This window comes from Frigoriflavimonas asaccharolytica, from assembly GCF_013294015.1.
In the GTDB taxonomy this organism is placed as follows: domain Bacteria; phylum Bacteroidota; class Bacteroidia; order Flavobacteriales; family Weeksellaceae; genus Frigoriflavimonas; species Frigoriflavimonas asaccharolytica.
The window spans coordinates 2,394-47,370 of record NZ_JABSNO010000004.1; the positions used below are offsets into that span (position 1 = coordinate 2,394).

At 32.2% G+C, this 44,977-nt stretch carries 42 protein-coding genes; 20 read left to right on the top strand and 22 right to left on the bottom strand.

The genetic code is table 11. The annotated features are described in order from the left end of the window. Positions 1-444: 444 nt before the first annotated feature. Positions 445-2,070 (top strand): L-glutamate gamma-semialdehyde dehydrogenase, encoded by a 1,626-nt coding sequence (gene pruA, locus HNQ03_RS03330; RefSeq protein WP_173778240.1) that lies wholly within the window; start codon positions 445-447, stop codon positions 2,068-2,070. Positions 2,071-2,244: 174 nt separating this feature from the next. On the opposite strand, the gene HNQ03_RS03335 is transcribed toward pruA, so the two are convergent. Beyond that, positions 2,245-2,838 carry a hypothetical protein gene (locus HNQ03_RS03335; RefSeq protein WP_173778241.1) on the bottom strand — a complete coding sequence of 198 codons (594 nt, stop codon included), beginning with the start codon at positions 2,836-2,838 and terminating at the stop codon, positions 2,245-2,247. Positions 2,839-2,841: 3 nt separating this feature from the next. Further along, positions 2,842-3,330: an RNA polymerase sigma factor gene (locus HNQ03_RS03340; RefSeq protein ID WP_173778416.1), complete on the bottom strand. Its 489-nt coding sequence runs from the start codon at positions 3,328-3,330 to the stop codon at positions 2,842-2,844. A 182-nt stretch (positions 3,331-3,512) separates the two neighbouring features. Here HNQ03_RS03340 and HNQ03_RS03345 point away from each other — a divergent pair, with 182 nt between their 5' ends. Then, entirely contained in the window at positions 3,513-4,133 is a 621-nt protein-coding gene (locus HNQ03_RS03345) for a hypothetical protein (RefSeq protein WP_173778242.1), read from the top strand. Positions 4,134-4,271: 138 nt separating this feature from the next. Here HNQ03_RS03345 and katG read toward each other — a convergent pair whose 3' ends face one another. From katG to HNQ03_RS03410, 13 genes are all read right to left on the bottom strand, one after another. After that, positions 4,272-6,554 carry a catalase/peroxidase HPI gene (gene katG, locus HNQ03_RS03350; protein ID WP_173778243.1) on the bottom strand — a complete coding sequence of 761 codons (2,283 nt, stop codon included), beginning with the start codon at positions 6,552-6,554 and terminating at the stop codon, positions 4,272-4,274. Positions 6,555-6,908: 354 nt separating this feature from the next. Next, positions 6,909-9,293, bottom strand: a complete 2,385-nt coding sequence (locus tag HNQ03_RS03355; RefSeq protein WP_173778244.1) for a TonB-dependent receptor — start codon at positions 9,291-9,293, stop codon at positions 6,909-6,911. 57 nt (positions 9,294-9,350) lie between these two features. Next, a complete protein-coding gene (locus HNQ03_RS03360) occupies positions 9,351-9,656 on the bottom strand; it encodes a type II toxin-antitoxin system RelE/ParE family toxin (protein WP_173778245.1) in 306 nt (101 codons plus the stop codon). After that, entirely contained in the window at positions 9,637-9,981 is a 345-nt protein-coding gene (locus HNQ03_RS03365) for a hypothetical protein (protein WP_173778246.1), read from the bottom strand. Before HNQ03_RS03365 ends, HNQ03_RS03360 begins: the two co-directional genes overlap by 20 nt. Before the next feature lie 75 nt (positions 9,982-10,056). Continuing rightward, complete coding sequence (locus HNQ03_RS03370; RefSeq protein WP_173778247.1) at positions 10,057-10,482, bottom strand: SRPBCC family protein; 426 nt, start codon at positions 10,480-10,482, stop codon at positions 10,057-10,059. A gap of 200 nt (positions 10,483-10,682) precedes the next feature. After that, positions 10,683-11,357 (bottom strand): peptidoglycan DD-metalloendopeptidase family protein, encoded by a 675-nt coding sequence (locus HNQ03_RS03375; protein ID WP_173778248.1) that lies wholly within the window; start codon positions 11,355-11,357, stop codon positions 10,683-10,685. Positions 11,358-11,403: 46 nt separating this feature from the next. Continuing rightward, positions 11,404-11,859, bottom strand: a complete 456-nt coding sequence (locus tag HNQ03_RS03380; protein ID WP_173778249.1) for a hypothetical protein — start codon at positions 11,857-11,859, stop codon at positions 11,404-11,406. A gap of 308 nt (positions 11,860-12,167) precedes the next feature. Then, complete coding sequence (locus HNQ03_RS03385; RefSeq protein WP_173778250.1) at positions 12,168-14,153, bottom strand: urocanate hydratase; 1,986 nt, start codon at positions 14,151-14,153, stop codon at positions 12,168-12,170. A gap of 134 nt (positions 14,154-14,287) precedes the next feature. After that, positions 14,288-14,818, bottom strand: coding sequence for a hypothetical protein (locus HNQ03_RS03390; protein WP_173778251.1), 531 nt, complete (start codon positions 14,816-14,818; stop codon positions 14,288-14,290). A gap of 150 nt (positions 14,819-14,968) precedes the next feature. Further along, the gene (locus tag HNQ03_RS03395; RefSeq protein WP_173778252.1) at positions 14,969-15,232 is read right to left on the bottom strand and encodes a hypothetical protein; all 264 of its coding nucleotides are present in this window, start codon (positions 15,230-15,232) and stop codon (positions 14,969-14,971) included. A gap of 53 nt (positions 15,233-15,285) precedes the next feature. Next, complete coding sequence (locus tag HNQ03_RS03400) at positions 15,286-16,269, bottom strand: 2-hydroxyacid dehydrogenase (RefSeq protein ID WP_173778253.1); 984 nt, start codon at positions 16,267-16,269, stop codon at positions 15,286-15,288. Between the two features lie 53 nt (positions 16,270-16,322). Beyond that, positions 16,323-16,778, bottom strand: a complete 456-nt coding sequence (locus HNQ03_RS03405; RefSeq protein ID WP_173778254.1) for a PH domain-containing protein — start codon at positions 16,776-16,778, stop codon at positions 16,323-16,325. Between the two features lies 1 nt (position 16,779). Continuing rightward, on the bottom strand, positions 16,780-17,430 hold the full coding sequence (locus HNQ03_RS03410) for a protein-L-isoaspartate(D-aspartate) O-methyltransferase (protein ID WP_173778255.1): 651 nt from the start codon (positions 17,428-17,430) through the stop codon (positions 16,780-16,782). Positions 17,431-17,581: 151 nt separating this feature from the next. Between HNQ03_RS03410 and HNQ03_RS03415 the strand changes: the two genes are divergently transcribed. The 11 genes from HNQ03_RS03415 (at position 17,582) to HNQ03_RS03460 (ending at position 26,340) form a co-directional block, all read left to right on the top strand. Further along, complete coding sequence (locus tag HNQ03_RS03415) at positions 17,582-18,574, top strand: beta-ketoacyl-ACP synthase III (RefSeq protein ID WP_173778256.1); 993 nt, start codon at positions 17,582-17,584, stop codon at positions 18,572-18,574. Positions 18,575-18,626: 52 nt separating this feature from the next. Next, complete coding sequence (locus HNQ03_RS03420; RefSeq protein ID WP_173778257.1) at positions 18,627-19,451, top strand: SDR family oxidoreductase; 825 nt, start codon at positions 18,627-18,629, stop codon at positions 19,449-19,451. 329 nt (positions 19,452-19,780) lie between these two features. Continuing rightward, complete coding sequence (locus tag HNQ03_RS16205; RefSeq protein WP_317170341.1) at positions 19,781-20,233, top strand: Gfo/Idh/MocA family oxidoreductase; 453 nt, start codon at positions 19,781-19,783, stop codon at positions 20,231-20,233. Further along, on the top strand, positions 20,151-20,810 hold the full coding sequence (locus tag HNQ03_RS16210; RefSeq protein ID WP_317170342.1) for a Gfo/Idh/MocA family oxidoreductase: 660 nt from the start codon (positions 20,151-20,153) through the stop codon (positions 20,808-20,810). Before HNQ03_RS16205 ends, HNQ03_RS16210 begins: the two co-directional genes overlap by 83 nt. 77 nt (positions 20,811-20,887) lie before the next feature. Beyond that, positions 20,888-21,850 (top strand): Gfo/Idh/MocA family protein, encoded by a 963-nt coding sequence (locus tag HNQ03_RS03430; RefSeq protein WP_173778258.1) that lies wholly within the window; start codon positions 20,888-20,890, stop codon positions 21,848-21,850. Positions 21,851-21,886: 36 nt separating this feature from the next. Continuing rightward, the gene (gene bla / locus HNQ03_RS03435) at positions 21,887-22,798 is read left to right on the top strand and encodes a class A beta-lactamase, subclass A2 (RefSeq protein WP_173778259.1); all 912 of its coding nucleotides are present in this window, start codon (positions 21,887-21,889) and stop codon (positions 22,796-22,798) included. Then, the gene (locus HNQ03_RS03440) at positions 22,795-23,226 is read left to right on the top strand and encodes a hypothetical protein (RefSeq protein WP_173778260.1); all 432 of its coding nucleotides are present in this window, start codon (positions 22,795-22,797) and stop codon (positions 23,224-23,226) included. Before bla ends, HNQ03_RS03440 begins: the two co-directional genes overlap by 4 nt. A 25-nt stretch (positions 23,227-23,251) precedes the next feature. Beyond that, positions 23,252-24,142 (top strand): 3-hydroxybutyryl-CoA dehydrogenase, encoded by an 891-nt coding sequence (locus HNQ03_RS03445; RefSeq protein WP_173778261.1) that lies wholly within the window; start codon positions 23,252-23,254, stop codon positions 24,140-24,142. A gap of 3 nt (positions 24,143-24,145) precedes the next feature. Further along, on the top strand, positions 24,146-24,724 hold the full coding sequence (locus HNQ03_RS03450; RefSeq protein ID WP_173778262.1) for a hypothetical protein: 579 nt from the start codon (positions 24,146-24,148) through the stop codon (positions 24,722-24,724). Next, positions 24,725-26,050, top strand: coding sequence for a hypothetical protein (locus tag HNQ03_RS03455; RefSeq protein ID WP_173778263.1), 1,326 nt, complete (start codon positions 24,725-24,727; stop codon positions 26,048-26,050). 38 nt (positions 26,051-26,088) lie between these two features. Then, positions 26,089-26,340: a hypothetical protein gene (locus tag HNQ03_RS03460; protein ID WP_173778264.1), complete on the top strand. Its 252-nt coding sequence runs from the start codon at positions 26,089-26,091 to the stop codon at positions 26,338-26,340. Between the two features lie 34 nt (positions 26,341-26,374). Here HNQ03_RS03460 and HNQ03_RS03465 read toward each other — a convergent pair whose 3' ends face one another. Then, positions 26,375-26,776, bottom strand: a complete 402-nt coding sequence (locus HNQ03_RS03465) for an META domain-containing protein (protein ID WP_173778265.1) — start codon at positions 26,774-26,776, stop codon at positions 26,375-26,377. Positions 26,777-26,842: 66 nt separating this feature from the next. Beyond that, positions 26,843-29,239: a phenylalanine--tRNA ligase subunit beta gene (gene pheT, locus HNQ03_RS03470; protein ID WP_173778266.1), complete on the bottom strand. Its 2,397-nt coding sequence runs from the start codon at positions 29,237-29,239 to the stop codon at positions 26,843-26,845. Between the two features lie 681 nt (positions 29,240-29,920). On the opposite strand from pheT, the gene HNQ03_RS03475 reads away from it, so the two are divergent. Then, positions 29,921-30,751 carry a GLPGLI family protein gene (locus tag HNQ03_RS03475; protein ID WP_173778267.1) on the top strand — a complete coding sequence of 277 codons (831 nt, stop codon included), beginning with the start codon at positions 29,921-29,923 and terminating at the stop codon, positions 30,749-30,751. Between the two features lie 10 nt (positions 30,752-30,761). Next, the gene (locus tag HNQ03_RS03480) at positions 30,762-31,016 is read left to right on the top strand and encodes a hypothetical protein (protein WP_173778268.1); all 255 of its coding nucleotides are present in this window, start codon (positions 30,762-30,764) and stop codon (positions 31,014-31,016) included. Between the two features lie 262 nt (positions 31,017-31,278). Here HNQ03_RS03480 and dnaN read toward each other — a convergent pair whose 3' ends face one another. After that, positions 31,279-32,406: a DNA polymerase III subunit beta gene (dnaN, locus tag HNQ03_RS03485; RefSeq protein WP_173778269.1), complete on the bottom strand. Its 1,128-nt coding sequence runs from the start codon at positions 32,404-32,406 to the stop codon at positions 31,279-31,281. A 245-nt stretch (positions 32,407-32,651) separates the two neighbouring features. Here dnaN and HNQ03_RS03490 point away from each other — a divergent pair, with 245 nt between their 5' ends. Then, positions 32,652-33,839: a hypothetical protein gene (locus tag HNQ03_RS03490; protein ID WP_173778270.1), complete on the top strand. Its 1,188-nt coding sequence runs from the start codon at positions 32,652-32,654 to the stop codon at positions 33,837-33,839. Between the two features lies 1 nt (position 33,840). Here the strand turns inward: HNQ03_RS03490 and HNQ03_RS03495 are convergent, their stop codons facing one another. The 4 genes from HNQ03_RS03495 to HNQ03_RS03510 form a co-directional block, all read right to left on the bottom strand. Beyond that, a complete protein-coding gene (locus tag HNQ03_RS03495) occupies positions 33,841-36,327 on the bottom strand; it encodes an Hsp70 family protein (protein ID WP_173778271.1) in 2,487 nt (828 codons plus the stop codon). 3 nt (positions 36,328-36,330) lie between these two features. Next, a complete protein-coding gene (locus tag HNQ03_RS03500) occupies positions 36,331-36,621 on the bottom strand; it encodes a hypothetical protein (protein ID WP_173778272.1) in 291 nt (96 codons plus the stop codon). 152 nt (positions 36,622-36,773) lie between these two features. Next, positions 36,774-37,805, bottom strand: coding sequence for a beta propeller repeat protein (locus HNQ03_RS03505; protein WP_173778273.1), 1,032 nt, complete (start codon positions 37,803-37,805; stop codon positions 36,774-36,776). 60 nt (positions 37,806-37,865) lie between these two features. Further along, on the bottom strand, positions 37,866-39,374 hold the full coding sequence (locus tag HNQ03_RS03510) for an amino acid permease (protein ID WP_173778274.1): 1,509 nt from the start codon (positions 39,372-39,374) through the stop codon (positions 37,866-37,868). Between the two features lie 138 nt (positions 39,375-39,512). On the opposite strand from HNQ03_RS03510, the gene HNQ03_RS03515 reads away from it, so the two are divergent. The 4 genes from HNQ03_RS03515 (at position 39,513) to HNQ03_RS03530 (ending at position 43,472) form a co-directional block, all read left to right on the top strand. Further along, a complete protein-coding gene (locus HNQ03_RS03515) occupies positions 39,513-41,183 on the top strand; it encodes an alanine/glycine:cation symporter family protein (protein ID WP_173778275.1) in 1,671 nt (556 codons plus the stop codon). Positions 41,184-41,328: 145 nt separating this feature from the next. Beyond that, positions 41,329-42,309 carry a hypothetical protein gene (locus tag HNQ03_RS03520; protein ID WP_173778276.1) on the top strand — a complete coding sequence of 327 codons (981 nt, stop codon included), beginning with the start codon at positions 41,329-41,331 and terminating at the stop codon, positions 42,307-42,309. Between the two features lie 172 nt (positions 42,310-42,481). Next, positions 42,482-43,090: a Crp/Fnr family transcriptional regulator gene (locus tag HNQ03_RS03525; RefSeq protein ID WP_173778277.1), complete on the top strand. Its 609-nt coding sequence runs from the start codon at positions 42,482-42,484 to the stop codon at positions 43,088-43,090. Positions 43,091-43,160: 70 nt separating this feature from the next. Next, a complete protein-coding gene (locus tag HNQ03_RS03530) occupies positions 43,161-43,472 on the top strand; it encodes a rhodanese-like domain-containing protein (protein WP_173778278.1) in 312 nt (103 codons plus the stop codon). Positions 43,473-44,977 lie beyond the last annotated feature (1,505 nt).

Below are 44,977 nucleotides of genomic sequence, written 5' to 3' on the forward strand. Positions count from 1 at the left end.
TACTGCAAATTTGCCCACAGATTTCACGGATTTACACGGATAAATTTACTCTTCTAGTTTTTTTTCATAATCTGTGCAAATCTGTGAAATCCGTGGTAATAAAAAAACTAATACTGATTAACTTTATTACTGCAAATTTGCCCACAGATTTCACGGATTTACACGGATAAATTTACTCTTCTAGTTTTTTTTCATAATCTGTGCAAATCTGTGAAATCCGTGGTGAAGAAAAAAACTAATACGGATTAGCTTTATTACTGCAAATTTGCCCACAGATTTCACGGATTTACACGGATAAATTTGCTCTTCTAGTTTTTATTTTTAAATCCGTTCGCATTTTTTTACAATTTAGTTTAAATACATCAAGCGGAGTTTGGTTTTTCATTCCCATTCTAAATCCTTAACTTTGTGAGATTCCAAATAATAATATAAAATAAATACAATATGTCTAAAGCAATTTCGCAAGTTCCTTACGCTGTGAACGAACCCGTAAGATTATACGAACCCGGATCTCCTGAAGTGAAAAACCTGATCTCTACCTACAAAAAGATGTGGAGCGAGAAATTGGAAATTCCAATGGTCATCAACGGAAAAGAAATTACCACAGAAAACAAAGAAAGACTTGTTTCGCCACAAGATCATCAACATGATTTTGGTTTCTACTACAAAGGAGATATGAAACATGTAGATGATGCCATCAATACTGCACTTGCTGCAAGAGCACAGTGGAACAACCTTGGTTGGGAACAGCGTGCTGCCATATTTTTGAAAGCTGCAGACCTTATCGCTGGTCCATACAGAGATCGCTTGAACGCTGCAACCATGATTGGCCAAAGTAAAAATGTGCACCAAACGGAAATAGATGCTGCTTGTGAATTTATAGATTTCTTGAGATTCAATGTAGAATTTATGACGGAAATATATGCAGAACAACCCGTTTCTAGCGAAGGAATCTGGAACAGATCTGAATACCGACCTTTAGAAGGTTTTTGTTTTGCCGTTACACCATTCAACTTTACTGCAATTGCCGGAAATTTGCCAACTTGTATGGCAATGATGGGAAATGTAGTGGTATGGAAACCATCTGATAAACAAATATACTCTGCACACGTTTTGATGGATTGTTTCCGCGAGGCTGGTTTGCCAGATGGTGTAATCAACATGATCTTCACAGATGGAAAAGAAACTGCAGACAAAGTATTGGCGCATCCAGATTTCACGGCTTTGCATTTTACAGGATCAACTTCTGTATTCCAAAGTATGTGGAAGCAAATTGGAGACAACATTCACAAATATAAAACCTACCCAAGAATAGTAGGAGAAACGGGTGGAAAAGATTTCGTGATGGTGCATCCTTCTGCAAATGCTGCTGGTGTAGCAACTGCTTTGGTGCGTGGTTCTTTTGAATACCAAGGTCAGAAATGTTCTGCTGCTTCTAGAGCTTATATTCCAAAATCTCTTTGGAATGAAGTGAAAGAAATAATGGCTGCACAATTGGCAACCGTAAAAGTGGGATCGCCAGAAGATCCATCTAATTTTGTGAATGCTGTAATAGACCAAGTATCTTTTGATAGATGCAAAAAATACATTACTAATGCTCAAAATTCTAGTGAAGCTGAAGTAATTTTTGGTGGAAAATGTGACGATAGCAAAGGATTTTTTGTAGATCCTACTGTAATATTGACTACCAACCCAAAATATGAATCTGTGTGTGAAGAAATCTTCGGACCGATACTTTCTATCTACGTTTACGAAGATGAAAACTGGGCAGAAACTTTAAAACTAGTAGACGAAACTTCGCCTTATTCTTTGACGGGTTCTATCTTTAGCCAAGACAGATATGCAATTGCTGAAGCTTACAAAGCTTTGGAAAACGCTGCAGGTAATTTCTACATCAATGATAAACCAACTGGTGCTGTAGTTGGCCAACAACCTTTTGGTGGTGCAAGAGCATCTGGAACGAACGACAAAGCTGGTTCTAAAATGAATCTTTTGCGTTGGACTTCCGTAAGAAGCATCAAAGAAACTTTTGTAACTCCGAAAGATTATAAATATCCTTATTTGGGGTAAATTTTAGAGGCAATAGTCGAGAATTAAAAAATCCGTTCCAAGTTTATTGGGACGGATTTTTTTTATTAATTTAAAATTAAAAATAGAATTCTAAAGCATTTCAGCTTTTTCTTTAATTAAATAATTTTCTTTTGCGTTTAAAAATATGTTCCCAAAAATACAACAGTTAAACCTTTATTTCAGGTCATTTATTAAAAGACTAATCTTACTAAAATATTTACCATAAAAATATTTGAACCACAGAACTGCTGTAAGATATAGAGAACACAATCCGAATATGCAAAATGATATAAAAATAAACATAAATTCTGTTTGATTTAAAGTTGATTTAAAGCTGGAAAACTCAAAAATAATAATCATTTCAGTAATAAAAAAAGGAATAAAAGCGATGTAATAAGCATAATAATATTGTTCATTGAGTTTAAATTCGAACTTTAATTCCTTCAAATTATCTAAAATATTTAGATCTAAATTTGTGATCGAATTATAAAGTTTGAAAAACTTAATAAAATAGAACGCTGTTATCAAAATCATAGAAAGTAATAACGTCATTACATAAATTTTTACATGCTCTGAAATAAGGTTTGTAGTTGCACAAAATGTAATCATTAAAAGAATTATAGCCATAGAAGAGTAAAATTCCATTCTCATATTTTTTCTAATTTTTTCCAGTGGCAAAATAATTTCCTTTTGTTTTTCCAAAGATATTACTGGTGTAGCTGTAGGATTTTCTTCATCCCAAACGTTTTTTAAATCTTGTATATCCATTTTTTATTTATTTAAAAGTTCTTTTAATTTTAATTTTGCTCGGTTTAGTTTTACCCGAACATTTCCTTCTGTAATTCCCATTTCTATTGCAATTTCTTTTCCGCTGAAATTTTCTAAATAATAGAATATTAATGCTTTATCAATATTATTGAGTTGGTTAATGGCCGAATACATACTCTTTAATCTTTCTTCAGTTTCTGATGAGGTTTCATTATCTAAAATTTTGAAATTTTCAATTTGATCTGAGTTGACTGTCAGTTTTCTTTTTTCTTTCTTTAAAAAAATGATCGCCGTATTTAATGCTATTCTATACAACCAAGTAGAAAATTGGCTATCGCCACGGAATTTGGGATAAGCTTTCCAAGCTTGATAGGTAATTTCTTGAAATAAATCTTTTTGATCTTCCGCATTATCCATATACATCTTAGAAATTTTGAATAAAATTCCTTTATGCTTTTCTATTTCAGCTATAAATTGTTGTTCTGCAAAAATGTTTTTCACTTCCATATGAAGTTAGTATAGGAATTAAAAAAAAGTTACAGAATTAAGAATATTTACGTGGTTTAGTAAGAAAAAATTAGTGCGGAATGATAAAATAACAAAAATTAATATTAAAAGAAAAAGATGGTAGAAATAATTTAATAACTTTACTTCTAATAAAAAAACATATTACGATGAAAAAATTATTACTATTATCTTGTTCTCTTCTATTTTTAGCAAATTGTGGTAAAAAAGAAGATAAAGTTGAGGAAGATTCCACTTCTATTTCTGATGTTTTCAATGGAGCTAAAAACCTGAATAATCTCTCCAATTCTTTGGAAGACATTCAGAAAGAAACAGAGGAATTGAAAAAACTAGCTCCAATATCTAATGATGCGTTGAAAGCGGTGATGCCAGAAACAGTAATGGGAATGAAGAGAACTTCTATTTCTGTTGGAGATAATTCTATGATCCAAATGTCTTCCGCTGAAGCAGAATATACAGGAGAAGAAAACAAAAAAGTAAAAATAACCGTGATGGATGGAGCTGGAGAAACAGGAAGTGCGATGATATCTATGATGAAAATGGGACTTGCAACTAATTCTGAAAAAACTACTGATACTAGTTTTGAAAAAATGGGTGAATTTAATGGTGTAAAAGCAAGTATAAAAGAAAGAAATAAAGACACGTTTGTAGATTCTGAAATTCAATATATATTGAAAAGTAGATTTCTCGTTACAATTGAAGGTAATGGCTACACCACAGACGAACTTAAGGTTGTGATGGATACCATAAATTCATCCGATTTAAAATAAAACACAATTATTATTTTATACAAAAGCCACAAAATTCTGTTTTGTGGCTTCTTTTTTGGATTTTTTATATTTGAAAATAGCTTTTTACTTCACATAAAAAAACGGGCAATTAGCCCGTTCAATTATTTTTTTTTTTGATTACTTCAAATCATATCTATCTGAATTCATCACTTTTGTCCAAACTTTGATAAAATCTCTGGCAAATTTTTCTTTGTTATCGTCTTGTGCATATACTTCTGAATATGCGCGAAGAATAGAATTGGAACCAAAAACTAAATCTACTTTTGAAGCAGTAAATTTGGTTGCGCCCGTTTTTCTATCTACAATATTGTAATGATTTTCGCCATTTGGATTCCAAGAGTTGTTCATATCGGTAAGATTTACAAAGAAATCATTGGATAAAACTCCTGGATTATTTGTGAAAACGCCTTCTTTTGTGCCGCCATAGTTGGTTGCCAATACACGCATTCCACCAATTAAGACTGTCATTTCTGGTGCAGTTAAGCCCATCAATTGTGTTCTGTCCAATAGCAATTCTTCAGGATTTACACTGTAGTTTTCTTTCAAGAAATTTCTGTATCCATCATGTATCGGCTCCAAATCTTCAAAAGATTCTACATCCGTCATCTCGTCCGTTGCATCTCCTCTTCCTTGCAAAAATGGAACTTCCATATTGAATCCACCATCTTGAGCAGCTTTTTCTACAGCTGCAGTTCCGCCAAGTACGATTAAATCTGCAATGCTAACTTCTTTCCCGAATTGAGTTTTGATGTTTGCTAAAACATGCAAAACCTTCTGCAATCTTTCTGGTTCGTTTCCTTTCCAGTCTTTTTGTGGTGCCAAACGAATTCTTGCGCCATTGGCTCCTCCTCTGTAATCTGAACCTCTATAAGTTCTAGCGCTATCCCAAGCTGTATTGATCAATTCTGTTCTGGTAAGTCCGCTATTTAGAAGTTGGTTTTTTAAATCCGCAATTTCAGCATCAGATAAAACTGTAGTATTTTTTGGAATTGGATCTTGCCAGATTAGATCTTCTGCAGGTACATCTGCACCCAAATAGCAATCTTTTGGTCCTAAATCTCTATGCGTTAATTTAAACCAAGCTCTTGCAAAAGTATCCGACATGTATTCAAAATCATTTAGAAATCTTTCTGAAATTTTGCGGTATTCTGGATCCATTTTTAATGCCATATCTGCATCCGTCATGATAGGATTTCTTCGCACATTTGGGATAAAAGCATCAAATGGTTTTTTCTCTTCCGGCAAATTTGTCGGCTCCCATTGGTGTGCTCCTGCTGGACTTTTGGTTAGTGCCCAATCATAATTTAACAATAAATCTAAATATTCATTATTAAATTTTGTAGGATTGGTAGTCCAAGCTCCTTCTATACCAGAACTTACCGTATTTTCTGAATGTCCTTTTCCTTGAGGATTTATCCAGCCAAAACCTTGATTTTCTACATTTGCACCTTCTGGACTTTCTCCTAGAATGGTTGCATCTCCGTTTCCGTGGCATTTTCCAACGGTATGTCCACCAATGGTGAGTGCTGCAGTTTCTTCGTCATTCATCGCCATTCTTTTGAAGGTTACGCGCATATCATGAGCCGTTTTTAAAGGATCTGGATTCCCATCTACACCTTCTGGGTTTACATAAATTAAGCCCATCATCACAGATGCCAAAGGATTTTCTAAATCTCTTTCTCCGCTGTATCTGCTACCTTCTACTCCACTTGGAGCTAGCCATTCACTTTCAGATCCCCAATAGGTATCAATTTCTGGGCTCCAAATATCCACTCTACCTCCGCCAAAACCGAAAGTTTTTAATCCCATAGATTCGTACGCCATATTCCCGGCGAGAATCATAAGATCTCCCCAAGATAATTTGTTGCCATATTTCTTTTTGATAGGCCAAAGTAAACGTCGTCCTTTATCTAAATTTACATTATCTGGCCAAGAATTTAGAGGCGCAAAACGCTGATTTCCAGTATTGCTTCCTCCTCTTCCGTCTGCATTTCTATAAGAACCTGCGGAATGCCACGCCAATCTGATCATCAATCCTCCGTAATGTCCCCAATCTGCAGGCCACCAAGATTGACTATCTGTCATTAAATTTTTAAGATCAGATTTTACGGCTTCAAGATCTAATTTTAAAAATTCTTCTTTGTAATTAAAATCTTCATCAAGCGGATTCACTTTCGAATCTCGCTGGCTCAAAATTTCTAATTTTAGCGATTTTGGCCACCAATTTTTAGTTTCATTGTTAATTCCAGTGCGTGCACCAGACATAACCGGACATTTCGCACTGTTTGTTGCATTTTCTACTGTTCCGTTTTGGATATGTTCGTTGATGCTGTGGATTGTTTCGCCATGGTTGCTATCGCCATGATTTACAGGACATTTTCCTTCTTCTGGTGTACTCATTTTTTGTATTATTAGAATTATATAAATCAAATTTAGTGATTCTAAGTTACATAATGACGAGAAATTATAATTGAAATAACATTTAAATAATAGATTTAAACTATCATAACAAAAAATGTGGTAATTTTCATCTATCGTGATTTTACTATTTCAACTCAAGAAAAATTTAAAACCGAACATTTTTCAGGGGGATTTGCTTTTTGCAACTTTAAAAAAATTAGGAAAATATCGAAAATCTGCGCCCCAGCTTGAATGAAGCTCTCCGCCTCGGCGGAAGCGGGAATGGAAGATGGATCATGGCGCCCAAATAATATTAATACCATTTCTCCCGATGATTATCAGGACAAAAAATAACTAGAATTCGAAAATAAATCCGAAGTATGGAAGTGTGGTTAATTTATCTTGTTCCCCTGTAATCAAAGAATAAACTTGTTGATTTTGTGGAGCAGTCGGATTGATAATTACGCCATTTCCATTGGTATCTCTATCCAAATTCACGACGGGCAAATTGCTGGGATTGTTGGCGCCATAAATATTGATGACATCTATATATGTAGTGAATTGCCATTTGCTAAAAATCCATTTTTTCTCTACACGAACATCCAGTTGTTGCACTAAATTTCCACGTTGTTGGTTGAGTTGCGTGAAATCTTGCACCGGTCCGTTGGAAATATTCCAAATATTGACCAATTGACTTCTATCTAAATTGTAAGGCGTTTCTGGAAGACCAGATTGCAGGCGAAATTTTGCGCCAATGTTCCAGTTTTTGCCAAAATATTTCCCTGCGGTGATGCTCAAAATATGGCGAGAATCCCAACTAGAAGGAATTAAATCTCCAGAAGCATTGCTAAATTGCGACTTCCCGAAAGTATAGGCTGCAATTCCATAGAAATTGTTGAGCGTTCTTTTTTGCACCAATAATTCAAACCCATACGTTTCTCCAAAACCTCTAGAATCTACAGGTTCTATCCCAACAACACCAAAATCTGCTCCGATATTTGCTAGGGAAATTTGATTTCTCAAAGAGAAAGGATAGTTTTTGTATTTTTTGTAATAGGTTTCTGCGGTGATTCGCAAATTATCTTTTCCATTATATTCAAAACCTGCTACTGCTTGAGAATTTTTGATGTATTTGAGAAATTGTTTGTTGATAAGCACATTTTCAGATTGAAATCCTAATGCAGTATAAGCAGGAAGTTGATAGTAAATTCCTGTATTGAAATTGAATGCAAAACGCTCTGCAAACTTGTATTGTAGGGCAATTCTTGGGGAGAATTGCTCCAAAGGATTATTCGTCAGTTCGGAATACGAACTTCCATCTGCACGAAAACCTCCGCTTACATTCACTTTTCCGTTGGCAAAAGATCTAGAACCTTGCAGATAGAATCCGTATTGCGAAAGGGAAATATCTGATTGATAATTATCCAATTGGAAAGCATTTTGAGAAACACTTTTCAGGAATGAACGGTTGTTGTATTTGCTAAAATTATAATTAGTTCCAGCACTCATCTTAATATTTGCAAATGTGAAATTTCTATCAACACGGATTTTATTTTCCATTTCTTGAGATTGATAATCAGAAAGTAAATTTTCTGGAGTTTCTATATTTCGGAAATATTTTGTGGCTTTATTATCCAGCATATTTCTACTCATGGTGAAAAGCCAGTTTCCATTTTCTACCAAATGGCGATAACCTGCACCAACGGTATAATTCCATTGTGGCGCGATAGGCAAACGATCTAAAATTGTAAGATTTGATAGCGTAGGATCTGCATCTAGATTAAATTTAAATTGATCAATTGCGCCTAAACCTATGAAATACAACTCATCTCCAGATTTAAATTTTTTGGAAACTTTGAATTGAGAATCGTAATAACTGGGCAAAAATGGCAAACCGATAGCTTTAAATAAAATTTGCAAATTGGATTTGCGAACAGAGAACAATCCGCTCCAAGATTGGTCTTTAGAAAGTGGACCATCTGCCATCAATTGCAAATCGTCTAAACCAACTACGGCTTTATAGCCAATTTTATCTTTACGTGCTTGCTTTAAATTAAATTCAAAAAGAGAAGAGATAACGCCGTTTCTACTCGCAGGAAAGGCACCAGAATAGAAATCTACATCCTTCAAAAAATCTACAGTGATGATTCCTCTTGGACCACCAGTTGCGCCTTGCGTTTGAAAGTGATTGATAATCGGAACTTCGATACCATCGATGTAAAATTTATTTTCCGAAGATGCGCCACCTCTTATAAAAAGATCATTTCGAAAAGTAGAAGTAGAACCAACACCAGGAAAACTTAATATTGCTTTGGAAACATCGCGATTTGCACCGGCGTTTTTTTGAATTTCTTCACTCGTTATATTTCGTAGAGAAACAGGACTTTCTGCCGTAGTTTTGTAGGCTTTTCTAGTAATAAGAACGGTTTCTATATCGGCCGCTTTTTGGGAAAGACCGATGGAAAATGTAAGATTTTGGTTGGGAACGATGGTAATATCATTCAATGAATTACTCTCAAAACCAGCTGCAGAAATTTCAAAAGTATAATTTCCAGAAGGTAAATCGTTGATTACAACATTTCCTTCGCCAGAAAATTGAGTTTCTGTTCCAGAAATTTTGACGGTAGCAGGAATTGGTTTTTTAGAAAAATCGTTGTAGACGTTGATGTTGATGCTACCAACTTGCGAGAAAGCAAGATTGAACAGGAAAATAAAAAAGAGGGAAAATTTAAAATTCATATTAGAAAGATATCTTACAAAAATAGACTTTTTAGAATGAAAAACCAGTGAGAATAATCATTCTATTTCATCAAAATATTTTAGATTTTCTGCGGGGTTTTGGAAGTTTTGAAGGATTTTTATGATAAATAAAACTTCATTTTCAACTTTATAAATTAAAGTGTTATGTTTTGTAATTAAGATTTTTCGGTATTTTGTATCTTCAAATTTTTGAAAAATTACATTCTCCTCTAATATTAATTCAACGATATGGTAAAATTTATCTATAAAGTTTTCAAAAATTTCTACATTCCACTTCTGCAAAAGATAGTATTCTATTTCTTTTAAATCCTCCAGAGATTGATCAGTGTACTGAACTCTCATTTTTAGCTTTTTGGATTCGTTCCTTTACTTTTGCCATTACTTCATAAAAGTCATGAACTCTTCCATGTTTTATATCCTCTTCAGAGCGTTTCAAAGATTCCAAAATTTCTTCTTTGGTTTCGTTGCGCCACTCTTTTATTTCTACATTTTTTGCGATAATCAAAAGTTCTTCTGGCGTAAATCTTTTCTCTTTCATTTTTTTGAAAAAAGTAGGTTTTTTAATACCAGATTTTTCAATAATGTAAGACATTTTCAAAGGTGAGTCTTTCAAAATCTGATCGATATTATTTTGAATTTCTATGTATTTTTCGATTTCTGCTATCATTACTGTATATTATTTACTATCATTATTTGATACAAATATAATCAAAAATTGATACTTTAATCAAAAATTGATCACTTATCTTTCCGCAATATTTTTGATGTTTTGAACGGCCGTAGGAAAATAATTGGTGAAAAACTGCAAATATTCAACCGGCGCATTGATTGTGATTGTAAGATCAGATTTACCATCATTTTCTACGATATCATAGTTTTCGATGGATTCATCTTCATAAATTTTATCGCCAGATTCTCCCGCTTTCACTTCACCAAGATGCGTGAAATACATTTTTTCATTGGGTATCATTTCCGTAACTATTGCAAACATGCCATCATTATTGGCATCTAAAAACTGAATGGTATTTCCTGCCACCAAATCTCCTTTGATGTGAGATCCTTCGCAGAAAGCTCTCGTCCATTCTGCATAATTTTCTGCTTTCCAAAGTGCTTCCCAAATTTTTTCTTTGCTTGCGTTTATTTCTATGGTGAATTCTAATTTTTTCATACGTTTATTTTTTTTTATCAGTGCTTGTATTAATTTATTGAAAATAAATATTTAACCACAAAAGTAATAAAAGCATGAGCTTAAACAATTCGTAATAAAGATAAAATAATATGAAAATTTCTTAAATTATCCTTATTGAATTGAAATCATTTTTCTTCAACTTATAATTCTTTTGTGGTTATATTTTAATTAAACTTGCCTTAAATTTTTAATAACAAATTCGGATCTGGGCAATTTTCCTTATAAAATTCCAATTCCTTTTGGCTGCAAACTCCGGGATAATCGCCTTTTTTGTTTTGAATATCTTTAATAATTTGAAAATGCAAATGCGGTGCATAATCTCCATTGATGGGCGGTTTTCCCAATTCTGCAATTTTTTCTCCTTTCTTCACCACTTGACCTTCCGATTTTCCATCTAAACTTTCCAAACTTAAATGACCGTACAAAGTGCAAAAAGTACAACCATCAATTTCATGTTCGATAATAATTGTTGGTCCATAATCTCCATGTGCTGTATTGTCTTGAAAACTATGAATTTTGCCATCTAAAGCACTCAAAACCGAAGTTCCCGCTTTTATCCAAAGATCTAAACCGATGTGAATATTTCTTTCATCAGTTACATTATCTTTAAAATTTTCGCTTCTTCTGTAGAGGTTTCTAACTTCTAAATAACCACCGAAAGCGACTTTTGCCTTATTTTCTGAAAGATGATTTTCTACAAACTCCTCGAAAACTTCTGCATCCGTAACATCCAAATCCATTTTATCTGTATTTTTGGCGGAAAGATCTATTGCGACGTAATTTTTGTAATCGATGGTTGAATCGATTACTTTGATATTGGCTTGGGTTTGGAGGATTTCTGGAAAATTTATCATTTTTTGAATTATCTTTTGTTAATTAACTTAATTTCTAAAAATTTGATTAAGGTGCACTAATTTGAAAATTAAATAAATAAAGAAGAAACATGGTGATTAAATTATTATCAAAATTATTTTCTACTCTAACTGTAAAATTATTTGTGCCGAAAAATTTTTGTTTGTAATTTATCGTTAATTGTAATTCGTCATCTTTGTACAAAATATGTTTTTGATTCCACCAACCTTTGTATCTTATGGTAAAGAACTCTGTATTCTTACCAAAATAAAATAATCTATTTTTTTCAGTATCAATTTTCAATATTATATTTTCATTTAAATCTATCAAACTTTTATCATACCACAGAAATCCGCTATGTTTTATTCTGTACATTCTATCATCAAAATAAATTTTGTCGTTAAGTCCATTAATAAAACTAAATAACAATTCTCCGATAACATTCTTTTCTTGGTCTAACAATTTAAGTGAACTGTTAGAGTCTTTTGTTGTGAAAATTTTCATTTATTTGATATTAATACAAATTGGAATTTTTTTAAATTTAGAAAATTAAATATTCTAAAAAAAATCATTCTTTAACAGCGAATCTCTTGCAACCCGACTTGAGTGGAAATCCTTTTTATTGGTGGCTGAGCTTGTCGAAGCCAGCAATAAAAAGATTGATTCATAATTTTATTATTTTTATTTAAATCATCGAAACTCGTTCCTCGTTTTGGGAACAGAAGGTCTCGTCTTTAAGGACGAGACTGCCCAAATAAAACTACCCCGTCAAAAATTCTCTGAATTTTCGCCACCCCTTCAAAGAAGGGGAATTAAAACAAGTCCTCATCTACAAAATTCGGCAGCGTCACTTTCAAATTCGGTTCTGCTTCCATCGCTCTTTTTATGGCGAAAACTGCGCCTTCGTTTCTTGCCCAAGATCGGCGGGAAATTCCATTGTTTACATCCCAAAAAAGCATATTTTTCAATTTTCGTTCTGCTTCTGCGCTTCCATCAAGCAACATTCCGAAACCACCATTAATGACTTCTCCCCAACCAACGCCGCCTCCATTGTGTATAGAAACCCAAGTTGCACCACGAAAACTGTCGCCAATTACGTTCTGAATCGCCATATCTGCAGTAAATCTGGAACCGTCATAAATATTAGAAGTTTCGCGATACGGGGAATCTGTCCCAGAAACATCATGATGATCTCGACCTAAAACTACGGCTCCAATTTCTCCATTTTTAATCGCATTATTGAAGGCTTCCGCAATTTTCATGCGACCTTCTGCATCGGCATATAAAATTCTGGCTTGCGAACCTACGACCAAATTATTCTCTTGCGCCCCTTTTATCCAAGTGATATTGTCTTGCATTTGCTGCTGAATTTCCTTCGGCGAATTTTTCATTAATTCTTCTAAAACTTTGCAAGCAATTTCATCGGTTTTTTGTAAATCTTCTGGTTTTCCACTGGCACAAACCCAACGAAACGGCCCAAAACCATAATCAAAACACATTGGTCCCATAATATCTTGCACATAACTTGGAAACTTAAATTCTCGTCCCAAACTTGGATTTTCTGCCATCACATCTGCTCCTGCTCTACTTGCTTCGAGTAAAAATGCGTTTCCATAATCGAAAAAATAAGTGCCTTTTTCTGTATGTTTATTGATGGCTTTTGCGTGACGACGAAGTGTTTCTTGTATTTTTTCTTTAAATAATTCAGGATTTTCAGCCATCATTTTATTGGCTTCTTCAAATGAAATTCCGACCGGATAATATCCTCCTGCCCAAGGATTATGAAGCGAAGTCTGATCGGAACCAATGTCTACATGCAGATTTTCGGCATCAAATTTTTCCCAAACATCCACGATATTTCCGAGATAAGCCAAGGAAATAGTTTCTTTATTTTCTTGTGCTTTCTGAACTCTTTCTACTAATTCATCTAAATTTTCATGAATTTCGTCAATCCATTTTTGTTCATGGCGGATTTTGGTAATTTTTGCATTTACATCTGCGCAAATCGTGATGCAACCTGCAATATTACCGGCTTTTGGTTGCGCTCCAGACATTCCACCTAAACCTGAAGTGACGAAAATTCCGCCTTTTGGTTCTTTTTTAATTTTTCTAAATGCATTTAAAACCGTAATTGTCGTTCCATGCACAATTCCTTGTGGACCAATGTACATATAACTTCCCGCCGTCATTTGTCCGTATTGCGAAACTCCCAAAGCGTTCATTTTTTCCCAATCGTCTGGTTTAGAATAGTTTGGAATTACCATTCCATTCGTAACCACAACTCTTGGCGCATCTTTACTGCTCGGAAATAATCCCATTGGATGTCCAGAATACATGGTTAATGTTTGTTCGTCCGTCATTTCCGACAAATATTTCATCGTCAAAAGATATTGCGCCCAATTTTGAAAAACCGCCCCATTTCCACCGTAAGTAATCAATTCGTGTGGATGTTGAGCAACGGCATAATCCAAATTGTTTTGAATCATCAACATAATCGATTTTGCTTGCTCCGATTTTCCGGGATATTCAGAAATTGACCGCGCTTTCATTTCATAATCTGGACGAAAACGATACATATAAATTCTACCAAAATCTTCTAATTCTTGTCTAAATTCTGGCAATAATTCTGCATGAAATTTAGGTTCGAAATAGCGCAAAGCATTTTTCAGCGCGAGTTTTTTCTCTTCTTCTGTAAGAATTTCTTTCCGTTTTGGTGCGTGATTGATTTCGGGTTCGTATATTTTAATTTCAGGAAGTTCGGATGGGATTCCTTGTTGTATTTGTTCTTGGAAAGTCATATGAAAATCAGTATTTTGAGTTTAATATTCAAAGTTTTAAAGATATTAAAAATAGAATTTACAACAAATTAAAATAATAAAAATTCCCTTCTTGAAAATAGAAGGGAATAAATAAATTTTGAAAAAATTTAATTTTAAAAGCTAATGTTCACAAATGGTATAAATGGACTGGAATACACACTTTTATCTTTTTTATACAACAAATTGTATTTACCGCCTACAGAAATTTTTGAGGTAATTTGGTAACCTGCTCCCACGAAAAGCGCCGAATCCCAGAAATTTTCTTTGTTATTTAAAAGTTTATTATTTCTATTCACATACATTTCTGCGAACTCCGCGGTTGTAATTAATTTACCGATCGGTTTATAAAAGAAAAGTGCATTAACACCTGCAGTTGTTGTAGTCTGTATATTTTTTACAGCGTTGTAATTAACCAAGATTCCAGCACCAACAGAAATTTTTTCATTCACATTATAGGTTAGATTTGGCGAAAGATTCAAGCTTGTGCCGCCTACGAAATTAAGACCGAATCCTAAACCGAACTGCAATTTTTTGCCACCATCGATAGGATTTTCGATCGTTTTTAAACTATCAATCTGTGTTTGAGCTATTGCGTTGAAACTTAAAAATAAGGTAAGAGAAAGGAAGAATAATTTTTTAATCATAGTTTTTAATTTAGAAATGTAAAATTGCAAGAAAAATCTTACATTCTAGTGGTTTTATTCAAAAATTCTTCATAAATTTTCAATCATTTAAATTAAAAAAAAGCCATCTTAGTAAAAGACAGCTTTTTTTTATATTAATAGATTGTATTTCTACTCCTCTATCTCGTTTCCTTTGTGCAAACTTTCATCTTCCGTGGGAATCTGACTATTTAATTGCTCATAATTGTCATCATCTTCAAAACCTGGAATGTCTAAACCGAAAGGCATTTCATCTTTTTGATTTTGATTTGTAATAGGATTTCCATCGCCATCCAAAGAGATATGTTTTTCTTTATTGAAAATATCTTCACTTGAATTGTAATCCATTTCCGCTAGATTTTTTTCTACTTGATCTTGATTTTCTTCTGGTTCCATAATTTTATTTTTTAGAATTTAATTCAAACAATAATGATTCCAATGTAAGATTGTTAAATATTAAAATTTTCATAAATTTCAGGATTTACGCAATAAGGAAGCTGCTCCCCTTTCGAAAAAGCAATAATATTTGCCGCCACAATCTTCGCCATTCCATTACGAGCTTCTACAGTTGCCGATCCTATATGTGGTAAAACGCACACATTTGGTAGCTGCAGAATCTCATTATTCATATCGATTGGTTCTGGATTGGTAACATCCAAACCAGCTCCCCAAATTTTGCCATTTTTTAGAAATTCTAATAAATCTACTTGATTGTGAAAACTTCCTCTTGCAGTATTGATGAAAATTGAATTCGACTTCATTTTTTCAAAAACCGAGGCATTGAAAATTTCATTTTGTTCCGCAGAAAAATTGGCGTGAATACTTAATACATCAGCGTTTTTTGCTAAATCTTCGAAGGAAACATATTTTGCATCTAACTTCGTTTCTGCTTCTATATTTTGAGTTCGATTGTGATAAATTATGTCCATATCGAAAGCTTTTTTACATTTTTCAGCCATTTCAAAACCGATTTTGCCTAAACCATAAACGCCCAAAGTTTTGCCATACAATTCTTGACCGAGTTGTTCCAAAGCATCAAAATCTTTCCAATTGCCAGATTGTACTTTGTTGATGTTATAACTAGCTCTTCTAGAAACCATTTGCATGAGTAGAAAAGCAACATCAGAAGTCGCTCTACTTAAAACATGAGGCGTATTTCCGACAGGAATTTTTCTTGCATTGGCAATTTCCATATCGATATTATCATAACCTGCTGCAAATTGTACGATTGCTTTTACATTTGGACAGTTTTCGAAAAAGGTTTTATCTAATTTTTTTCTACCTACATTCAACAAAACATCGGCTTTTTTGCAATTCTCTAACCATTGTTTGTGGGTTTGCTCTTTATTTTCTGGCAAGAAATATTCTATATTTTCTTGGGTTAAAAGTTCTAAAGCAATCGCTGGAATTCTACTATTAATAAATACTTTCATGAGTTACAATTAAAAAATTACTAGTGAAATCTATGTAAATTATTTTGAAAAATTTAATTATTTTCTATATTTTCGAAGATAATTTGAGGATTAATTTTCTGCAAAGTCTCTATAAACAAAAGTTCATTTTCCGGTGTTATATAAAGATCGTTGTGGTATTTAGCAAAAATTATTAATCCTTTCGTACCTGTACCATACTTGTGAAAACCACTCCACATAGTTTCACCTTTCCTTATTTTAGTTATTTTTTCAATTTCTGTAGTGTATATATTGAATAGAAATCTGATGGTTAATTTATTTTCTTTTACAATTATCTTAAAAAAATATCGACCGCCAAAAGATAAAAAAAGCAGTGAAATAATAATTAATCCCATCGGTAAAAAAACAAAAAAATCGTCTTTTTCTAAGTAGGTGTACCATGAAATACTTAATAGCAATAAAATAATCCCAAGATAAAGCATGAAGAACACTTTATCTATTTTCTTAGTTTTAAAAATAATCTCTTCCATGTTATACATTGGTGTTTCCAAGCATTGGAACAAATTTATACGCGCCAAATTCCTCTTTTTCAAATTCTTTTTCAGAAATTTTTGTAAATCGATATAAAGTTTGATGCTCAAATTTTCCTAGAGGAATTACCATTTTTCCGCCTATTTTTAATTGATGAAGCAATTCTGTGGGTAAATTTTCTGCTCCGCAAGTCACAATTATTTTATCAAAGGGAGCATACGTTGGCAAACCTGCGAAACCATCTCCAAAACTTTGAAATTTTGGAAAGAGATTTAATTCTCTCAATTTATTTTTAGAAAAATCATACAAACTTTTTTGTCTTTCAATGGTATAAACCAATGCTTTCATCTTAATTAGTACTGCTGTTTGATAACCACAACCTGTCCCAATTTCTAAAATTTTCTCATCCTCTTTTACTTCCAAAAGTTCTGTCTGCTCTGCCACTGTAGATGGATGAGAAATTGTCTGTTGGGATGCTATCGGAAAAGCACGATCTTCATAAGCGTAATCTGCAAAAATACTTTCTAGAAATAGGTGGCGTGGAATTTCGTTGATTGCATTTAAGACATTTTCATCTGTAATGCCCAATTTATCACGTAAATAATTAATTAAAATTTTTCTTTTCCCTTTGTGTAAGTAACTATCTTGCATGGTTCTATTTTCTCCTTTTCAAATATAAAAAATAAAATACACTTTCCCTACAATTTAAATTTTATTAAATACCAATCAAAAACCCAGAAAGTTTAAAAGATTGTCATTAACTTTGTCCAAAATAAATCAATTTCAAAAAAAATTACACTTAATGACAAAATTAAATGCTAAAAAAATTAGAGCATATATAAAAAGCACCGGAACTTATGTACCCCCAAAAATCCTAAAGAATGATTTTTTTGAGGCTGTTGGTTCTTCAGATGAATGGATTTTCAAAAATTTAGGAATAAAAGAAAGACGCATTGCAGAAGGAGAATTTACCAGTGATCTCGCTACAAAAGCCGGACTCAACGCGTTAGAAGGTTCTGGCGTTTCTCCATCGGATATAGATTTAATAATAGTAGCAACCTCTACACCAGATAGACAAGCTCCTTCTACTGCTTGTTTTGTACAAGAAAAAATGGGTACCTATCAAGCTGTTGCTTTTGATATTTCTGCCGTTTGTTCTGGCGGATTATACGGAATTGCCATTGGTTGCCAATTTGTAGAAACAGGAATGTATAAAAACGTATTGGTAATTGGTGCCGATGTTTTTTCATCAATTACAGATTGGACGCGCAAAGATTCTGTCTTTTTTGGAGATGGAGCTGGAGCAATTTTGCTATCAGCTACAACCGAAGATAAAGGTTTTTTCGATTTTAAATTGCATGCAGATGGAAGAGGAAAATTACATTTCAATATTCCAGCAGGAGGTTGCGAAATGCCTGCATCTGAAGAAACTTTGAAAAACAAACAACATTTTTTCCAGATGAATGGAAAAGAAGTATACGAAACTGCTACCAAAGTTTTGCCAGAAGCAATTATAGAAATTTTGGAAGATAATCTAATGACTTCCGATGATGTAAATTATGTAATTCCGCATCAACCAAGTATTAGAATTTTGCAAGAAACAGCCAGAAAAACCAATATTCCTTTTGAAAAAGTGATGACCAATATGGATCGTTACGCCAATACTTCTGGTGGAACGATTCCTATTATTTTAGATGAAACCTTTAAAACCAAAGAAATAAAAACAGGCGATATTCTACTTTTCGCAGCTGTAGGTTCTGGCTGGACATGGGGAACTGCGCTTTACAAAGCTTAAAAATCATCCAAGAATTCATTTTTTACTATTTATTTTTTACTTAAAAAAAACGATGCTCAAAAATCGAACATATTTAATAACAGGTATTGCCGACGAAAATTCTTTGGCAATGAAAACAGCAGAAAAAATTCTAGAAAACAACGGAAACGTAGTTTGTACCGGACTTGGTGTAACGCCTTTTCACAAAAATCTATCCGAAAAAGCCAGTGATTTTTTAAATAAAAACCACGAAGATTTCAAAAAAGCTTGCGACAAAGTATTGGGAAAAGATATTTATACCGCTGCTTTAGATGTTACTTTACCAGAAAGCTTAAAGTTTTTAGCTAATGATTTAAAAGAAAAAAACATAGGATTAAATGGTTTTCTTCATGCAATTGCAATGGATAAAACCATTAGAAACAAATCTGTGAAACCAATGCTAGAAGTAACAGCAGAAGAATTTAACGATACGATGAATGTTTCTGCGTATTCTTTAATTTCGCTCAGTCATGCTTTACTTTCCAATGGAGTATTGCAAAATGGAGCTTCCATTGTTTCTTTAAGCTATATTGCGGCAGAAAAAGTTTCGTTTTTTCCATATATTAATATGAGCATTGCAAAAGCGGCTTTAGAAAGATTAACCATAGAAATGGCCTATGAATTGGGAAAAAAATATGGAATTAGAGCCAATGCTATCCGATTTTCACCTTATATGGGAAGCAAAGCCGGTAATGCAACTTTGAAAGATGAAGATGTAGAAAGAGCGCACAGAATCAGTCCGTTAGGAAATGCTTTACCAGAAGATTTGGCACATGAAATTGTGCATTTATTCCGTCCGGAAACCAGAATTACCGGAGAAATTCGCCATGTAGATGGTGGTTTTCATATTATGGGATAAATTTTCTACAGTTAGAAGAAGTACTTTCCAAATTCGATAATATTTTGAAATATTAATAATATATCGCAGATTGTATTTAATTCTACGGATTGCTAAGAAACTGAGAGATTTGGTGAATTTACAGTATTTTTCAAATTAATTTTTTTTCGATTATTATTAAAAAATTTCTATCTCGAGCTAAAAACGAGGTGGAATTTTTTTTTTTTTAAAATAAACATATCGAGCAGTTCTACTTTTTCTTTTGGTGAATTACCTGGTTTTTGATTGAAATTAAGTACAGATCATCAAACATAATTTTATAATTTAGTGCCATAAAATGACTATTAAAAATGAAAATAATTAAAACAGCTTTGATGGCTTATGGAGATTCTAGAAAATTCTTTCATGCTCCTTTTCTTTCTATTTGCGATGGTTTTGAACTAATTGGAGCCTATGAAAGAAGCAGCAAAAACATCCAAAAAGATTTTGAAAACACAGTAAGTTTTGACAGCTTAGAAGAACTTTTGAGTAGTGATGCAGAATTAATTGTAATTAATACACCAGTTCACACGCATTTCGAACTTAGCAAAAAAGCTTTGGAAGCTGGAAAACACGTGTTGGTAGAAAAAAGTTTCACCAGCAATTTGGCAGAAGCAATAGAACTAGATGCATTGGCGAAAAAACTTGATCTTAAATTGTGTGTTTATCAGAATAGAAGATATGATAGCGATTTTAAAACGGTGCAAAAAAATACTTCAAGAAAATACTTTAGGCGAAATTGTAGACGTAGAAATAAGATTTGAGCGCTATAATCCTTCGTTATCTATAAAATCTTGGAAAGAAAAAAATCAGGATGGATCTGGTGTTTTGTGGGATCTTGGATCTCATATTATAGATCAGGCTTTGGTATTATTTGGTTTCCCCACGCAGATTCATGCGAACTTAAAACAATTTAGAAAAAATACAGAAATTGGTGATTATTTTGATATTTTGCTGTATTATCCAGATAAAAATGTGCGATTAAAAGCCACCTTTTTTGCCAAAGAAGTTTTACCAGCTTATGTGTTGCAAGGTAGAAACGGTAGTTTTCTAAAAATGCGTGCAGATGTGCAAGAAGATGATTTAAAAATGGGAAAAACACCCAATTACACAGATTGGGGAACAGAAAATGAGCATCAAAAAGGAATTCTACATACAGAGAAAGGCAGATGCGAAATTGAAAGTTTGCACGGGAATTATTTAGAACTTTTTCAGAAATTACATACCTCAATTGTAGAGAATAAACCTGTACCCGTACATCCAGAAGACGCCATACAAACTATGAGAATAATAGAAGCAGCCCAAAAAAGTTCTGAAGAAAAAATAGTTGTAACGCTATAAAAAGACTAAGAAAATGTAAATTTTTGAGCTTGAGCCTAAATGCTTATATTTACGCTAAAGAATAATAAACTCAATATATGCTAAAAGCTGGTTTAGTTGGCGCAGGTCATCTCGGAAAAATTCATTTAAAATTACTACAACAATCGGAAAAATATAATCTTGTCGGTTTTCATGATGCAGATGCAGAAAATGGGAAAAAACTAGAGGCAGAATTCGGATACAAATATTTTGAAGATTTCGAAGAACTTTTAAGTCAAATAGTGATGTTGGATATCGTAACTCCTACTCTATATCACTACGATTTTGCGATGAAAGCCATTGAAAAAAGAATTCATTTTTTCATTGAAAAACCCATTACGCAAACTTTAAAACAAGCCGAAGAAATTCTCTACAAATGCCGAGAATTTGGTATAAAAGCTCAAGTTGGCCATGTAGAAAGATACAATCCTGCATTTATAGCTACAAAATCTTTCATTCAAACACCGATGTTTATTGAAATTCATCGATTGGCAGAATTTAATCCACGTGGAACAGATGTTTCTGTAGTTTTGGATTTAATGATTCACGATTTAGATATTTTACTTTCTTTGGTGAAATCTAAAGTGAAGGAAATACACGCAAACGGAGTTTCTGTGGTGAGCAAAACGCCAGATATTTGCAATGCGAGAATTGAATTTGAAAATGGTTGTGTTGCAAATTTGACGACTTCCAGAATTTCTATGAAAGCGATGCGAAAATCTAGATTTTTCCAACAAGACGCTTACATTTCTGTGGATTTTTTGGAGAAAAAAGCGGAAGTAATTCGCATGAAAGATGCGCCAGAAATTCCTAATGATTTTGATATGATCATCACAAATGCAGAAGGCGAAAAAAATCAAATACTATTTGAATATCCTGATATTCAACCAAATAATGCAATTTTGGATGAATTGGAAAGTTTTGCAGACGCAATTACCGAAGATAAAAACGTAGAAGTTTCTTTGGAAGATGGAACTGAAGCGTTGAAAGTGGCATTGGAGATTGTGAGGTTGATTTCTTAATTGGGCGAATTTTACGAATTATCTCGAATTTTACGAATGAAAAAAACACTCTTAATTCTTCTGTCAATTTTCCTTTTTTCTTGCACAGAGAAAAAAAATAATCAAAATCCAGAGCTCGATTTGCAAACTGAAATCAATAAAATTATTGCAGGAAAAAACGCTACAATCGCTGTTTCTGTAAATTCTATAGAAGATGATTTTAAAATAGACATCAACGGAAATAAAGAGTTACCACTTTTGTCGGTTTTTAAATTTCATGTTGCGATTGCAATTTTGAATGAAGTAGATGCAAAAAAATTAAATTTAAACCAGAAAATTGCAGTTGAAAAATCTGATCTTCACGACAATACTTACAGCCCGTTTCGAGATGAATTTCCTAATGGAAGCAGAGAAAAAACTTTGGGAGAAGTTTTGAAATACGTGGTTTCGCAAAGTGATAATAATATTACAGATGTTTTAATAAAAAAAATTGGCGGAACAAAAATCGTTCAACAAACTCTGGATAATAAAGGAATTAAAAACTTTAAAATAAGTGCAAACGAAGCAAAAATGCATGAAAATTGGAAAAACATGTACCTCAATACAAGTTCTACAAATTCTCTCAACGATGCATTGAAGAAATTGTACGATGGAGATTTACTTTCCAAAAATTCTACAGATTTTTTAATGAAAACGATGCTAGAAACCACAACAGGAGCTAATAAAATTGTAGCTCAATTGCCAAAAAACACACCTGTTGCGCATAAAACTGGAGCTTCTGGAAAAAATGACGCAGGCTTAACTGCTGCAGAAAACGACATCGCAATCATTACTTTACCCAACGGAAAACATTATGCAATTAGCATTTTGATTTCAGATTCTATGGAAAGTGAGGAAACAAACACCAAGTTGATTGCAGATATTTCTAAAACAGTTTATGATTACTTAATTAAAATCGAAAGGAAATGAAAAAACTGATTATTTTATGCTTAATCCTAATGCTATCTTTTTCTTACGGACAGAAAAATTTAAAATACATTGAAGTTGGTTTCTCAAGTATTTGTTGTGGAACACCTTCTTCTCAACCAATAATAGATTACATTAAAAATTTTCAGAAACAAAATAAACTGAAAAATTTTGAAATTTGGAAGGAAAGTGGATTAGGTTATGAAGGAGAATATGCTTTGTATATTGGCATCGATCAATTGAACAAACGAAAAAAAGCGTTATTTTTGACAGAATTAAAGAGTATTTCTGAAACTTTCAATAAAAATAGAAATAACAATCACGATGGATACATTAATATTGGTGAAGTTTTGATTTCTAAAGAAAGCATCATTAAAAATAAAGAAAAACCTAGAAATAGATTTTCAAAAACGACAGTATTTAAATATTAAAATTAATTAAAAATAAATAAAAATCATGAGAAACATAGTAGTAATAGGAGCAGGAACAATGGGAAACGGAATTGCACATACATTTGCGCAGCAAGGTTTCAGCGTAAAATTGGTAGACGTTTCTGAACAAGCTTTGGAAAAAGGTCTTGCCACCATCGCAAAAAATTTAGACAGAATTGTAGCTAAAGGAAATCTAACGGAGGAAGAAAAAGCCAAAACTTTAGGCCAAATTTCTACTTTCACAGATTTGAAAGATGCTGCAACAGATGCAGATTTAATTGTAGAAGCAGCGACGGAAAATCTAGATTTAAAGCTGAAAATCTTTAAGCAAATGGATGAAATAGCACCAGAAAACTGTATTTTATCTACCAATACTTCTTCCATTTCTATTACGAAAATTGCTTCTGTCACCAATAGACCAGAAAAAGTAATTGGTATGCATTTTATGAATCCGGTGCCAATCATGAAATTGGTAGAGATCATCAAAGGATATTCCACGAGCAAAGAAACTTTTGATGCAGTGTACAAAATGAGCGAAAATTTGGGAAAAGTTCCGGTAGAAGTGAATGATTATCCTGGTTTTGTAGCAAATAGAATTTTGATGCCGATGATCAACGAAGCGATAGAAACTTTGTACAACGGAGTTGCAGGTGTGGAAGAAATAGATACAGTGATGAAATTGGGAATGGCACATCCAATGGGACCTTTGCAATTGGCAGATTTCATTGGTTTGGATGTTTGTTTGGCGATATTGGAAGTAATGCACGATGGCTATAAAAATCCGAAATACGCACCGAATCCATTATTAGTAAATATGGTAATGGCAGGTAAAAAAGGCATCAAATCTGGTGAAGGTTTTTACGATTATTCCGAAAGTAGAAAGGCCGAAAAAGTAGCGAAAATGTTTGCGAAATAGAAGATGAAAATTTTTAAATTTTTGCTGCTTTTAATATTACCGATTTCAATTTTTTCTCAAGAGCAATCAATTTCTGCAGATTTTGATGGTGACCAAATTGCTGATAGAGTTTATGTGGATGATAATAGTGGAACTGTAACTTACGAATTGTCTTCTCAAAAATTTAAAAAAATTATCACAGAAGATTATTTAGATAGTGGAGAAATTTCTTTAAAAAAGAAAAAAAATGGTTTTGAAATAGGAGTAAATCAAATGCGCGCTGGAAATTCTTTCCAATTTCGGTATGAAAAATCAAACGGAAAAATGAGATTGATTGGAATGCAACGTTATGAATTTGGACCTGCAAACAATGATGGAAGCGGAAAATCTAGCGTAAATTTATTAACGAATAATTACATCGCAGAATGGAACCATTATGATTTGGACAAAAGTGAATTAATTAAAATTCCAAGCATTAAAAAGAAAATGGTATTGCCAAAAGCTTATTTCAACGATTTGAAAAATGTATACTCTTTATATTTGGATCAAGATATTAAATACTATCGTTCTGAAAAGAAAAAAATGCAAAAAAGTAAGAATTAAATGTTAAGAAAAATACCAGAGAAATTTCTTCAAATTTTTATATTAACAGCAACAATTTTAATGATTGTTGCTCGTTTTCTTTTGAACGAAAAAGGTCGCGTAAATCCTGATTCCATTAGGTATATGCGCCAAGCAAATATTTTTCCGGTGATAGATAATACCACCGCTCCACTTGGATATCCTTTGATGATAAAATTTTTTACGTTTTTTAACTTTGATGAATTTTGGTCGAGCAAAATCGTGGCTATTTTATCTTATTTATTCATCATTTATTTTTCTTATAAAAAGAAATTTTACTTCCGGGAGAGCATTTTACTAGGCGCACTTTTTAGCTTTGTGTCTGTTTTTTCTTACACGATGAGCGAACCTTTCATATTGCCTTTTGTGTTTTTGTTTCTGTATTATGGAGCAGAAATAATTGATGGTAAAATCAAACACTGGAAAGCAATTTTTCTGTTGGCTGTTTTGTTAATTTTAATGTACAACATTCGGTATAGTTCACTTTTTATAATGATGGGATGTGCTGGTTTTGGAATTATATTTTATAAAAAAAAATACGCAAGATATTTCCTAATTTCTGGGGTTTTAGGTGTACTTTTCATGCTTGGCTATCAGCAATTTTTTATTAAATATTTTAATGAAAGTTATTATGACGTCTTTCTACAGATAGGTTTGCATCCAACTTCAAAATTATTAAAAGAATTATTCTTCGGGCTTTGCACCACTTTCAATCCATTTATTCACATTGCAAATCCCGCGGGTGGCTTTATTAATTATGGAATCTATGGAATAGGTTTGCTCAATATTTTACTTATTATTTACCTTTTACTTAAAAATAAACTATCTGACAAAGAAAATTTATTCTTAATTTTTGGACTTTCCGGAATTTTTGGTTCTTTCTTTATTCAATATTTTTATTCTGTAAACCCGATCGATTATAGATTGTTGGCACCATTTTCCTTTCCCATTTGGCTTTTGTATTTTAAAAAATTACATTCAAATTTTGGAAATTTCCCTTATGGAATTGCGACCTTAAGTCTTCTGGTTGGTTTCACTTTCACGATGCTGTCTCGGGGAAATTACCTAGAAAATAGAAAGCAGATGAAAAATTTTTTGGTGAAAGAAAAATTAATAGATCAACCTCTTAAATTTTACATGAAAGATGAACTTTTAGATCTTTCTTCCATGCAATTGGCAGAATTAATTAGCACGATTAATCCCGTAATTTATGTAACATTTAAGCCAAAAGATAGTTTGCAGAAATCTACATTAACAAATTATAAAATAAGGAGTAAAATAAAATTAGATGAAAATAAATATCAATAAAATTTTCTACCTTTGCAGGAGTTTAAAATTTAAAAAAAATGAAATTACCAAAATTTTTATTAGCAGACAATTCAGATTTTCCAGAAGATCTATTTGTAGTGCATACAGAATACCCAAGATTCGTCTTGAATGTGGAAGAAGAAGAAGTAGAATGGTTTGACGATTTGGAGGGCGAAGACGAAGAAACAATGGCTGAAGAAGCTACCAAAGTTGTAGAAGCTGCCTTCAAATTCTGTGACGATGAACTGAACAAATATGACGACGAAGACGAAGATTCTTCTGAAAACTAAAAAAATAAAGGACTCAAATGTGAGTCCTTTTTTTTTATTTTGTTTTGCTAAATTTCATAAGCAAAAGTTTGTCTTTATAGAGTTCTAGAGTATTTCCATCTATATTATATTTATTTACTTTAGATAGCGTACTTAGGAAACTGGATTCAATTTCCATGTTATCACACATCATTTTTGTAGTACCAAAATTGGTCAAAATCATTTTTCCACTATTAGATGTTTCTGCAGTACCAAAAAAATTATTGCAACCTGCGAAACCCATTATCTTATTTTCTACAAAACTTATAGTTGGGATTTTTCCATTCACTTTATCAACCATTTTCCATGAAGAGCCGACTAAAGTAGGTTGAGAACTTTTCATTGTTCCAGATTTTTTCATTGTAGTACAAGAAAATATTACAAGTAATGCTACAAAAGCAATCGCTGAATTTTTCATAATTTATATTTTAATAATTAAAGATACTGTTTATTATGTAGTTTTAGTGAAATTATATTAAAACTTCTACCTCAAAACAGCGTCAAATTCTTTTTCAAAAGTTTTGATTAATTTATTCATCACGGCAGAAATTTCTTTTTCTTCCAGTGTTTTTTGCTCATCCAAAAGTTCAAAACTCATCGCGTAAGATTTTTTTCCTTCTGGTAAGTTTTTTCCTTCATATACATCAAAAAGATTAATTTCTTTTATCAATTTAGAAACAGTACTCGCTTTGGAGTGCATAGAAGCGTAGGTTACATCTTGATTAACCAACAAAGCCAAATCTCTTTTTATTTTGTTGAATTTAGAAATTTCTTGAAATTTAAAATTCTCTTTTGTTCTGAAAGATTGCAGCGTTTCTAGTTCTATTTCTGCGTAGTAACAATCTTGCGCTACATCTGCATCTTTCAACATCTGAGGTGAAACTTTACCCAATTTTGCAATTGTTTTCCCTTTTGAGATAAAATCTAATCCCTCAGAAAATCTATCGTCTTCGCTTGGAATCTCTTCTATATCTAAATTAAATTTTGAAAGCAAAACATTCACATAACTTTTAATGTTTGAGAATGTGGAACTAGATTGCGGTACCAACCAATTTTCCGCTACATTTCTACCGGTAATCAATATTGCCAATTGCTTTCTTTCTAAGTACTTTTCCTTTTTATGGTAAATTTTTCCTAGTTCGAAAAACTTTAAGTCCGCACTTTTTCTATTAATATTGTAAGCAGCATTATGAAGAAGACCTTCCAAAAGGGATTTTCTCATGCAGGATAAGTCTTTGCTTAATGGGTTTAAAATTTTCACCGCATCGGTTTCATCTTTCACAGCAGTGAGAGAATTGTTCATCACTTCATTAAAGCCTACACTTTGCAAAGTTCTTGCAAAATTATTTTCTAGTTGATTCTGATCATCCAAATCTACCTTTACAGGCGTGAAAGAAATTTTCTGTGGCGAGCTTATTTTATTGTAACCATAGATTCTTAAAATCTCTTCTATCACATCTATTTCTCGCGTTACATCTGCTCTATAAGCTGGAATACTCAATTCTAAACCATTTTGAATTTCATTTAAAATTTCTATTTCTAAATGTTTCAAAATTTCTTTAATTTTTTCTCGATGAATGGTTGCTCCTAATATCTGATCCAATTTAGAATAACGAAAAACCACATAATGATTTTCAATTTTCTTAGGATAAAATTCTAGAATATCTCCTTTCAAATTTCCGCCGGCTATTTCTGCTAGCATTTCCACTGCTTCTATCAAAGCAATTTTGGTCATATTTGGATCTACACCTCTTTCAAATCTAAAAGAAGCATCTGTATTTAAACCATGAAATTTTGCCGCTTTTCTCACCGCAACAGGATTAAAATATGCACTTTCTAAAAATATGGTTTTCGTATCTGCAGAAACTCCAGAATTTGCACCGCCAAAAACTCCAGCAATACACATCGGCTCATCGTTTCCATCTTTTATCATTATTTCGGCCCCACTCAAAGTTCTTTCTACACCATCTAAAGTTGTAAAATTAGATCCAAAATTATTGGCGCCAACTTTTATGGTATTTCCAGCAATTTTTTCGGCATCAAAAGCGTGAAGCGGTTGCCCAAGACCATGCAAAATAAAATTGGTAACATCCACCACATTATTGATTGGACTTAAACCAATGGCTTTCAATTTATTTTTCAACCAAACTGGCGAATCTTCTATTGTTAAATTTTCTACAACTGCTCCCAAATATCTCGGACAAAGATTTTCATCTTCTACAATCAATTTAAAATCGTTTTCACCTTGAATTTCTATGGATTTTTTTGCAACTTTTGAAAAGGATGTTGTAATTTGATTAGAAGCCAAATAGGCGTTCAAATCTCTTGCTACACCATAATGCGACATGGCATCTGTTCTATTTGGTGTTAATCCAATTTCATAAACAATGTCTTTTTCTACCTCAAAATATTTTGAAAATGCTTCCCCACCTTCATATTTTTCTGCATCAAGAATCATAATTCCGTCATGACTTTCGCCAATTCCTAGTTCGTCTTCTGCGCAGATCATTCCGACAGATTTTTCTCCACGAATTTTGGCTTCTTTTATTTCAAAAAATTCTCCGGTGGCATTGTAGATTTTTGTGCCTACAGTTGCAACAGGCACGTTTTGTCCGGCTGCTACATTTGGCGCACCACACACTATTTGCACAATGGTATCTTTGCCAATATTTACGGTTGTAATGTTGAGTTTATCTGCATTTGGATGTTTTTCGCAAGTTAAAACTTTGCCAACTACCACTCCTTCCAAACTTCCTTTTACGCTTTCAAAAGCATCTGCACCTTCTACTTCCAAACCAATATCGGTAAGATATTCTGAAATTTTTTCGGTAGAAATTTCTGTGGTGATGTATTTCTTGAGCCAAGAATCTGCTATTTTCATTTTACTTTTTTATTTTTTTTGAGGCGGACATTTTTAACACATTAGTTTAATTTAGAATACTTCTTAAAAAGTAAACTTAGGTGCACATTAGTTAAAAAATGATAGATTTTAAAAACTACCAATCAGAAATTAATGTTGAAAAAATTTCTTAATTAAATAATTTTTAGAATTAATCGCAAATATCGTGAAATTTTAAGAAAGGATAAAATTTGAATCTACTTTTAATTCATAAAAAAAGACGCAAAAAAATGCGTCTTTAATATTTTTAAATGATGGAAAAATTTTATATTTTTACTTATTGTCATTTAAAATAGTTTAAAAACTAAATTTACTCTATTTCAGAAAAAACTTAATGATGAAAAACATAGGATTAAACGCGAAATTGCTGAAATGCGGTAACAGAATATTACAGTAAGGAATTAAGAAGTTATTGAGGAATCACATATTGATTTAGATATTTTTAAAACGTAAAACATAAGCAAATTCTACTTTATTTTAAATAAAATTTAGAAGTTGAACTCTGTGATAAACCACAAGGAAACACCTTAAATCTTTGCAGAATTTGGGATGTACATCAAATATGTTTAAAAGCAACTGCTGATGCTGCAATGCGCTATCCTGATTGTCTATTAAAGGCTTTTGGAGGGCTTTAAAATAAAAAAATGATTTAAAAATATTATTATGTTTCCAAGATTCACTTTTTATTTTTTGTTCTTATTTGTATCATCACTATACTTTGCTCAAGATTTAACAATCCAATATGAGTATAGTAAACGTGAATTTACAGATTCTACAAATATTATCTCACAACGCTCATATTTAAAAATTGGAAAAGAAAGTTCCTTGTTCTTTAGCGAGGCAGCCTATGTATCAGATTCTATAATGACAGAAAATGAAAAAAATGGAGAAAAAATAAATTTTAAAAATTTACCTAATGATTTGATCGAACTTTTTGTAAGAAAAAAAATAAAAAGTAAAACTTTAGATTGCTTCTCATTTGAATTTATTGGGCATCAATATGTGTATAAAGAAAGTCCAAATTTTAAATGGAAAGTAACTAGTACGACTAAAAATATTCTAGGTAAAAAAGTAATCCTTGCAAAAACGTCATACGCTGGACGAGATTATGAAGCATATTTTGCACCAGAGATACCTATACAAGATGGTCCGTACAAATTTTTTGGCTTACCCGGCTTAATTTTGGAAATTTATGATACAAAATATAATCATCATTTTTTAGCAATTGGAATTTCTACCACTTCTAAAATTGATGTAAATCACATCTTAGAAAAAGAAAAGTTTTTAGAAATAAGCAAACCTAAATATCTTAAATTAAAGGAAGATATTCAACAAGCGCCATTAAATGAGATGAAAACAATCATGAGCCAAGCAAATTTAACAGAAAGACAAGACGCTAATGGAAACATGGTAAATATTCCAAATTTAATTAAAAATATGGAAACAAAAATGATCAAAGAATTTGAACGTCAAAACGTAATCGAAAAAAATTAAAATCAATTTTATGAAAAATTTTAAAAAGCTTTTTGTAGCAGTATTACTATTTTGCTCCTTTTTTGCGATTGCAAATGATTTAAAAATTACAGATCCAACCTACTATTTGGAATTTAAAAAAAATGAACAACCAGAAAATGTAGAATTTAAAAGTATTAAACAAAATGAACTGGTGAAAAAGGGGAAGGATATTATTTCAAACTACAATTTGATCAAGAAGACAATTTCATTGGTGCTTCATACGCAAATGCAGATTCTACTATAAGTTCTACAACTATTGTTTATTTGGAAGAGATGACCAACTATTTGTTGGATCCAATTAATTCTTCCATATCCGCTGATGTTGTTTCTGATACGTGCACCCTGAACTGCAATAGAAGCAAGAAATGTTATGATAAAAAAACTAATGAAGAAGCAATAGTTTGTAGTACGACTTGTATACTTGGTTGCGACGAGTAAACATAATTATAAAAAAAAAGAGATTTGAATAATTCAAATCTCTTTTTTTTGTGATAATTTTAATCAAATTACATCCCAATTACGGGCATAGAAAGCATTAATAAACTTTCTTCTTCATCCAAACCATCTACAGGTTTTAAAATCCCTGGTTTGTTGGCTTGTGAAAATCTCATAGAAACATCATCAGAAGATAAAACAGAAAGCATTTCCGTCAAAAATTTTGAAGAAAAACCTATGTTGATATCTTCGCCATTATAATCGCAAGGAACCTGCATATCTGCTTTGTTTGCGTATTCTGTATCTTCTGCATGAAGGTGCAAAATATTTGCAGACAATTTGAAACGAATTTGGTTCGTAGATTTGTTAGACATAATAGATGCTCTTCTAATCGCGTTCAAAAGAAGATTTCTATTTATTGTTAAAACGTTCGGGTTTTCTTTTGGAATTACAGCTGCATAATTAGGATATTTTCCATCTATCAAACGGCAAATCCAGATATTTGTACCGAAAGAAAATTTTGCCATTACTTCATTAAATTCAATAGTAACGTCTTCATTTGCGTTATTCAAAATATTTTTGAAAATCGTTAATGGTTTTTTCGGCATGATGAATTCCATTGGTTCTGCAATAAGATCTGTTCTTTTGTAAACCACCAATCTGTGAGAATCTGTAGATACAAAATTGGTTTCATTTTCGCCAAATTGGAAAAGAACGCCCGTCATTACTGGTCTCAAAGAGTCGTTGCTTGTCGCAAAAAGAGTGTTTGTCAAAGCTTCAGAAAGCACACCAGATGGAATCGTTACACTTTGTGCAACATCAAATTCTGGAATTTCTGGATAATCTTCTGCATTGTCTAGTGCTACAGAAAAGTTGTCTTTTTCGTCTAATATTTCTAGCAATTGTCCAGATCCTTCTTCATTATCCTTCACCATTAAGGTTAAAGGTTGCTCTCCATAAGTTTTCAAAAAATCTTGAAATATTTTTGCAGGAACGGCTATTTTTGCGTCTTCGTCAGATTTTACTTCTATGGAATTAATCAAAGTAGTTTCGCCATCAGAAGCAGTTATTTTTAGCAAATTTTCAGACAATTCAAATAGAAAATTTTCTAATATCGGTCTAGATTGGGAAGTGGCAATCACTCCGCCTACAGTTTGCAAAGCTTTCTGCAATTCTCCACTGGAAACTATAAATTTCATAAGTAAATTTTTATTATTTTTAATTGTGATATGTTTTCGCCAATCTAACTTCTTGTTTCCAAAACAGATTAATGTAAGTTAGCGGTATCATACATTATTATTAATTTCACAAATATAAGAAATTGACTTTTAATAGGACAAGAAATTTTTAGGATTATTAATAATCATCACAATAAAAAATTGAGATTACTATATTTTGAATATTTTTGTAAAATTAAACGTAAGAAGTGATTAAAATTCATTTGTTGAAACTGGTAGAAGAAAGCGTCAAAAATTTTGATGCAGAAGCATCCGCTGACCTTATTAAAGCAGAAAAATTTCTAAAAGCACAAGCAAAAATAGAAGACGACATTTCTGTTTATGATGTAGATTCTGTTTTAAATTTATATAAATTAAATGGCAATTCCTTTGGTGTTTTGCTTAAAGATAACAGCATTCTACAAATTTTAAATGCCGAAACCACAGATCTCAAAAATAAAAGTATTCTTGCAAGCATAGAAAATGACGAAATTTTGGAAAATTTCGCGCAAATATTCGAGGGGAATATTAAAGATTTTATCCAAAAAAATATTTTAGTTTTTGGCTGGGGAAATCTAAAATACCTTGCCGCATACTTCCGGAAAATAATTTCGTCTAGAAATTTAGAATTTTTAAAAACTCAAATTAGTTCAAAAAATCAAACCATTATTTCAATATTTCCATTTCCAGAGAAGTATAAATTTCTTGATAATGAATATAAATATGCGAATGATATTGGTTTTTTTCAACTACAATCTGTGCTAGATCCCTTATTTTTTGAGGAAGATATTAGAAAAATCAACAATACTTCTATCAATTTTCAAAAAACAGATAAGAGGAACAAATTTTATCTTGGTAGAATAATGATGGCGATCTACGGATATAAAACTGATCATAAAAATCTGGCGGATGTGCTGCGCGGAAATTATTCCGTAGGTGCGAATTGGGTAAATTCCTATAAATCTTCAACTTACAAAGTTTCAGATCTAAAACACGTACGGTATTTTGATTTGCTATCTTATTTCTCTCACCGAAAAACTACGAAAACGAAAGAAATTATTATACTGATAATGATTTATGGAATGTTAATTTTAACGGTGAGTCCCTTTTTTATTAGAGATTATAAATTTTTAGGTTTAGCACTTCTGGTTGAATTTATTTTATACCTAATATTCAATAAAAAACTAAGTAAGAATTTTGAAAAACATTCTAAAACCCAAAACGATTTTTCATTTTATAGAAAATTTAAAAAATTCACGTATAATTTTATCAATTTAAATTTATTTCTTCTCATTGTAGCAATTTGCATATTAATTATTGTCACCGTTGTTGCTACTTTAATTGCTGTTCCACACAGTATAGTGATTTTTGGTGTGCTTATTTACAAATTGATACGAAATTTTAATAAAAGATAATTTACCGTAAACCGAGATTCCCATCATCTTCTTGAAAAGGATCTTTGGGTTTCTCTATCAGAAGGCTATACATTTCGCTCACAATATACTTCAATTCCTTGTAAGCTTTATTTTCCAAAGCTTTGTCGCCATTTTCTATTAATCTGTTCAGTTGGTGTTGATCTTTATATTCTTGTGGATTTCTACTTTTATAAGAAAAATATAACCCGATATAAGCCTCGTCTTTTTTGTAATAAATGCTTAAATATAACTTAGAAAGTTCTTTAGTTTTCCTTTTAATAAGCGCTTTTTCATTGGATTCTAAAAAGGCTTTTTCGTCTTTAATTATTTTATTATAAAAATCTATTTGCATTGGCGAAGCATCTTCCAAAACCTCATCCATTTCATTTTTTCGCTCTTTATATTCATCTATTTCTGCAATCACATCTCGAAATCTCACCAATTGATCGTAAGATTGCAAAGCGCGTCTTTTTCTTTCATCTAGTTGAAAAATTTGTTCCGTCGTATCGTTGTCTTCTACTTCTATTAACATAAAACTAACAGCAAAAAGTTCGTCTTTAATGGCTTTTAGTTTTGCATAGAATATATAATTATCTTCATCATTTTCTGCGTGATACAGTTCATTATCAATTTCAGAAATAATTTTATTTATATCTGTCTTAAATTTTTCTTTGTTTAAGATTTTCGCTTGTGGATTGAAGATTTCATTTATTTCGAAATCGATAGAACTGATGTATACAGAAACGCTTAACTCTCGAGATTCACTCATTGCAAATTTCAATTCTATATCCATCCCTTTCAGCAGATTTTGGGGTATTTCCTTGCTGTTAATTTCCAAAAAACCAATACTCACATTACTACCAGGTAGCGTACCAGCTTTTCCTTCGGTGATATTGATGATGAGTTTATCTTCCTGCGTATTCAGAAAATTTTTGGAAGTGGTTTTATAAATGGTTTTTTTTAAGGGTAAAATTTCATTTTTGGTAAATATTTTCTCCAAATAAGTATTCCCAAAATTATCATCTACTTCCAAGCAAATATCATTGGGTAAAGGTTGACCAGAAATGCTATAAACACCATGATTGATGGAAATATCTGCTTTTTCAAAAACTAAATTTTGTTTTCCGTTATAAACAGAAACTGTGAAATCATTTTTTTGTTTTGGCAAAACTTGTACAAACTCAGAAAATTTTTTTTTAAAGGAAATCAAACCGGTATCAAAACCACCATCTTTCCGGATGATTCTATAAAACCCTTCAAAGTTTTCGGCAGAAATACCCATCAAAAGTTCTTCTTCATCTTGCGTATTTGCCTCGTTGATAATTTGAAATTCTGTAGAATTTTTCTTTTGGGTAAATGTATTTTCTACACTGGTATCCGTAGAAATTTCTTTTACTTTTGTACCTGCAAAATAAGCAGCACCCACCATTATAGAAGTTATAGGATCTATGGAATTATCAATCTTAATATGAAAAACGGCCTGCAGTCTTTCTCTGATGAAGGGAATATACGTTGTACCACCGACTAAAATGATTCGTTCTACATCTTGCGCAGTTTTAGAATTATCTTCCAATAATTTTTCTATTAAAACTACAGATTCTTCTATTTTTGCAGAAATCACTTGGTTGAAATCGTTTCTGCTAATGTTGAATTCTACAAAATAGTCGCCACCATTTAATTCTATTTCAGCAATTGCATTTTCTTTTATAGAAAGTTCTTTTTTAATTTCTTCGGCAATGTAGAGCAACTCAAAATATAATTTAGACCATGCAGCATCTTGCTTTTGCAACATTTTTTTGTAAAGATTTTCCTCTTTCAAAACTTTTTCAATTTCTGGAACTAGCAATTTTTCGATTACCAAATGATCCAAATCTACACCTCCCAGAAAATTGTTTCCTTCATGATCAATCACTTTCAATTCACGTTCATCAATCTTCACTAAAGCAACATCAAAAGTTCCGCCTCCAAAATCATAAACCAACCAAAATTTTTCTTCCGAATGCTCAATATTCTGAAAATTTGCATATGCCAAACATGCTGCAATTGGCTCTTGCAGCAGTACAACTTGCTGAAAACCTGCCAATTTACCAGCTTGTTGTGTTGCATTGGATTGTATCGTATCAAAAGAGGCGGGAATTGTGATAACTGCTGCCGTTGGTTTTTCTTCTGGTAAAAAGCTAAGCAGCTCTTTTAAAATCATCGAAGATAATTCTACAGGAGTTTTAGAATCTTCAGAATCAGAAATTTTATACGTAAAATCTGTTCCCATTTTTCTTTTAAAAGAAGAAAAAACATGCGGATTGCCCGTTTTCAAAAGTTCTCTTGCCTTTTCGCCAATCACAATTCTACTTTTGCGAAAAGCAACTACAGAAGGCAAAGTTTCGCTAAAGCCAACTGGATTTTTGTAGATGATTGCTTTTCCGTCTTGAAGTTTGCAAATACCAGAGTTGGTAGTACCCAAATCTATTCCGTAGTTTATATTTTCCATCTTCTATTCTGCTATTACAATTCCTTTTTGCATCAAAATAAAATCTGTTCCATCTTTTTGAAAAATGGCAGGTTTTAAAACTTTCACAATTTTAGGATTTTTAGAATCCCCAACTAAATTCACCTCCAGAGAAGTATCTCTTTCATCATAATATTTACCTAATGGATTGGAAATAAGAAAACCTAAATCTTCAAACTCTTGCTGAATTCTTTCTAAATTCCTTTCGAATAAAGATATATTTTGTTCTAAAGCTTTTTTTTGAATTTCAAAAACCTGATTGATAATTTGTAGCATTGACGATAATTAATGCACTAAAATAGGAAATAAAAAAATGGTAAGTGAAGAATTTTCTTAAAATTTATTCTTAATTATTTATTTTGGATAATTAATAAATAAAATATGAATGGCCAAAAATTTCAACCCGAAAAAATTAAATAAAAACTACTTTATTTTCCAAAAATTGAAAAAATGTTTCCCACAGAAATTTTATCTTTTCCAGCAAAAGCGATGCGATTTTTATCAATCCACTCACAAACGTAGAAACCTTTCTCATTAGAGATTATTTGCCATGTTTTTCCGAAATCATGAGAATAAGAAATATGCTGATCTCCAATAGCTACTATTTCTTTTCCCTTCGAGCCAGGACGAATTTTCACGCAAGTAGAATAACCTGCATTTTTTCCTGAAGCTTGTATTTGCCAAGTTTCTCCGCCATCAAAAGTAGTTGCGATATTGTTGATATTTTCTGCTTGTTTGGTATAATCTCCACCAACTGCAATTCCAAATTTATTTTTGTGAAAATCTATAGAATACATTCCTTGGGACGAAGATCCTTGAATGAAGGGTGTTTCTATCGCCTTAATTTCTTCTGTTTTCAAATTAAATTTTAAAATTCTGGAGGTTATTCCGCCAGTTGCTAACCAAACCCACTTTTGAAAGCTTGCAATATTGGTATTGCTTGCTGCAAACGCTGCTTCGCCTTTATTTAATTTAAAATTTTTGAAATTTTCTGTATTAAATTTTTGATTGTAGTGGTAAAATTTAGAAAATTGTAGATCTAAGTTTTCAGCGGGATCGCTAAATGTGTAGAAAAAACCACCATTAAAATGCAGAGCGTCATAAAATGCAGTCTTCAAAGTATCTGTGTGAACTATTTTTGAAGTCAGTGTTTTTTTATCAATTTCAAAAAAGTGGGCGGGACTTTCTATATTGATGGCATAAAAGTATTTTCTATTTTGCGATAAAGTCCGGAATTGCAAATTTTTATCGGATAATTTAATTTGCTTTTTATTTTTTTGATTTACTAAATCAATAAAGCCAAATTTAGAATCTGTACCAGAATACCAGACTTTTCCATCCCATATTTGCAAAGCTCTGATAGAAATTTTGTCTTCTAAAATGTTGGTCAACTTTAATTTTTGGGCAGAAAAATTTAGACTTGCTAAAAAAAGTAAGGTATAAATTAATTTGTTTTTCATAATGCTGTAATTTAACAAAGAAAAAATCCCGACCGAAATCAGGATTTTAAAATTAAGAGATTATTTTTCGTTATTTAGTTTACTATTTTTCATTCCATATAAAAAGTAGATAGCCAAACCTAAAGCTAGCCAGATTCCCAATCTTTCCCAACTCTCAATTGGCAAACCAGCCATTAACAAAACACAAATTAAAACACCTAAAATCGGCACAAATGGAACCAATGGAACTCGGAAACCACGTACAGCATCAGGATTGGATTTTCTCATCACAATAACGCCAATACAAACCAAAGAAAAGGCAAACAAAGTACCGATACTTACCATATGACCTAAATCTGATACAGGTACAAAACCTGCAAAAATACTTACAAACACCATGAACATAAGGTTTGTCTTGTATGGAGTTCTATTTTTTACGTGCAAATCGCTAAATATTTTTGGTAACAAACCATCTGTACTCATACTGTAAAAAACCCTGCTCTGTCCCATCAACATTACCAACATTACGGAAGTATAACCTGCGATAATAGCAATAGTTAAGGCGGAATTTAAAAAGGTGTACCCAGTTTTTGCAAAAGCAGATGTAACAGGACTTGCATCTCCTTTGAAAGCAAGATAATTTTCTAAACCTGTAAGTACAAAAGCAAAAAGCACATATAATACTGTACAAATTACCAATGATCCTAAAATACCAATCGGCATAGATTTTTGTGGATCTTTCGCTTCTTGTGCAGCTGTAGAAACGGCATCAAAACCGATGAATGCAAAGAATACAACACCTGCTCCACGCAAGATACCACTCCAACCATAATGACCAAAGAAATCACTTCCAAAAAATTCTAGAAAAGACATTTTTCCGCTTCTCCACATTTCTTCGCCTTCATTTACAGGAATAAAAGGAGTATGATTTGCTGTATTTATAAAACCCCAACCAAGCGCGATAAACACTAGTACAACAGTAACCTTTAATATTACCAATATATTGTTTAGTAACGCGGATTCTTTGGTTCCTCTAATCAACAAGAGAGACAACAAACAGATGATTATAATCGCTGGAAGATTCACAATACCTGGTTGAGATACAACTCCTGCAGCATCTGTAACCTTATCCCACGGTCCATGCAGCATAGAAACTGGTAAATCGACACCTAATTGACCTAAAAATTTCGAAACATATTGAGACCAACTTGCGGCAACTGTTGCAGCACCCAATGCATATTCTAAAACCAAATCCCAACCAATAATCCATGCTACAAACTCCCCCATAGTTGCATAAGAATAGGTGTATGCACTACCTGCAACGGGAATCATAGATGCAAATTCTGCATAGCACAAACCTGCAAATGCGCAACCTATAGATGCCAATATAAATGAAAATACAACAGCTGGACCAGCATTTTCTGCTGCAGCTATACCAGTAAGTGAAAATAAACCAGCACCAATGATAGCACCAATTCCTAGTGCTACTAAAGATGTTGCACTCAATGTTTTCTTTAATCCTTTTTCAGTATCATCTGCTTCGGCAAGCAGTTGATGAAGTGGTTTCTTTTTCCAAATGTTAGATGTCATAATTGGTTTGATTTTTATTATTTAAAATTTCATAATTAAATATGAAAGCAGCAAATTTAAATAATAGTTGGTATAGAAAAACTAATTTTTTCATTTTTTTTTTGCATATTGCGTACTTAAATAATTTAAGAATAATTTATGAGAGGAAAAATAACTATTTTGTTTTTGATGATATTGCCTTTTTTAGGTTTTGCACAAGAGAAAGGTTTAGACGAAAAAATAAACGATGCATTTATGCCTATAGCAGATACTTGGGAAGGTATCGTACTTTTTAAAGTTCCAATTGGAGAATATAATATCCCTTTTGTAGTGCTTCTATTGGTATTAGGAGCAACATTTTTCACTTTATATTTTAAATTTCCAAACATTACAAAACTGGGTACAGCCATAAAAACTGTTCGAGGAAAATACACAGATATAGAAATGCATGGTGCAGATTTGCTCTATGACAACGAAGAACCTATCGGTGTAGAAGATATTCCAAATACGATAAGAGACGAAAGTGCGCATGGAGAAGTTTCCCACTTTCAGGCATTGGCAACCGCAGTTTCCGGTACTGTGGGTTTAGGAAATATAGCAGGAGTAGCAGTAGCGATAGGTCTTGGTGGACCAGGAGCAACATTTTGGATGATTATTTGTGGACTTCTTGGGATGTCGACAAAATTTGTAGAATGTACTTTAGGTGTAAAATATAGAGATGTAGGACCAGACGGAACAATCTATGGTGGACCAATGTATTACCTTACCAAAGGATTAAAAGAAATGGGATTTAAAAATTTCGGGAAAATCTTAGGTGGTTTATTTGCAATTTTATGCGTTGGTGCTTCTTTCGGAGGTGGAAATGCTTTTCAATCCAACCAAGCTGCGGTGCAAATAAGTTCTATTTTAGGTGTAAAAGGTGGCGCAACTGGTGTAATCATTGGTGTTGTGCTTGCTATTTTTGTAGGAATTGTAATTATTGGTGGTATCAAACGTATTGCAAAAATTACCGAAAAAATCGTGCCTTTCATGGCAGGTCTTTATATTGTAGCTTCTCTAATCATAATTTTCGCAAACTTTAGCGATGTTGGTTTTGCTTTTCAATTAATATTTGATGGAGCATTCACGCCAATGGCTGGTTTGGGTGGTCTGGTTGGTGTTTTAATTGTTGGTTTCCAAAGAGCAGCCTTTTCAAACGAAGCTGGCGCAGGTTCTGCAGCAATTGCTCACTCTGCTGTTCGCACAAAATATCCAGCATCAGAAGGAGTTGTAGCGCTTTTAGAACCATTTATAGATACGGTTGTAATTTGTACAATGACGGCTTTAGTTATTATTTTCTTCAATATCAATGGTTCAGATGCACAATCTGTTTTCAACTATACAGCGGAACATGGAAGTAGTGTGCTATTAAACGCTACGGGTCAACCAATAAATGGGGTAGATTTAACTTCGATGGCATTTAATGATACCATTCCACATTTTTCTTATGTATTGACAGTTGCAATAGTACTTTTCGCTTTTTCAACCATGATTTCTTGGTCTTATTATGGTTTGCAAGCTTGGAAATATCTTTTTGGTAAAGGGAAATTGGCAGATTTAGTTTATAAATTAATGTTTTTACTTTTTGTAGTAATCGGTGCAGCAGCGACATTGGATGCGGTTATTAAATTTTCTGATGCCATGATTCTGGCATTAGTTTTCCCAAACATGATCGGACTTTTATTCCTATTCCCGAAAGTACGAGCAGAAATGAAACGCTACCTTAGTGCTATTAACACTAAAGAAGTTGCTATAGAAGAAGGAGCGGTAGATTTGAAAGATCATTTGTAGTATTTGAATTTTACGATTAAGGGCCAAATTTTTTAAATATAATTCTAAACAGCTTAAGTTTACTCTTTTAAAAAAAAACTTAAGCTGTTTTTTAATAGTTGTAGAAGCAGAAATACATGATCTTAAAAGATTTATACGGACTAAAATGAAGGAGATTGCATTAGAAAAATTTAATATTGGAATTGTTTTATTTTCGTTCTCAATAGCTTTTCTTTTTCCTTTTGAACTTTTTCTGTTTTCATATGCATTTTTGGGACCTATACATTACTTAACTGAAATAAATTGGCTGCATCAAAAAAAATTTTTTGCAGAAACAAACTTTAAATGGACATCTATTTTTGTGGTTTTTACAGTTTTTATTACAGCATCTGTTGTTTTAAATCAAATACCTAGTTACACATATTATATCAAAGATTTTTTTTATTTAGATTATGCTATATTGTCCATAAGTGCACTATTGTTCTCGATAGGTATGTTATCTCTAAAAAAGAAAACGCACTTAATTTTTGCATTAATTTCTTGTATCTTCATAGTTATTTTATTTAGAAAATTAATACCTACAGGTTTTTATTTAATTGGTGTTTTTTTACCTACTATTATTCATGTATATATTTTCACTATTGCCTTTATGCTCTATGGAAGTTTAAAAAGTAAATCGAGTTTTGGGTTCATATCTCTCTTTATGGTAATTCTTGTTCCAATAGTAATTATCTTATTTCCAATTGATAAAGTTAACATACTCACTTCCAGTACATTTATAGATACATATAAGGATACAAATTTCACGAAAGTAAATCAATCAATTTCAGTTTTGTTTAGAATAAGAGATTTTAGTCTAACATCTGCTGTAGGTGTCAAAATTCAAATATTTATAGCTTTTGCATATACCTATCATTATTTAAATTGGTTTTTAAAAACAAATATTATTGGATGGAAAAAGAGCATAACTAAAAATAAATTGTTGGCAATTTTAATAATTTGGGCAGGCTCTATTTGTCTATATTTATATGACTACCAAATTGGATTAATCGCATTATTCTTTTTAAGTATATTGCACGTTTTTCTAGAATTCCCCCTAAATATAATAACTATAAAAGAATCATTTCGACTATTTAAAAATAAATAACGTGTATTTTAACAAAATGACTGTTTAAATAATAAATTTCCATTATTTATTCCTAAAACCTTAATAATTTTACTAAAATCATCAAACAATTTAAAAAAGTTAACGCTTCTGTATTTGGAATTGCAAATGCTTTTTTTGTTTTAATAAATATTATTTTCATTAACTTTATTCAATGATTTTAAAAGACATTTTCCATTCAGATTTAGTGAAAGAAATTGAAGAATCCGGAAATTTAAAACAATTTGCTGCCGGAGACGTTATCGTGAATATGGATGCTTACATCAAACATATTCCCGTGGTAATTTCTGGAAGTATAAAAGTGATTAGAACTGAAGAAGACGGGCGAGAAATCCTACTCTACTACTTAACGCCAGGAGAAAGTTGCATCGTTTCTATTCTTGCCGGAATGAAAAATGAAACTTCAAAAATAAAAGCGATTGTAGAAGAAGATGCAGAAATAATGCTGATTCCCTCTGATAAAGCCAAAGAATGGGTGAAAAATTATCCAGAATGGACAGATTTCATATTTAATTTGTATCAAAAACGCTTCGAAGAATTGCTTGATGTCGTAAATTCTGTGGCTTTCCAAAAAATAGATGCTCGTCTTTTGCATTTAATAAAGCAGAAAACACAGCTTTATCAATCCAAAGAAATTTCGGTTACCCATCAAAAATTAGCCGATGAATTGGGAATTACGCGTGAAGCTACAAGCAGAGTTTTGAAACAAATGGAAAAAGATCATCTTGTAGTTCTTTCTCGAAACAAAATTGAGCTTCTGTGATATTGATTACTGTAATCTAAATTTCACCGACATAAATTTGCATCATTAATTACAATTAAAACCCAAATTTATGTTAGATACTATCAATAATCTTTTCGGATTTAAAAAAACAGATTACGCAGAATTAGTAAAGAAAGGTGCGATTATCGTAGATGTTCGCAGCAAAGCTGAATACGCAGGTGGACATATCAAAAATTCCATCAATATTCCTGTTGATCAATTGGCGAATAATCTTTCTAGATTGAAAGATAAAAATAAAACCATCATTACCTGTTGCGCTTCTGGAATGCGAAGCGGTTCTGCAAAAACAATCCTTTTAAATAATGGCTATACCGATGTTCACAATGGCGGAGGTTGGGGAAGTTTAAATGGAAAAATTTAAATTTAAACGAACTTTTTATTCAATTTTTTGGGCAGCTTAATCCGCCTTCCGTTCCCAATCTTTTTTTGTCAAAAAAGGATTTCCACTCAAGTCGGGCTGCGAAAGATTCAATAATAAAATTTCAAATTTCACAACACTAAAACCTCGAATTTTTTCGGGGTTTTGTTTTTTGCACATACATTTTCCACTTTTTTAAGCTCACGGATTTCACAGATTTACACAGATTTTCTTGTCCGTAAATATGTTCATTCTAAAATTAAAAACTCATCCATGAAAATCTGTGAAATCTGTGTGCAACAATTCAATGCTAATTTTTACTAAAACCTAGGATTTTTTCGGGGTTTTATTTTTTGCACAAACATTTTCCACTTTTTTAAGCTCACGGATTTCACAGATTTACACAGATTTTCTTGTCCGTAAAAATGTTCATCCTAAAATTAAAGACTCATCCGTGATAATCTGTGAAATCTGTGTGCAACAATTCATTGCTAATTTTTACTAAAGCCTCAAATTCTTTCGGGGTTTATTTTTTGCACAAACATTTTCCACTTTTTTAAGCTCATGGATTTCACAGATTTACACAGATTTTCTTGTCCGTAAAAATGTTCATTCTAAAATTAAAAACTCATCCGTGAAAATCTGTGTAATCTGTGTGCAACAATTCATTGCTAATTTTCACTAAAACCTCGGTTTTTTTCGCGGTTTTGTATTTAGCACATATATTTTCCACTTTTTTTAACTCACGGATTTCACAGATTTACACAGATTTTCTTGTCCGTGAAAATGTTCATTCTAAAATTAAAGACTCATCCGTGAAAATCTGTGAAATCTGTGTGCAACAATTCATTGCTAATTTTCACTAAAACCTCGGATTTTTCGGGGGTTTGTTTTTTGCACAAACATTTTCCACTTTTTTAAGCTCACGGATTTCACAGATTTACACAGATTTTCTTGTCCGTAAAAATGTTCATTCTAAAATTAAAGACTCATCCGTGAAAATCTGTGAAATCTGTGTGCAACAATTCCTTGCTAATTTTCACTAAAACCTCGGATTTTTTCGGGGGTTTGTTTTTTGCACAAACATTTTCCACTTTTTAAAGCTCACGGATTTCACAGATTTACACAGATTTTCTTGTCCGTAAAAATGTTCATTCTAAAATTAAAGACTCATCCGTGAAAATCTGTGTAATCTGTGTGCAACAATTCATTGCTAATTTTCACTAAAACCTCGGATTTTTCGGGGGTTTGTTTTTTGCACAAACATTTTCCACTTTTTTAAGCTCACGGATTTCACAGATTTACACAGATTTTCTTGTCCGTAAAAATGTTCATTCTAAAATTAAAGACTCATCCGTGAAAATCTGTGTAATCTGTGTGCAACAATTCATTGCTAATTTTCACTAAAACCTCGGATTTTTCGGGGGTTTGTTTTTTGCACAAACATTTTCCACTTTTTTAAGCTCACGGATTTCACAGATTTACACAGATTTTCTTGTCCGTAAATA

What these genes read in the sequence shown, in the direction of transcription:
- pruA (WP_173778240.1), top strand. Translation starts at nt 445, where the DNA reads ATGTCTAAAGCAATTTCGCAAGTTCCTTACGCTGTGAACGAACCCGTA.
- HNQ03_RS03335 (WP_173778241.1), bottom strand. Translation starts at nt 2,838, where the DNA reads ATGGATATACAAGATTTAAAAAACGTTTGGGATGAAGAAAATCCTACA.
- HNQ03_RS03345 (WP_173778242.1), top strand. Translation starts at nt 3,513, where the DNA reads ATGAAAAAATTATTACTATTATCTTGTTCTCTTCTATTTTTAGCAAAT.
- katG (WP_173778243.1), bottom strand. Translation starts at nt 6,554, where the DNA reads ATGAGTACACCAGAAGAAGGAAAATGTCCTGTAAATCATGGCGATAGC.
- HNQ03_RS03355 (WP_173778244.1), bottom strand. Translation starts at nt 9,293, where the DNA reads ATGAATTTTAAATTTTCCCTCTTTTTTATTTTCCTGTTCAATCTTGCT.
- HNQ03_RS03360 (WP_173778245.1), bottom strand. Translation starts at nt 9,656, where the DNA reads ATGAGAGTTCAGTACACTGATCAATCTCTGGAGGATTTAAAAGAAATA.
- HNQ03_RS03365 (WP_173778246.1), bottom strand. Translation starts at nt 9,981, where the DNA reads ATGATAGCAGAAATCGAAAAATACATAGAAATTCAAAATAATATCGAT.
- HNQ03_RS03370 (WP_173778247.1), bottom strand. Translation starts at nt 10,482, where the DNA reads ATGAAAAAATTAGAATTCACCATAGAAATAAACGCAAGCAAAGAAAAA.
- HNQ03_RS03375 (WP_173778248.1), bottom strand. Translation starts at nt 11,357, where the DNA reads ATGATAAATTTTCCAGAAATCCTCCAAACCCAAGCCAATATCAAAGTA.
- HNQ03_RS03380 (WP_173778249.1), bottom strand. Translation starts at nt 11,859, where the DNA reads ATGAAAATTTTCACAACAAAAGACTCTAACAGTTCACTTAAATTGTTA.
- HNQ03_RS03385 (WP_173778250.1), bottom strand. Translation starts at nt 14,153, where the DNA reads ATGACTTTCCAAGAACAAATACAACAAGGAATCCCATCCGAACTTCCT.
- HNQ03_RS03390 (WP_173778251.1), bottom strand. Translation starts at nt 14,818, where the DNA reads ATGATTAAAAAATTATTCTTCCTTTCTCTTACCTTATTTTTAAGTTTC.
- HNQ03_RS03395 (WP_173778252.1), bottom strand. Translation starts at nt 15,232, where the DNA reads ATGGAACCAGAAGAAAATCAAGATCAAGTAGAAAAAAATCTAGCGGAA.
- HNQ03_RS03400 (WP_173778253.1), bottom strand. Translation starts at nt 16,269, where the DNA reads ATGAAAGTATTTATTAATAGTAGAATTCCAGCGATTGCTTTAGAACTT.
- HNQ03_RS03405 (WP_173778254.1), bottom strand. Translation starts at nt 16,778, where the DNA reads ATGGAAGAGATTATTTTTAAAACTAAGAAAATAGATAAAGTGTTCTTC.
- HNQ03_RS03410 (WP_173778255.1), bottom strand. Translation starts at nt 17,430, where the DNA reads ATGCAAGATAGTTACTTACACAAAGGGAAAAGAAAAATTTTAATTAAT.
- HNQ03_RS03415 (WP_173778256.1), top strand. Translation starts at nt 17,582, where the DNA reads ATGACAAAATTAAATGCTAAAAAAATTAGAGCATATATAAAAAGCACC.
- HNQ03_RS03420 (WP_173778257.1), top strand. Translation starts at nt 18,627, where the DNA reads ATGCTCAAAAATCGAACATATTTAATAACAGGTATTGCCGACGAAAAT.
- HNQ03_RS16205 (WP_317170341.1), top strand. Translation starts at nt 19,781, where the DNA reads ATGAAAATAATTAAAACAGCTTTGATGGCTTATGGAGATTCTAGAAAA.
- HNQ03_RS16210 (WP_317170342.1), top strand. Translation starts at nt 20,151, where the DNA reads ATGATAGCGATTTTAAAACGGTGCAAAAAAATACTTCAAGAAAATACT.
- HNQ03_RS03430 (WP_173778258.1), top strand. Translation starts at nt 20,888, where the DNA reads ATGCTAAAAGCTGGTTTAGTTGGCGCAGGTCATCTCGGAAAAATTCAT.
- bla (WP_173778259.1), top strand. Translation starts at nt 21,887, where the DNA reads ATGAAAAAAACACTCTTAATTCTTCTGTCAATTTTCCTTTTTTCTTGC.
- HNQ03_RS03440 (WP_173778260.1), top strand. Translation starts at nt 22,795, where the DNA reads ATGAAAAAACTGATTATTTTATGCTTAATCCTAATGCTATCTTTTTCT.
- HNQ03_RS03445 (WP_173778261.1), top strand. Translation starts at nt 23,252, where the DNA reads ATGAGAAACATAGTAGTAATAGGAGCAGGAACAATGGGAAACGGAATT.
- HNQ03_RS03450 (WP_173778262.1), top strand. Translation starts at nt 24,146, where the DNA reads ATGAAAATTTTTAAATTTTTGCTGCTTTTAATATTACCGATTTCAATT.
- HNQ03_RS03455 (WP_173778263.1), top strand. Translation starts at nt 24,725, where the DNA reads ATGTTAAGAAAAATACCAGAGAAATTTCTTCAAATTTTTATATTAACA.
- HNQ03_RS03460 (WP_173778264.1), top strand. Translation starts at nt 26,089, where the DNA reads ATGAAATTACCAAAATTTTTATTAGCAGACAATTCAGATTTTCCAGAA.
- HNQ03_RS03465 (WP_173778265.1), bottom strand. Translation starts at nt 26,776, where the DNA reads ATGAAAAATTCAGCGATTGCTTTTGTAGCATTACTTGTAATATTTTCT.
- pheT (WP_173778266.1), bottom strand. Translation starts at nt 29,239, where the DNA reads ATGAAAATAGCAGATTCTTGGCTCAAGAAATACATCACCACAGAAATT.
- HNQ03_RS03475 (WP_173778267.1), top strand. Translation starts at nt 29,921, where the DNA reads ATGTTTCCAAGATTCACTTTTTATTTTTTGTTCTTATTTGTATCATCA.
- HNQ03_RS03480 (WP_173778268.1), top strand. Translation starts at nt 30,762, where the DNA reads ATGAAAAATTTTAAAAAGCTTTTTGTAGCAGTATTACTATTTTGCTCC.
- dnaN (WP_173778269.1), bottom strand. Translation starts at nt 32,406, where the DNA reads ATGAAATTTATAGTTTCCAGTGGAGAATTGCAGAAAGCTTTGCAAACT.
- HNQ03_RS03495 (WP_173778271.1), bottom strand. Translation starts at nt 36,327, where the DNA reads ATGGAAAATATAAACTACGGAATAGATTTGGGTACTACCAACTCTGGT.
- HNQ03_RS03500 (WP_173778272.1), bottom strand. Translation starts at nt 36,621, where the DNA reads ATGCTACAAATTATCAATCAGGTTTTTGAAATTCAAAAAAAAGCTTTA.
- HNQ03_RS03505 (WP_173778273.1), bottom strand. Translation starts at nt 37,805, where the DNA reads ATGAAAAACAAATTAATTTATACCTTACTTTTTTTAGCAAGTCTAAAT.
- HNQ03_RS03510 (WP_173778274.1), bottom strand. Translation starts at nt 39,374, where the DNA reads ATGACATCTAACATTTGGAAAAAGAAACCACTTCATCAACTGCTTGCC.
- HNQ03_RS03515 (WP_173778275.1), top strand. Translation starts at nt 39,513, where the DNA reads ATGAGAGGAAAAATAACTATTTTGTTTTTGATGATATTGCCTTTTTTA.
- HNQ03_RS03520 (WP_173778276.1), top strand. Translation starts at nt 41,329, where the DNA reads ATGAAGGAGATTGCATTAGAAAAATTTAATATTGGAATTGTTTTATTT.
- HNQ03_RS03525 (WP_173778277.1), top strand. Translation starts at nt 42,482, where the DNA reads ATGATTTTAAAAGACATTTTCCATTCAGATTTAGTGAAAGAAATTGAA.
- HNQ03_RS03530 (WP_173778278.1), top strand. Translation starts at nt 43,161, where the DNA reads ATGTTAGATACTATCAATAATCTTTTCGGATTTAAAAAAACAGATTAC.